Here is a 57,671-nt window from a genome sequence, read left to right as displayed (position 1 = left end):
TCATCATATTGTTCTAAGATCTTGATAATATTTTTATCAAGATCATCTCCATGTACTAAGATAGCATCATAACAATCAACATAGTTAATGTTATGATGATCTAATAGTTTCTTAAAAGTGTTAGCATTATTGTTATATGAGATTAATGCTGTTCTATTAAGAATCATAGTTAAATTTAGTTTAACCCATTCGTTGATATTATCAAATCCTTGATAATAGATTTGATAATTATCAAATGGATTGAAATACCGGTTGTAGCGAATTGCTACAACTTCAGAAGTATTATTAACGAATTGATCAATTAGTTTTTTTAATACGATTGGATTACTAGCTGCGTAGATCTTTGATCTTGGTGTGTTTTTGATCATTCCGATATCAAAGATTCCGTGGTGTGAAGCTCCTTCTGTACCATTAAGTCCACAACGATCAATTAAGAGGTTCACACCTAATTTAAGTCGTGATAAATCATGGATTAATTGATCATAACTACGTTGTAAAAATGTTGAATAAATTGGTAAATAAACTGGTAGTTTATTTAGACTAATTCCAGAAGCCATACTTAGAGCATGTTCTTCTGATATTCCGACATCGATATAATTCTTTTTATATTGATCTATTAGATCAATAAACCCAGTAGCATAAGTCATAGCTGGATTAATTAATGCTAGTTTATCTTTCTTAGCTAGTTTTTCTTTAAGATAACTAGCAGCTATATACCCAGCTTGATCTTGATATTTCTTATTAGATGTATTGGAACTATGATAAGTTCCAATACGGTCTAATTCTGCTTGTTTTAACCCTTTACCTTTAATAGTTTTTACATGAACTATTACAGGTTTATGTTTAACTAGTTGTTTAGCTTGTTCAAAAGCTTTAAATAAGTCTTCTAAATTATGACCATCATCAACTTTGATGTAGTCATAATTTAGTTGCTTAAAGAAGTTCTTATCGTCATCTTGTAGATTAGCTAATAACTTGTTAAATTCCCCAAAGTTTTGTGAGATTGACATATTGTTATCATTAATCACAATAATCATCTTGTGATTATAATAACTGATATTGTTGATTGCTTCAAATGCTAAACCACTAGCTATACTACCATCCCCAATTACGGGAATGATTAGTTGATCTTTATTTAGTAAATTATTACTAAATACTAATCCACTAGCAACACTTAAAGAATTTGAAGTATGACCACCTGCGTAATAGTCATACTTTGATTCATTCATATCTTGTAATCCACTCAATCCGTTAGTTTGACGGATTGAGTCAAATTGATCGAATCTTCCAGTTATCATCTTATGAACATAAGCTTGGTGGCTCGTATCATAAAATACCTTATGATCATTAAGATTAAAACTATAAGCTAGTGCAATACTTAGTTCTACAATCCCTAGATTAGAAGATCAATGAATTGATTTTTTATTACCTAAATCAATTAAGTAGTTTCTAATCTCGTTAGCTAATTCAGATAGATTTGATTTCTTAAGTTTTAAGAAATCATCATAAGTTTTAATTGTTTTTAATAATTTCATTAATCTTTTTTATTGTTATCTTCTAAAGACAAAGAACTATGGTCAATCTTTTCGACTTGTTCTTTTAAAATATTTAGCAATCCTTTGATCTTACCGTATTCCATACGGTTAGGACCAACAATTGCAATATGATGTTTGTTTTGATCAGTTTCAATTACTGTAGATGCTACTGATACCCCATCAATACCAAATTCATTACCAAAAGTAATGGCTGATTTACCGGTTTTTTGGTGCATAAATGAGATCTGTTCTCATATTGATGTGTTTTCAAGTAAATTTAAAATCTCGCTTAGTTTATTATGATCATGAAACTCTGGATGAATAACTAGTTTTTTAGTTCCTTTGATATTAATCGTGCTCTTTTCATTAATATCAAAGATATAATTAACAATTCTTTGCATTACGAATTCGTATTCATGTACTTTTTTACGAACAATTTCTTTAATCGCACTTAACTTATCTTTTAATTCAATAAACGGAGTATCAATCAACCGATCATTAAAAATCTGTACGCAAGTTGATACATCGTTATATTGAATTAAACTTTCGTATTTAATTGTTTTTTTAATTACCTCACCAGAAGAAGATACGATCAAGATTAATGCTGTAGTATCATTAATCTTGATTAGATCCATCTTTCTTAATAAATCATATGATTTGAATTTAGTGATGACAGAAGGGAGATTGGTAACATTATTAATAAATTCAACGGATTGTTCAATTACTTCGTCAATCGAATGATAACGCTTAGTTAAGATTGCCATTAACTTTTGTTTTAAGTTATCTGAAATCTGGGTTTCAGCTAAGTGTTTTTCATAATACTTATAACCTTTAATGGTTGGCACCCTTCCTGCTGAAGTGTGGGGTTTTTCAATATATTTTTCTTTTTCTAAGACCGACATATCATTACGAATCGTCGCACTAGATACTTCGTTATTAAAATATTTCTCTAAAATTATCTTAGATCCAACAGCACTAGCTGTTGAGATATACTCATTAATAATTGCTTTTAGTATTAGAATTTGTCGATCTGTCAATTTATTAATCATAATAATAAAATTATATAAGACAATGAATTTTAATCTTAAACAAAAGATGGATAACGCACCTAAAAAACCTGGGTGCTACCTATGAAGAAATAATCTTAATGAGATTATTTATGTAGGTAAAGCTAAGAATATCTACAAAAGAATCCATCAATACTTTAACGGTCCTAAAGATTTAAAAACTTCTAAACTAGTCAATGATATCAACGATGTTGATTTCATTGAAGTTAATAATGAAAATGAAGCATTATTACTTGAAGCAAACCTGATTAAAAAACATAAACCAAGATATAATATCCTATTAAAGGATAACAATGGTTATCCTTATATTTTAATAACAAAAGAAAAATATCCAAGATTATTATATACAAGAAACTTTGAACCTAAAAAAGGGAAATACTATGGACCATTTGCTTCAAGCGAACTAAAAGCTTATGATCTATATAATCTTTTATTAAAACTGTTTCCCTTAAGAAACTGTTTTAATAAGAAAAAAAGAAAGTGTGAGTTTTATGATTTAAATTTATGCATGAAAGCATGCACTCACGAAGTAACTGATGAAGATTATGAAGTTGTTAAAAAAAAGATTGATTATTTTTTTAATAACGGAGCTGATCAAGTATTAGATAACCTAAAACAAAAAGAAGAATTAGCTAGTCAAAAACTTGATTTTGAACTAGCTAAAAAATACCTAGATTTACAAAAAGCTATTAAACTCATCTTTGATAAGCAGATCATCAATCTGTACAATAACAAAGAACGGATTGATGTGCTTGCTTATCAAACTAAGGATAATGTAATAAGTATTGTCTTATTCTCTTATGTTGATGGTAAGTTGGTATCTAAAAACAGCTTATGCGATTTTTATTATGCTTCTGAACAAGAGGTATTAACTTCATATATCACACAATACTATAAGGATAATATCAAGCCTAAAACATTATATGTTTCACTAAATCAAGAGAACGCTAAACTATTAGAAAATAGTTTAGCTATAGAACTAATCAACCCAGTATCTGGTAAGATGTATGAAATCATGTATCTTGCATTACAGAATGTAAGCAGTTTATTAGATCAAAAATATGAAAGTTTAGTTAAAAAAGAAAGATCAATTGATCAAGCTCTTGATCAATTGAAAGATCTACTTAAACTAGATAAGCTTAATCTTATTGAAGTCTATGATAACTCTAATCTATTTAATACAGACAAAGTATCAGCTATGGTAGTTTTTGAAAACAAGAAGTTTAATAAGAAAAAATACCGTAAGTATAAGATTAAAGATAATGATAATCAGGGTGATTATCATTATATGTATGAAGTGTTGTATCGTAGGTTGTATAGTTGTATTAAGAATAATTTAGTAGATTTAGCTGATCTGATTATTCTAGATGGAGGTAAACTACAAGTATTAGCAGCTAAGAAAGTTATTAATGATCTAGATCTACATAATAAAGTTAATGTAATCGGATTAGCTAAAAACAATAAACACCAAACAGATAAATTAGTAGATTATGATCTTAATGAGTATGATTTAGATAAACGATCAGAATTGTACTTCTTCTTAGCAAACTTGCAAGAAGAAGTACATAAGTTTGCAATTAGTTTTTTTAGAAAAACTAAAACTAAGTCTTTTTATGATTCAATATTAGATGATATCAAAGGATTAGGTAAGAAAAGGAAGGATAAATTATTAGAACATTTTAAGAGTGTTGATAATATAAAAAAGACTTCTTTAGAAAACCTAAGTCAAGTAGTGCCACTAGAAGTAGCTAAAAACATTAAGCAGAAATTAGATCAACAGTAGCGATAGCAGTTTTTCGATAAGCTTTAATCAATCCTCCAGCTCCTAGTTTTATTCCTCCAAAATACCGAACAACAAAAACGACATAACCATATAATTCTTTAGTTCTTAAAAGGTCATAAATAGGTTTGCCGGCTGTATTTTTAGGTTCGCCATCATCATTGTAGCCACCTGATTCTACACCGTTATCTTTAAAAAGATAACCATAGCAAATATGGCGGGCTTTTTTATATTCTTTTCTTAGATTATCAAGATGTTTTTTGATTTCATCTTTTGATGAAATTTGATAATAAATACCTATAAATCTTGAGTTCTTAAAAATTAGTTCAACCATTAATTTAATTATAAAAAAAGTAAGTGATAAATAATGGGGTTTTGAAATGTGTTTGTGATTGTTGTTTTTTATAGTTTAATAATGATCCTTAATAAGCAAGATTTTATTAATAAATATCTTTTTTTATTGTTTAACTATATTTAATGAATTTAATGATCTTTATTTAAGAGTATTGTATTAAGTATTTGAAGAAATGTTTTAAGATTTAGATAATATAAATTAATCATTTATTATCAAAACTTATATAAATGTGTGCCGATCTCAGAACACAAAACTTTTTTGGGAGGTCAGCACACTTTCTTCTATTATTTTATTAGGGTTATTTTTAAAGAAACTAATATTTTTTATATTTAAAATAAACTTGGGTATTTAAATCATAATGATTGATTTATTTCCTTATTTGAGGTTGTTATCTTTAAAATAACAAGTTAATTCAAAGGAGTTTATTATTAACTCTAACAAAAGCGACAATGCTTTAAAAGTTAATGAACAAGATTATCGAAGATTTAAAGAAAACTTATCTAAATTAGATTTTGAATTTATTTCACAAATAAATTCAGAACATGAATCTTCTAAAGATGCTTTTTCTTTCAAATACAAGAATCGAAATATCGAGTGTGAATATACTTCGAATAGAAAAATTATTTTTCGTGTTTCGAAAATATCTAATCCTAAAATTTATATTGATAAATTAAAAGAAAAGGTTAGAACATTATTAAATTCATCTAAAAAATCAGATAGTACTATTGGGAAAAATAAAAAAACTTCTAATATTTCGAATAATGTTATTAATAACAAAAAAGAAAAACTAAAAGAAGTTAAAAAAGAAAATGATTTAACTACCCAACAATCTGAAAACAAACAGATTCCCATAAATGATCCTATAAAAATTTTTGATAACAAAAATGAAGATTTAAAAGCTTTATTTAATAAAAAAGAAGAAACTTTTAATAATAAATTAAACGACATTCGAAATAGTTTTAATTCAATTAGCAATAAGTTTAATTTATTTGTTGATAAATTAAATAAAACTATAAATCAAAATGATCAAAAGATAAAAGAGTTATCAAATAAAATTGATAACTTAAACCAACAACAGATCTTATCTGAATCTAAAGCAACAATAGGTTGTGACGAAGTTGGTTTAGGAGAACCAATAGGACCAATGATAACTTGCGCTGCATTAGTTAAGGATGAATATAAAAAAATACTATTAGATCTAGGTGTTAAGGATTCAAAAAAGATTGGCAACACTAAAATTCATACAATATATGAACAAATAAAGCCGTATGTTAAATATGTGGTTTATGAAGGTGATAAATTAACAGGAATAAATCATCTGATTACTCTATTCAATAAGAATATGTCTATTGTTCAAGTTTATATGCATAATGAAACATTGTTAATGTTTAAGAATAAGTATGATATCAATTGTCCAGTCGTTTTAGATAAATTCTGTGAACCTAATAAATATAATGAAATCTTAGATGAAATTAATGTCAAGGAAAAAATTCCGATTGAAATTATGAAATCTAAGGCTGAAAGCGACTATGTCAGTGTGGCTGCTGCTAGTATTATCGCAAGACATTATTATTTAAAACGTGTTGAAGAATTTGCTAATCTAATTCAATGACCAAAGGATAAATGAGAAGAGCTTTTAAAAAATGATAAAGATACCAGAAAAAAACTTAGAACTAAGTTAATGGATCAAAAAATTTTATTAAAATCTCTTCCATTTGTTAAAACACCTTTTCTTTCAGAAAAATCTTAAGTTCAACTAACAAAAAATATCAAGCATTTGCTTGATATTTTTTATCTTATTAAGTTAAATTGATAATTACTTTAATTTAGCAATTATTCTTAATAACCACAATTTAATGTATTAATAGAAAAGAACAAAATATAAAAATATCCCTTTGATATAATAATTAAGTTATTTAAATTTTTATTATATGAACAAACTATCGATTATTAAGGTTATCTTGGGAATAGTCTTTATATTGTTTAGTTTTATTAGCATTGGAATTTATTCTATATGCCAATACGCTTGAACAGTCAGCCTATTCTTAATCCCGTTAGGGGCTTGATTGTTACTAAGTGTGTATCAATCAAATAAAAAAATAAATTTGATTAAGCTAAAAAAGCTTTAATTTGTTATAATTACAGAGATGATCTTCAAATATATTTATTATTTGAATTAAAGATTGTATAACAAAATCGAATCATCAAAGACATATCAAGCAAAGCAGTGTAACGCTCACCTAAATCTCTTAAATGTAGATCATGGTTGATATCAGATTCATTTTTTAGGTCTGTATATATTTACATACATATATAAATGGTCACGCTGCGTTTGTAGTGTGACATTTTTTATTTATAAAGGAATATATGAGTCAAAATAACAATCAACGAAGTAAAAGACCAAAACCAAACTTACCACCTATTAACAAAAATATTAAGTTTAATAGTTTCACATTAATTGATGAAAACGGAACTAACTTAGGTGTTGTATCTAAAGATCAAGCACTAGCTATGGGTGATAGTAAAGGTTTAGATGTTGTTGTGATCTCAAATAATTCTGACACTGTAATTGCCAAGTTAATGGATTATGGTAAGCACGTTTATGAACAAAAAAGAAAGAAACGTGATAACAAGAAAAAACAAACAGTCGTTAAAGTTAAAGAAATTAACTTTAAAGCAGGTGTTGGTGATCACGATATCGAATGACGTGCTAAGAAATCATTAGAATGATTAGATGATGGTTTCCATGTGAAATTTACTATTAGAGCTTTTTCTAGAATGATTACTCGTGAAGAGTTAATTAAAGAAGTTCATGATAAGTTTTATGCGATCATCAAAGATCACGCTGAGATTCAAAAACCATACACTAAGGTTTCTCGAAATATGTATGAAGCAGTATTTATACCTGCTAAAAACAATAAAAAGAAATCTGAGTCAAATCCAGAGACAACTACTGAATAAATATAAATAATAAAAACTACTTAATACAGGTTAATCACTATGCCAAAAATGAAAACTAAAAGTGCAGCAGCAAAGCGCTTTAAAATAACTAAATCAGGGAAAATTAAGCGAAAACAAGCTTACACTTCTCATTTAGCACCTAACAAAACCACTAAACAAAAAAGACATCTAAGAAAAGATGCTATAGTGCACAAAACTGATTACAAGAGAATCAAAGAATTAATTTCTAAATAATACAGGAGTAAATAATAATGAGAGTAAAAGGCGGACCTACAACTAGAAGACGAAGAAAGAAATGATTAAAACAAGCCGAAGGAACATTCGGTACTCGTCACGCATCATATAAAGTTGCTAAGCAAACTGTAATTAAATCGGCTAAATACGCATTCAGAGACAGAAAAAACAAGAAACGTGAATTCAGAGCATTATGAATTCAACGTTTAAATGGTTCTTTACGTGAATTAGGTGTTACATATTCTGTATTCATCAATCTATTAAAGAAACAAAACATTACTATAAACCGTAAGATGTTATCTGAAATTGCGATTCACGATCCAGAAGCTTTCAAAAAATTTGTTAAAGAAGTTACAGGTAAATAAATAATATGCTTTTAGATCTTGAAAAGTTAATAGAAGAACAAGCAGAGCTTGATAATAAGATCTTCAAAATAACTAAAAGCTCTTATAAGAAAAATCAAAAACAAAGAAGATTGTGATTAGCAGTAGAAATCGGTAACTTAGCTAATGTAACTAAGTCGTATAAGTTTTGAAAAGATGAACAAGACTTAAATCGTCCTGAAGTTTTAGAAGCTTGCGCTATCGTTTTACACTTGTCATTAAGTTTTCTTATTCAATTTAAATCTGAAATTGATGAAAGTAAGAAAAGTGAACTTAATTACGTTGTTGATGTTAAACCACAAAAACAAAAACCTTCAAGTTTAATAGCATCAAAACGTTTTTTAGAACTTTACGAACTTTGCTTATCAATGGAAGATTGATGATCTTGTCAAAAATTTATTGACGAATTATTAACTCTAATTAGTTTAATGCGTTTAAACTTTAAAGAATTAATTAAAGAATACTTTAGAGTTAGCAACGTTATTTTAGAACGCGTTAATGAAGATATTTAAAGCTCTTACGACTTTAAATATCTTTTTTATACCTTAATACTTAAATTATCAGTATATGAAGAATATTCAACTTATCATTGATGATTTTAATAAGACGATTAGTTCAATTAAAGAAAAAAAAGAGCTAATTGTAACTAAAAACATCTTTATAAAAAAACACGTAACACCTTTATTTGGTGAGCTTAAAAAGATTGTTGACTTAGAAGAAAAAAAAGCGTTTGGTAAGAATTTAAACTTATTGCAAACTAAGATCAACGAAATCTTTGAAACTAAACAAAGTTCGTTAGAAGTAGATAGTGATCAAGTTCAAAAACCGAACTATGATCTAATGATTCCAGCGCTCAATTTAGTAGATGGTTCAATGCATCCATTAAATTTAGTGATTAATCAGATCGTTGAATTTTTTAAAAAATTCAACTTTACAATTGTTAATTACCCTGAACTAGTTACAGTTAAGCATTGTTTTGATGATCTTAATATTCCTATGGATCATCCAGGTAGAGCTACTACTGATACGTTTTATATTGATAATAAAAAGATATTAAGAACTCACTGTACAGCAGGAACGATTCAAGCGATTTCAGCGATGAATAAACACAAAGATATCCGCGTGATTAGCTTTGGTAATGTTTATCGTAATGATACGGATGATGCTACTCATTCACATCAATTCATGCAAATGGATTTTATGTGAGTGAAAAAGAATTTATCACTAGCCAATTTAAAATGATTCGTTACTAAATTTATTGAACATATGTTTGGTAGTGATCTTAAGACTCGTTTTAGACTATCACACTTCCCATTCACTGAACCTAGTTTTGAAGTTGATGTAGAATGCTGAAATTGTCAAAATGGTTGTTTCTTATGTAAGAGAACTCGTTGAATCGAGATTATGGGTTCTGGGGTATTACACCCTAATGTGTTAAAAGCGGCTAACATTAAATCAGAAGAGATGGTTGGAATAGCTGCTGGAATCGGGATTGAACGCGTTGCGATGTTAAAAAATAACATCACTGATATCAGGGATTTTTATCTTAATGATTTCAGATTCAACAAACAGTTTTATGAGTAAATAAATTATGTTGTTATCAAAAAAAGTTATATCTAATTTCATACCATCAATCATTAAGGTTGATGATAATAAAATTGTTGAAGCATTGAATGCGATTGGTGCTGAAGTTGAATCGGTTAAAAAATTCAATGAGATCGATTATTTAGTAATCGGGAAGATCATTAATATTAAAAAACACCCGCACTCAGTAAATGATAATATCTGTAGTATTCAGATTGATGATAATGATTTCATTAATGTGATATCAGAATCACCAAATTTATCTGATGCTAAAGAACAAATTAACAAATACGTTATTGTTGCTAAAGAAGGTGCAGAATTACCTGGCGGAATCACTGTTATAAACAGTGACTACCGTGGGGTTAATACGAACGGCTTATTATGTTCTTATGCTGATCTTAATCCTGAATACAAACAATACTTATCCGCTAAAGATGCTTCAAATATCATCATTCTAGATAAAGCCAAATTAGGTGATGAAGATGTTTATAAATATCTAAATATCGATGATACGATATTTGATATTTCTTTACCTTCAAACCGTCCTGACTGGTATGGGGTTAGATTTTTAGCTAAAGAATTATCAGCTTATTTAAACCTTAAGTATGTTTCGGTAATTGGCACGCATAAACAAGCTGACTTTCATCAAATTGATATTAAAGTAGCTGATGAAACTAATAACAAAGCTAAATACTTTGGCGGGATTCATTTAAGAAACCATCAAGTTAAAGAATCAACTTGAAACACTAAAGGGATCTTGATTAACAATCAAATCAAACCGATTAATGATATTGTTGATCTTTCTAATCTAATTCCATTGTTTACTGCTAACCCTTTCCATATTCATAATGCTGATAAAATTAAGGGTGAGGTTAAATTAATTGAAGCAGTCAAACAAGAAGAATTCCTGGCATTAGATAACAAGAAGTATATGATTCAACCAGGTGATCTGATTGTTGTTGATTCTGAAAAAATCATAGCACTAGCAGGTGTAATTGGTTCTAAAGCGACAGCAATTGATGAAAACACCACAAGTTATTTCATTGAGATTGGTAATTTTGATAAATACCAAATAAGAAAAACTGCTAATTTCCATAAGATTTCAACTAAAAGTGCTAATCTTTTTTCAAAAGATATCTCACTATACCAAACTAAGATGACGATTGAATATATCTATCAATATTTGATTGATAGATCTTCTAATAGTCAATTATCAGAAATTACTAAACAAATCAGTATTGATGAATATAACCAACAAGTTAAGGTTAATTACGATAAGATAAGAAGCTTACTAGGTGCTAGTGTTTATTTATCTGATGCAAAGATTAAGAAATATCTAACTAATCTTGGTTTCTTAGTTAAGAATGACATTATTGAGGTACCAAGTTATCGTAATGATATTTATAACTGACAAGACTTAGTTGAAGAATTGTTAAAGATTTTAAATATTAACCAATTCGAACCGATCCCAATTAAGGCTGATTATTTATTAGAAGTAAATAATGAAACGGATGATTTATTAACTAAATTATCTAAAAAACTGCGTTCATTAAAATTCAATCATGTCAGAACATATAACTTAACATCTCAAAAAAGATGTCAGTTATTAAACTTATTTAGATACCAAGACCCGATTGTAGTATCCAACCCGATATCAGAAACTAGACAATATTACCGACAAAATATTCTAGTTAATTTATTAGAGATCTACCAATTAAACCAATCATACAAAAATAAGTTAGAACCAATCTTTGAGATTCAAACTTTGTTATCTAAAAATAGTTGCAACCACCATATTGGTTTAATTGCTACGAATAACTTATTTAATAATACATATGATCCTAATTCTGGTGTTAAACTCGATTTAATCACGATGAAAGGGATTAGTGATATCATTATTAAAAACTTTGGGTTTAATTGTAATTACCAAGAGATTAATGATGACACTTATTTAGTTAAGAATGATTCATTAAAACTGGTTGTGTATGATGAGACAATCGGTTATATTGGTAAGATTAAAAAATCTGTTTTAAAAGAATTTGATTTAGCTGATCAAGATATCTATTGTTTAGATATCAACCTAGAACGCTTGATTACTTCAATTAACCGTTATACTAGAACATATGAAGGGTATGATCATCACCAAAGAGTGAGTCGTGATATTACCTTCCAATTGAAAAAAGAAGAGAATTTTGATTGTTTTATCAAAATTGCTAACAACTTCAATAAGTTATCGAATTGAGAGATTATCTCAATCTTTGATGGATCTAAAAAAGCTGATAAGAATGATCTTTATCAACCGATTAAATACACAGTTAGATGTTATTTAAAACAAATTGATAAGACCTTTACTACAGAAGAAATTAATGAGATCTTTAATGAACTTATTGAAATAATGAAACAAAATCAAATATTGGTTTAAAAACCAATATTTTTTTATGTTTTGTTGGTAAAGATATGAATGATTTAAATAATTAAAATTATTCTCAATCAATTTCGTCTTCAGATTTATTGTTAATAATAATTCGTTCGTTGATATCGATTTCATTAACGATTCATTCTCTTGCTATGGAACCTCTAATAAAATCATGAATTCTGTTTTTGCCGTTTACTTCTTTGATAGTAATAACTATAGCGAATTTAGTTGGTCCATCAGAGCTTCCATCGTAACGTTCCTTAGAGTTTATGCTAATTCCTCAAAGACCTGCATCATTATATACTTTTTTAGGTTTTTTATTATTGAATCATTTTTATTTTCTATTTAATTCCCTCGATACTTGACTTTTAGATATTCCTGTTAGGATTTCAATTTCTCTAACAGTAAATCCTTTTTTCTTTAAATTTGATAGATCTTTAGTTCGATCATTTGTTATTGATTCGTATAACCTTTTTAGATAATCATATTCGCTGTTTGGATCACTAAAAGCTAAAGATGTTCTAATCAGATTTTTTAAATCACCAGGATAAGGAATCTTTTCTTGTAATTCGATGATTTTCTTAAACAAACGAATGTTTTTAGTAACGTTATCAAATTTAGATAAATAATTGTTTAAGATGATTTCAGCAATCTCCATTAGATCTTGTTTAGAATAACGATTAAAGTTGATAACAGAATCAAATCTTCTAGTAAGTGCTTTATCAAAGTGTTCGTATAAATTGGTTGTAGCTACAATAATAATTTTTTCATTTAAGCCGTCCAAACCTTTAAGTATAGCAGTAGTAGCTCTACCCATTTCTCTTAGATCTTTTGAGTTAGTTCGATCCATAGCTATCGCATCAATTTCGTCAAATAAAATAATTGAATTACTAGGGTCAATACCTCTATTGATTTCATCAAATAATCTATTAATATTTTTTACAGTTTCTCCAAGTTTGCTATCAACTAAATTTGCAAAATCTACGGTATATAATGTCTTTTTTAAGATAACCGCCATTTGTTTTACAGTTTCGGTTTTACCTGTTCCAGGTGCTCCCTGAAACAAGAATTTATTAACACCAATCTTACGATTAGTAGCATTAATTATTCCGATAATATCACTCTCGATTTCAGTTGGTAAAGGTAATGAATTTTTTCAAAGATCAATCTTTTTTATGAACTGTAAATCACTTTCAACAATCTGAGGAAAGAAACTAAAATCACCTGCCAATAAACTTACGATATAGCTTGATAATTCTAAATCACCAATCTTTTCAAATTCGTTAGCTATCTGATAAGCCTGCGCTCTAAACCCTGGGTGATTGTGCTCTGCGTAATATTTAATCAAATTTATAACATAACCTTTTTTCATAATTCAAGCACCTTTTATATTTTTCTAATCTAAACGCTTTTTATAAAGTGTAATATATCGGGACAAAAAAACAAAATAAAGGGACAATAAAATAAAAAATCTTCTCTAACAATTAGTTAAAGAAGATTGGTAAAGTTTTGTATTAATGGTGGAGATGACGGGAATCGAACCCGTTTCCACAATCGACTCATCAGATTAGTTTTATTTACAGTTTAGAAGTTTAGTTTTTTAGAACTAAGTTATAAACTTCAATTATTTAGTTCGTAGTAATTGCTTAATATAAAACTTATTAATCCATATTAATAAGTAAAACTTCAAACAAGAACAAAATTTAGTTTTATCCGAATTAGCATTAATTTTTTATAAGAAAATTAAGCCCGCTTTTTATATATTATTTATTTAGAAATTTAAAGCGTAGTTGTTTCCTAACTGATTTAAAACAAAGTTTTCTTCAGCTAGTTGTTTAGATGTTTTGTCGGTTATTTTTACCTTGAGCTATAAAGGGCAGACCCTACTGAACCAATAAGTTTATCAATCATGTCGAAGCCTTGACATCCCCATTGAGTTGTGTATTATAAATTAAATAATTTATAATTCTTTTAGTTTTATTATCCCAAATTATATGAGTAATAAATTAGATCAGGCGACAACGAAATTTAAAGAATATTTCGTTGAGTGTCTAAATGCTTTAGACAATTTTAATTTTAGCGAAATAAAAAATTTTTACGAAGCTAATCTAGAAAGAATTAAGAATTCACAACGATTACCAAAGATCGCAGAGCAATTAACTAGACCATATATTAATTTCGATCAATGTAGCAATGTTGCTGATTTTAAAAAACAATTATTAGATATCATCAACGAGTTTCACGAAAAATTTAATAATCAATACACATTATTTACTTATTCAAGTATCATCATGAACTATTTTTGTGTAGTTGATTTAGCTTATTCTAAATACCATTTTGGAACTAATCAAATAATTAATGATGAACGTAAGTTCTTCTTAGAACTAAGAAATAAGATTTATAACTGACTTTCAGAATAAATGAAGTACATATTAAGAAATTTCAAATTAAAAAACTGAATTATTACCATTATTGGTATTAGTTTTTGTATTGCTTATGTGATTGCTTCTGGTTATGTTGTTCGTTTAATTGAAAGTTTTGTTGATATTATTGGCGGTGAAAAACAAGCAGATTGATTAATTCCAGATCCTAAGAATAAAATTCAAGCAGTTATTAATCTAACTGCTTTTAGTTTTGGTTTAATCATCTTTAGTTTTATTATTAAAATTATCGGAAGAATAATGTTGTTAAAACAAACATTATTAGCTTCTAATCTTTTTAAAAACCAGATCTATTACAAGATTAATAATCTCTCATTAGAAGAATTCTATGGTTATAAAAAATCAACATTAATTAATCGGATTAATGTTGATTATGCGAAACTCGAAAAAACCGCTATCAATGTTTTGGTATATATGATTGAATGTTGTTTTGAACTACTTGTATACATAAGTTTTTCAATCGCATTGAGTCCATATTTATCGATAATTTATTTAATTTTTATTCCTTTAATTATTTTCATTATTGTTAGAGGATCTAGAAAAACTGAGGATCATTATCAAGATAGTTACAAATCACTTGATAATTTAAATCAAGTGATTCGTGAAAACATTACTGGACTTAAAGTCGTTCGAATTTTTAACTTGGAAGAATTCCAAACAGCAAGATATGATGATCATCATAAGAGTTGGTTTAAATCAATTATTAGAGCTGATTTAATCCTTACTTCAATGTATCATTTAATCTTTTTAGCTATAAACATTTTCATTACACTTGTATTAGTAACCTCAGGTTATTTAAACAAAGTTAATTCAAATCTAAGTCCAGGTACTGTGATTGGGTTTTTAAACTATTTAACATTTAGTAGTTATGTTGTAATTGCGATTGCTGATTATGCTTTAAACATGATTAAAACAAGACCAGTTCAACACCGTTTTAAAGAGATTTTAGAGTTAAAAAACGAAGATTTAGATAAAAATAAATTAACCAATCCGATTGTTGGTAAAATCGAATTTAGGAATTTAAATTATAAGTATGAACAAAACAATTTTAATGTTTTAAAGAACATTAATTTAATGATCAATCCAGGTGAAAACATCGGAATTATTGGTTCAATTGGTTCTGGTAAATCAACAATCTGTTCATTGTTATCTGGCATTAAAAAGCCTAATGATAATTCGATTTTTATTGATGGTATTGACATCAATCAATATAATATTAAGCACATTAGAAAAAATGTTAGTTATGACTTCCAGAAGAAGTTATTATTTTCAGGAACGATCAAATCAAATATAGTTAAAGCTAATTTACAAGCGACACAAAAACAAATCGACCAAGTAATTAACTACGCTTGCGCAGATGAATTTATCAATAATTTTAGTGATAAATTAGATCATCAATTAGTAGAATTTGGCAACAACTTATCTGGTGGTCAAAAAGCTAGAGTATGTATTGCTAGAACATTAATCAAAGACAGTAAGATCATGATCTTTGACGATTCGCTAACTGCACTTGATAATATTACTGCTAAAAAAGTGCTTGATAATATCTTGGATAACTACAAAGACAAAACTAAAATCTTTATCAGTCAACAGATTAGAAACATTAAAGATCTTGATAAGATTATTGTTCTAGATAAAGGTAATGTCGTAGGTTTTGATACCCACATTAACTTATTAAGTGACTGTAATGTTTATAAAGAGATCTATGATTCACAAAAAAAGATTGGAGACGATGTTTAATGAAAGAAGTTAAGCACTTATTTCAATTCTTAAAACAAGATAAGCGAGCGCTTATCTTGATGATGATCTTTACTACTTTTAAGTCATTATTAACAATCACAGGTTCAATTATCTTTGGGTATGTAATTCAAAATATCTTTGTTAATATCACTTTAGAAAATCCTATAGTAGCACAAGAGAATTGAATTAAACTATTAAAATTTACAGGGATTTCAGCAGCTTTGTATTTAGTTTTATTTATCTGTCATGTTACTAGTGCTAAGATTGCGATTAAAACTGCGTATAACACTACTGTAAGAATCCGAGATATCGTATTTAGAAAGATTCATAAAATCGATTTATTAACCCTTGAAAAGATCATGCACGGTGAGATCATTAATAAGATCTCAGTTGATATTGATCTAATATCAACTAACTTATCAACATTCTTAAGTGAGATCTTTTCAACACCGATCGTAGCAACTTTTATTATTATTGCTCTATTTGTAATCTCGCCATACTTAACATTGATCATATTAGGATTAATGGTATTTATGTTTATTGTGCAATTGGTAGTAATTAAAGTTGCCAACAAACGTCAAAAGAAAACTCAAGATCTTTATGAAAAGATCTCGACTTTTATCGAAGAACATATTCAACAATATGAATTGATTAAATCATTAGATATTATTCATATCGTTAATCAAGAATTTAAAGAATTATGTAATCAATATCTAAAAGCTAACTTGAGATCGTCTAGAATATTTTCAACAATCTATCCGATCAATTTTTTATTTGAAGATAGCATTATTATTGCTGGGTTTGTATTCTCTTTATTATTTCAAGCGTTAAATATCCCTTCAGGATCACCAGTTTATTTTATTAAAGATATTAATCTAGGATTAATTACGATCTTTAACTTAATGTTAAGATTTGCTTTAGGTGAATTAGGTTATCTATTCAGAGTAGCAGCTGATGTTCAAGTAACTTTTGTTTCGATCAAAAGAATTAAAGAATTCTTAGATTTAAAACAAAAGTTTGAATACCAAAAACAAAAGATTGATAAACTTGAATCTATTAAATTTGAAAATGTTTCATTTTCATATGATGATAAAAACTTAGCAATTAATGATGTTAGCTTTGAAATTAAAGCTAACAGTTCAATAGCACTTGTTGGCGAAACTGGTTCAGGCAAATCTACGATTATGAATCTCTTATCAAGATATTATCAACCAACTAAGGGACATATTTATCTTAATGATATGAATTACACCAAAATTGATGAATATCATTTTAACGAAATGATTAGTGTAGTGTTGCAAGATAGTGTTATGTTTAGTGATACGATTTATAACAACATTGCTTGCGTTAATCAAAAAGCTACTAAAGAACAAGTGATACAAGCAGCTAAAGATGCTAAAATTCACGATTTTATTGATAATTTAAAAGATGGTTATGATACTTATATCGATGAAAACCAAACTAATTTATCAAGTGGTCAGTTACAACAAATCGCATTAGCAAGAGCTTTCTTATCAGACGCAGAAATCTTAATCATGGACGAAGCCACTTCAAGTGTGGATTCGAAAACCGAAAAAAATATTCAAGATGCGATTTTTAAATTAATGAAAAATAAAACCGTAATCTTAATAGCGCACAGATTATCAACAATTATCAATGTTGATAACATCCTTGTAATGAAACAAGGTAAGATTGTTGAAAGTGGTAACCATGAGCAATTAATTGCTAAAAAAGGTTATTATTACGAATTAAATCAGGTTAATGTTGATGAATCAAATCTGATGTAGTTGATTTTTTTGATATAATATATAAGACTTATTTTAAAAATAAGCAAAATTAGAATAAAATCTAGTTTCAACCGTTTAGAAGTGGTTAATAATATAAAGTATCAATGTCTATTGATCGCCATCATAACGAGTCTATCTGGAGGAAAAAAATAAAATGTTTGCAGTTATTGCATCAGGTTCAAAACAATACCGTGTTAAATTAAACGATGAAATCTACGTTGAAAAAATTAATTCAGAAGTAGGTGCTAAAGTTGTTTTTGATAAAGTTTATTTTGTAAACGGCTTATTTGGTAAACCATTCGTAGCTGGAGCTTCTGTGGTTTGTGAAGTAGTTAAACAAGGTAAACAAAAGAAGATTAATGTAATTAAGCATATCTCACAAAAACACCACTTAAAAAAATACGGTCACAGACAACCATACACTAAGCTTAAAGTTGTAGAAATCAAGCACGGATAAGATATATAAGATGATTGACATAACTTTTTATGCAAGCGCAATTAAGATCTCAGGTCACGCTTTTTTTGACAACCACGGTCGCGATATTGTGTGCGCAGGAGTTAGTGCGATTGTTTTTGGTGGGATTAATTACTTTAAACCTGAAGATGTTAAGGTAATTAAAAATCAAGAAAATAATTCAATCTTCTTAGAGTTGCTTGAAGTTAATATAAAAAACTTAACCGCAATCAATGTTATTAAAACACAATTATCAGTGATTGCTTCAGTCTATGATAAAAACATCAAGATAATTGATGAAACTAACAGAATCGTTACAGGAAAATAATAATGAAAAAAATCTGATTTCACTTAGACCTTCAATTTTTTGCTTCTAAAAAAGGTGTGGGTTCAACTAAAAACGGACGTGATTCAAACCCTAAATTTTTAGGTGCTAAAATCGCTGATGGTCAACAAGCTAAAACTGGTCAAATTATTTACCGTCAAAGAGGTAATAAAATCTGACCTGGTAAAAATGTTGGTCAAGGTAAAGATGATACGCTATTCGCATTAGCTAACGGTGTTGTTCGTTACACTAAATTTATGGGTAACAGAACTAAAGTTAGCGTTGTTGTTGAAAGCAAGTAATTTTTAAAATAAAACAAATTAAAATTAAACCAATAGGCGATAAAACCTATATGGTTTTTTTATTTATATATGAAAACAGAAAAATTAAAGTATTTAGGTTGCTTTGTTGGAGCTAAAAGACCTGATTTTATGCTTGAAATGGTAAAAACGGTTGTTGATTATAATGCAACTACTTTTATGTTTTATAGCGGTCCGCCACAAAGTTTTAAACGAGTACCCACTACTGAATTCAAACTAGATTTAGCTAAAGAATACTTAAAAAACAACAATTTAGGCGATTTAGATGATAACTATGTTGTGCACGCTCCTTATTTAATTAATTTAGCGAATGGCGATGAAGTTAAACGAAAAAGAAGTTTTGAGTTTTTTGTCAGCGAATTGCATAGAACATATGAACTAGGTGCTAAGTATTTTGTTCTACACCCAGGTTCAGCTTTAAATGTTGATAACAAAACTCAAGCATTAGATCATTTAGTAAATGAATTAAATAAAGCGATCGCGCAAACAACCAAAACAATTATTTGTCTAGAAACAATGGCAGATAAAGGTCAACAAATTTGCTCAAAATTTGAAGATCTTAAGTATGTTATCGATAGAATTGACGACAAATCAAGAATCGGTGTTTGCTTTGATACTTGTCACGTTCATGATGCTGGTTATGATCTATCTGATACTCAAGGAATTATCGACCAATTTGATCAAGTAATCGGCTTAGAATACTTACATGTGATCCATTTAAATGATTCTAAAAACCCTAAGGGTTCTAAAAAAGATCGCCATGCTAATATTGGTTATGGTCTTATTGGATTTGATAACTTAATCAACTTCATTTATCATGAAAAAATTAAGGATAAAGTGATTATTCTAGAAACACCTTGAATCGATGATCCAATTAAGGGTGAGATCCCTTTATATAAAGAAGAGATCCAAATGATTAATGATAAAAAATTTATTAAAGGACTAGTAAATGAGTAAAGCTAATCAAATTCAGCATTATCTAAAAATCCTTAATAAAAACGAATATCGAATCACCAAGCCTAGAAGACTGATTCTAGAATGTTTATTAGATGATTCTAATTATCATTCGATTGAAGATATTGTAGAACATATTGCTAAAAAAACCAAAACAAGACCTAATATCTCATCAATCTATAATGTTTTACAAACATTCATTCAACTTAATATTGTTGATTCATTCCTTAACACTTCGCATGATTTAAAACGTTATTACACTATCAAACACGAAGTGCATGAACATATTTATTTCATTAATAATCAATCAAGAAACAAAAAAAACCTAAATACTTTAGTGATACCTGATTCTATCAATCAACAATTAAAAGAATACTTTGATAAGATCGGTATAACTAACTTGCAATATTACATTGTAGTGTCAGGTGAAGCTAAAGAAAAAATCAAACCACACAAAAACGATGAACACAAAGAATAATCAACAACAAACATTTAACAGCATTGATCAGATCATACAAGCTATTAAATCTAATCCTGATAATGATAACGAACAGATTAGGTTTTATCTTTCATTATTAGAATTAATCAACCAGGATCTTGAAAAAAAGCTTTATAAAAAAGCTTTAGCAAGTATTCAAGAAGAGCTTGATACTGATTATTTGCCTTTAGATTTAATTGATTATTTCAATCAAGCTTTATTGATTACTAAAAGAAAGATGTATGAAGATGAGTTTGATTGACTTGAAAAGCTTGATAAAAAAGAGTTGATTAATAAAACAATAATCAATTTTCCAGATAACCTTTGATATTTCGATTATTTAGCTACTAAAGAAAAAAATTATTGAAATTTTGATGATTTTGAATTTTTTCGACATATCTTTATTGCCAAGACATATGATAATAGTTCAAAATTGTTAGCAGCGCAATTACTTCAAAATATTGAAGCTTTCAATAATATCAAGTTTAATGTTTATAACAATAAGCTTAAACAAACTTATGAAGTCTGTTTAACTAAGAATGATATCTGGGCAATTGGTACACAAGATTATTTCAATGAAATCTTAGATAAAGTTGAAGATAGTTTCTATAAGGATCCTTCAAAAGAACAATTAGCAAGTGAGATTACAAATACAATTATGCAGACATACTATCCTAGTTATCCTGATCTAGCTAAAGCTAAAGAATTAGCTAGTGGGATTATTAGATATGTAAATAACTGTTTTGAAAATAAAACCCCAAATGACAAGATCGATTCAGTTGTTTATGATGTCATTCTAAGTTGTATTAATGAATAAAATTTTATTATTGTAAAATAGTACGAGTAAAATAATGTTTGTAATTCAAAATAGTCATGTTTAAAATTCGCGAAAAAAACAATGTTGATCATAAAGTAAAATACATCCTGGATGTTGATCAAAAAACTTGAACAGACGCATATCAAAAAAAGCTTAATGCGGCTGTTAAAAATGTAAAAATTCAAGGTTTTAGAAAAGGTCATGTACCTTTTAATGAAGCTGTTAAATACATTAACCATGCTAACGTATATGATCGTGCGATCAATAGTTTAACTCAACCAATCTACACAGAATTAGTTAAACAAGAAAAATTAACTGAATCTGAAGAAGTGCTAGAAGAACGTCCAGATGTTGAAGTTATTGAACTTGATGATCAAAAATTAACTTTAAGTTATGCTTTTGAAACTGTTCCGACAGTAAAACTTGGGGATTATTCATCAATTAGTGGTTTTGTTGAAACTAAACCAGTTGATGATGAAGAATTACAAAAAGAACTTGTAAGAATCTTTAAATCAGCTAGTAAATTAGTTGATAAAGCTGCAGGTTCTACTTTAGAAAAAGGTGATATTGCCTTCTTAGATTTTTCTGGTGAAATCGATGGTAAAGCTTTTGAAGGTGGTAAAGCTAAGAACTATGAATTAGAAATCGGTTCTAATTCATTTATCCCTGGTTTTGAAGATCAAATGGTTGGAATGAAAGTTGAGGAAAAACGTAACCTAGATTTAACATTCCCTAAAGATTATCATGAAAAAACATATGCTGGTAAACCAGTATTATTCAAAGTTAAGTTAAACGCAATTAAAGAAGTTCAATTGCCAGAAATGACTGTTGAAAAGCTTAATGAAATAATGAGAACTTCATATAAATCTCTTGACGAAGCTAAACAAGATATTAAGCAAAGAATTGAGATTAATAAAAACGAACGCATTAGTCAAATGAACACAATGTTGTTAAACCAATTTGCAGTTGACAAATGTGAATTCTCACACATTCCAAAAACTTTAATTGATCGTGAAGTACAACTTCTATACCGTCAATTTGAAAATCAAATGGCACAAATTAAGATGTCTGTAGATGATGCTCTTAAGATTCAAAACAAAACTAAAGAACAACTTTACAACAACTTAACTGAACAAGCTACTAAAGCAATTAAACTAGTTTTAGTTCTTGAAGAAATTGCTTCTGTTGAAAAAGTAGAAGCTACTGAAGAAGATGTTCAAAAAGAAATTGAACAACAAATCAAGACAATGACTAATAATCAAGAGCTACAAAAAGATCAATTAGAAGCTCTTAAAGGTTATTTATCAGGTCAAAAAGAACTTTTTGAATCAATGATTATCAATAAGAAAACAGTTGATTTAATCATTCAAAAAAACCTAAAAAAATAAAGAACATCCTAAATTAGCACTTAAATAATAAGAGTGCTAATTATCGTGCTATAATATTATTCATATAGTTTTGTTTGAAAGGAAAAAACACAATAAATTCATGGCAGCAACAAAATCATCACAAAAAGCACATTTAATTATTTCTAGAAAAATGGTTGTATTCCCTTATAACCAATATGTTTTAAATATTGGTAGGGCACGATCTTTAGAAGTTATTAAAAAGCTAAGAGAAAGTATCAGAGAAGACCAAGCTAAACGTAAGACACAATCTTCTAAACAAGAATGTGAGAAAATTTTAGTTGTTGTTCAAAAAAATGACACAATCGATAAACCAACGATTAATGACATTTACAAATACGGAACATTGTGTGAAATTACCAAAATCAAAGAACTAATTGACAGTGATACTGGTGAAATTGCTTACGAATTAACCGTTAGAGGTGTTGAAAGAATTAAAATTAGCACAACTGGACTTAAGAATGTTCAGTTAGAAGAATATACCGATCCAATTGGTTATTCAGTATGTAAAACTGTTTCATCAATCAAGCCTAAAGATTTATGTGATCTAATTCTAAAAGAAGGATTACTAGAAGATTCTGATGAATTAAAAAATATTTCTAAAGGTGATTTAGAAGTTAATGATTGAGATTTAATCTCAATGAATTTAGTTGCTAACGCAAACAATAAAATTGGATTTAATTTCTTATCAGAACACAACCAACAATCATTCTTAGAACTTGATGATGTTAAAGATCGTTTTGAATTGTATTTCAAACTTTGAAAAAAAGCTCAAAGTAATCTTAAAAATTCAGAACGTAACGAAGAAGTAAAACAAGTTGAAAAAATGATTGAGCTGAAAATGAAAAAACAGCTTACTAAACAACAAAATGAATACTATCTTCGTGAAAAATTAAAAACAATTAAAGAAGAATTGGGTGATATCACAAATCGCGAAGATGATATCGACAATATCAGAGCTAAAGTTAAAGAAAATCCTTACCCAAAACATATTAAGGAACGTATTTTAACTGAAATTGATCGCTACGAATCAACTGCTCCAATGTCTCAAGAAGGTAATGTAATCAAATCTTATTTAGATTGATTAATCAACTTACCTTGATGGCAAGTTAAAGAAAATAATTTTGAAATTAACAAAGTAACTAAAACTTTAGATGATAACCACTACGGTCTTGCTAAAGTTAAAGAAAAGATTGTTGAATACTTAGCTTTAGCAATGCGTTCTAAAAACGCTAAAGGTCCGATTATGTGTTTAGTTGGTCCTCCAGGGGTTGGTAAGTCATCATTAGTTAAATCAATTGCTGAAGCGCTTAATAAAGAGTTCGTAAAAATCTCTTTAGGTGGTGTTCATGATGAATCTGAAATCCGTGGTCATAGAAGAACTTATGTAGGTTCTATGCCTGGTAGAATCATCAAAGGAATGAAAAAAGCTGGTGTGACTAATCCGTTATTCTTATTAGATGAAATTGATAAGATGGGTCGATCAACAAACCATGGTGATCCGACAGCAGCATTGCTAGAAGTATTAGATCCAGAGTTAAACAACAAATTCAATGATAACTACATTGAAGAAGATTACGATCTATCTAATGTAATGTTTGTAGCGACTGCAAACTATGTAGAAGGTATCCCTGAAGCTTTATATGACAGAATGGAGATTATTGAATTAACTTCATATACTGAAAACGAAAAGCTATCAATCACTAAAAACTACCTAATTCCAAGAGCGCTTAAAGAAGCAGAATTAACTCCTGAAGAATTAAGTTTCACTGATGAAGGAATTATGCACGTTATCAAGCACTTTACTAAAGAAGCTGGTGTAAGAAGTCTTGAACGTGTTATCAAACAAATCGTTCGTAAGTTCTTAGTTGCTGCTTTAAGAGATAAGAAACTTAAAACGCAAACAATTGGTGTAGAAGAAGTTAAACACTACCTTAAAAAAGAAATCTTTGACTATACTCAAAAAGATGAAGTTACAATTCCTGGGATTGTAAATGGTATGGCTTATACACAATACGGTGGTGATTTATTACCGATTGAAGTAAGTATCGCTCAAGGTGGTAAAGGTAATGTTGTGATTACTGGTAACCTTAAAGAAACAATGAAAGAATCAGTTAATGTTGCTTTAGGTTATGTTAAAGCTAATGCTACTGAATTTGGTATTGATCATGAAATATTCCAAAAAGTAGATCTTCATGTACACGTTCCAAGTGGTGGTATTCCAAAAGATGGACCAAGTGCTGGTACAGCATTAACAACAGCTATTATCTCAGCATTTACTAATAAAAAAGTAAGTCCATCAGTAGCAATGACTGGTGAAATTACTTTAAGAGGTAAAGTTCTTCCTATTGGTGGTGTTAAAGAGAAAACTATTTCAGCGCACCGTGGTGGAGTTAGAAAGATTTTCTTACCAGAAAAAAATGAACGTTACTTAGATGAAGTTCCTAAGGAAATCTTAAAAGATCTTGAAATCATCCCTGTTAAGCAATACACAGAGATATACAAAAATCTATTTAGTAAATAATTAAATAATAAAATAAACTTGGCATTAAAAAGCCAAGTTTTTTATTAACTTAAACAAATGAAACAACAAAAACAATTTTTAGTCTATTTCGCATTTTTATTAAAACAAATTGTTAAAAAACCGTTTATTTGAGCTACGATATTAGCTTATTTTTTAATGGTTTTAGTAATCCTTTTAGTTTTTCCGCTGTACCAAAAAACATCGCCAGCACAATATTGAAATAACCCAGTTATCCAAATATCAACATTTTTAATCCCAGTAGCTTCAATTTTCGGGATTATGGTCTCGATGTTTTTATTTAAAGATGGTGTAGCAGATGGCACTGAATTGATTATTATCTCCAAGCCGGTCTCGCGGAGAGTTTATGTAATAGCGAAATTTCTAGTTTTGTTTATCACTTGTTTAGTATTTAGCTTTTTAATAAGTTGTAGTTCGATTATTGCTAAAATCAATCCACAATTTAAACTTCAAAATATGAAGGACTTAATGCTAGGATTGTTTATTGGCAACTTTATTAATTCATTATTCTTTGGTTCGATTTCAATCATAGTTTCGTTTGGATTATCTAAAAACAGTACGATTGTTATTGTTTTTTTAGCCGCATTCTTAATTAATTTTCAAACACCATTATCTAACCTTTTCTTTGAATCACCTGCTAGAGTTTTATCAAGCTCTAAACATAGCTTATTAGATCGCTCTTTTTTAACCAAACAATTAGATAAAAATGGTAATCCAACTGGTAAAAACGTTGTTTTTGAACCGAATCCATCAAAAAAAGCTGATAAAGATAATATAAAAAAGATTTATCAAGAAGCTGAAGCTAAAACTTTTTATAATCAATCTTTTTATATCAATATTGGTAACGCATTGAATTCAATTTACAACTTGAATAGTTTATCTTATGAAAAGAATGCTAATGTTAATTTCTTATCATCAAATACTAAAATAGTATTCGATGAACTATTCAATCAAAACGAGTTCTATAATATTAGTTTATTCACGCAAATGCCTGACGAAAAGGGGTTATTAAAATTAGAAGAATACAAATTATTTTTAACAACTCCTTTACCAACACAATCAGCTACTTCATTTTTAAGAATTATCAACCCACCAAGTTTTAGTTATCTTGAAGATGACAATCAAAACTACAAAACTGAAACAGCAGAATTTGATTTATATAAGAAGTATGATAATAATGATGATTTATTAACTAAAGCTTATCAAACTTTTTATAAAAATGTTTTTACATCAACTAAGAATAGTCAGCAACGCTCAATTTTATCAGTGCTTAGAGAATTAGCTACTAAATATCTTGGTGAAATAACTGAATTAAGAAAACTAAAACCAGAACAATTAATCGCTAAACTATCACCTAATTTGGTGATCTTTAATGATTTATTAAGATCACCAAATTTAATGTATGATTTTATTGCAGAAATAGAAAAAACAGACAACCTTACAAATAAGCAAAAAGCACAAAAAGTCTATAGAGATCGAACAAATTTATTTTATTCGTTATCTGCAGCTAACAATATAACTAATATTAAAAAATTTAGCAAATACACTCAAGCAATAATTGATAATGATCAATTATTTAACAATATTCCAGGGGTTGATCATAATGCTAATATTAATCAAAACTTACCTGATTTTATTAGATTATTTTTGAATAACTTCGTATCAGATCTAAAAATACCAGAGATTAGTCTAAATGATATTAAGTTATTATTCTATAACCAACTATTTATTAATTATGTTTCGTTATATATCGGTCAAGTAATTAATACTTCATCGATTAGAGAACAAATCGAAGGTAAAGATAAAAAACAACCTTATTTTGTTAATTTATATCCTAACGCAATAAGAAAAGATCAATTAGCTAATACTTATGAAATTAGAAAAGAACCTATTGTTAATCCTTGAGTTATTGTTATTATATTAGCATCAGTATCAGTTGCTCTATTAGGTATTTCATCGGTTTTATATTATTCAAAAGACTATGCATAATCAAAAGATTTTAGAAGTTATTAACCTAACTAAAAAAATTAAACGCAATCAAGATCCAGTTATTAACTGTATTAATTTTTCTGTTAAAAAGAATCAATACCATGTTTTTATTGGAGCTAACGGGGCAGGTAAAACTACGACAATAAAAACAATAATTGGAGCGTTTAAAAAAACTAGTGGAACAATTCTTATTAATGGTATTGATAGCGAAGTTCCTGATGCTAGAAAATGTATTGGTTATGTTCCTGAAGTATCAAGATTTTCAAATAATTTAAATACTTTTGAATACTTAGTTTGAATGGGTAGATTATCTGGATTAACTAAAGAACAAGCTCAACATAAGGTAACTAAAAAACTAGAAGAATTTAATATGATTAGATTAGCTAAAGCTAATCCAAATAAATTTTCTTCTGGTCAAAAGAAAAAGATTATTTTGATTCAGTCATTATTAAGTGATCCAGAATTATTAATTCTAGATGAACCGACTGCTAATCTAGACCCTAAAGCAAGAATTGAATTTATGGATTTTACCAAACAACTTCAAGAAAAAAATCAAACTTCAATTTTTATCTCTTCACATGTTTTAACTGAGGTTGATCAGTATGCTAATAGCATCACAATCCTTGATGGGGGAAAAGTTATTTTTAGTGGTGACCTTAATGAGATTAATCAGATTGATGCTAAGTATAAAAAATACGTAATTAAATTAACTGATATTAATAATGCTAAGAAGTTATTTAGTGAAGCAAAAATCAATTGGATTTTTAATAAAAATAAAAATGAGTTTTATCTTTATCTAGAAGATAAAAAGATAACAAACTCATTATTACATGATTTAATTGTTGATAAGAATACAATATTAGCATTCTATGAACATAAGTTCTCGATTAACGAGATTTATGAGCAATATATAAAAATTGGTTCAGTGCAAACTGCTAAATAGTTGAAAAATCTTCTTTTAAATAATTTTCAACATCATCTTCTAAAATTTGAATCCTTTTAGTTGATATACCTTTATTAGTACGATCATCAAATTCCATTAAAATCGCATTTAATTGCGCACCTAATTTAGATACTTCTAAATTAAATCTTTGGTCTGGATAAAAGAATTTTGTTAATACGTTTTGCGCTTTTGCGCCGATAATACTTCCAAACCCAGGACCACACATTCCCACATCAGTAACATAAATCATACCTTTAGGAGTTAGTCTTAAATCTGCTGTTGGCACATGTGTATGAGTTCCTAAGATTGCTGATACTTGACCGTCAAAATAAACAGCTAAAGCATTTTTTTCGCTTGTTGTTTCAGCATGAAAATCAACAATATGAAGATCTTCATTGGTATTTTTAACTAAATCTTTAAGTACATAAAAAGGATTAGTAAGTTTAAAGTTTAATTTCACGCCCTCACCTAGCATATTAGTAACTCTAATCTTTTTATTTTTATATTTAATAACACTTGTTCCTAAGCCGTCATTTCAATATTGAAAACTCTTATCTAAATTAAGTGGTCTAACGATATTTTGTTTATTTCTTAAAATATCTAAAATTTCTTTCTTAGCTCAAGTATGATTTCCCATTGTAAAGAAATCAATTCCATAACTCATTAATTCAACATAATGTTGTTTTGATAAACCCTTACCGTGTGTGCAGTTTTCAGCGTTAGCAATAACTAAATCAACATTGTGTTCAACTCTTAAATTGCGAAGATGTTTTTTAATAATATTTCGACCATTTACGCCAAAAATATCACCAAGAAATAGAATTTTCATATGTATTTATAAGTTATTAATATTAAAGATATAGTCAATTTTTACATCATATTGATGTGTATCAAATTGATCGTTAAGCATAAAGTCATATGCAACACAAACTTTATAACCTTTATATTTTAAATTATTAAAAAATCTATCATAGCACCCTTTACCATGACCCAGTCTGATTTTTCTAGAATTATAACCTACTAAAGGGATAATAAATAAATCTAGATTATTATCAAGTTTATTTATAGAATTTATAGGTTGTTTGATTTTATATTTAAGATCAAAACTAAAATCTAATGACTCAATCTGGTAAAAATCAATTGTATTATCATCATTAACTCTAGGTAAAAAAACCTGATAATTATCATCAATTAATTTTTGAATTAAATGAGTTGTATCAAACTCATAAATCAAACTACTATAAAGACCGATCTTTTTAAAGTTGTTGGATTTAATATATTCAAAAACTATTTTTGTTAATGATTCATCAATAATTTTCTTATCGTTTGTTTTAGCAAACGCAATTGCTTGATCAATTAATTCTTTACGAATTAATTGATTTTTATTCTTTGACATAGCTAATTAACTTGTGATCTTTAAGCAATTCTTTGCTACCAGATTTTTTATCTTTAAAAGTTACTTTAATTGTTGAATCACCAATTGAACGAACGATTCCTTCGCCATAAACTTTATGGTAAATAATCTCACCGACAAAATAGTTATGTTTTATTTCAGTGGTTGAGTTTCAAGCATTTAGATTTGAACTATCTTTTTTAGAATTGTACCAACCATCTTCATCAGTTAGAAAGTCGTTACGATGAATGATGTTGTTAGCTTTATTTTGAATATCTAATACTTCTTTACCGATTTCATATAAAAATCTTGAAGGCATTGATTCATTTCTTGAGCGATTATCATAATCTTCATTTGAGCATAATCAAAGGTTTTCTTTAGCTCTAGTGTATGCTACATAAGCAATTCTTCTTTCTTCAGCAATTTTTTTATTGCTATTAGTAGATGATATTGCTCTAGCACTTGGTAGAATGTTTTCATTCATATTAATAATAAAAACATTCTTGAATTCTAAACCTTTAGCACTGTGAATCGTCATTAATTTTAAAGCGTTTTTTTCTTTTTGATTAGTCCCTGTTTGGATATCGCTTTCAAGCGCTAGATTTTGGATAAAGTCATCAATAGTTAGAATTGTTCCGAAATCATTTTCGTATTCATTTTGATATTTTTCTAAGAAATCAACGAATTCATTGACACTAAAGATCTTGGTAGATTCATTTAAATAATTATAATAATCGGTTACTTCAATAATTTCTTTAAGGATTTCTAAAGGAGTTTTATCTTCTTTTTTGCTTCTTAAAGTTTCAATCAATGCTTTAAATTTCAAAGCATTATTTTTAACGCTTGACTTTAATTCACTTTCATCTAAATAATCAAGCGATTGAAAATATGTTACGTTTTTTTTGTTTGCTAGTTCTTTGATAATAGCAACACTACTTTCACCAATCATTCTTTTAGGGGTATTAATAATTCGATCAAAAGCAACATTATCATTTGTATCGACTAATTTAAGATAAGCAACTAAATCTTTAATTTCTTTTCTTAAAAAGAATTTGTATCCGCCATAAATTTCATAAGGAATACGATTCTCTTTAATTAGTCTTTCAAGAGATAACGAACTAAAGTTCGTTCGATATAAAATCGCAAAATCACCATAAGAATATTTTTTAGTTGAAATCATTTTTTTGATTTCATCGATTACAAAACGGTTTTGATATTCACTATTAGCAAAATTAATTCAGATCGGTTTGTTACCTAGATCAGTCAGATCGTGCGATATTAATGATTTGAAATAACGACTATTATTTTTTTTAATCGCTTCATTAGCTAAATTTAAAATACTTTGTTTAGATCGATAGTTCTTAGTTAAATATTTAATAGCTAAATTACTAAAATCGTTTTGAATTGAATCACCAATCTCACTACTAGCACCTCTTCAACCATAAATAGATTGATCAGGATCGCCTACGAATAAGAAATTATCATTTTCTTCTCTTAATAATTTAATGATGTTGTATTGAATTTCATTAGTATCTTGAAATTCATCTACTAAAATACAATCAAAACGTTTTTGCCATTTTTTCAAAACATAACGATTGTTTTGAAAAAGGTTATAAGTAATATTTAATAAATCATTAAAATCAATTGAATTAAGCTCAACTAATGCTTGTTGGTAATCTTCATAAAATTCGTTATAACAATTAATTAGATTGTTGGGAATCTTATGATCTTCACCTAATTTATTAAAATCAGAACTTAAAAATTCAGGAATATTTAAGTTATATATTTTAGCTTCATTAATCAAAGCTAAAATATTACTTTTCTTAAAGTCTATATAGGTATCGCGATAACTATCATACTTAGGTGATTTATAGATTTCATTAATCACACTTCCTTGATCAACTTCATCGAGAATATTGAATTTGTTGTCTAAGTTATCAATATGATCAACTTCTTCACGAATGATTTGTGCACACAGTCCGTGAAAAGTTCTAAAAGATACATCTACTTTAGGTTTTTGTAATAAAAGTTCTAGTCGGTGTTGCATCTGTTTAGCAGCTTTATTCGTGAAAGTGATTGCTAATAATCGGTATTCTGGAATATTGTAATGATCAATCAAATAAGCTATTCTTGATGTTAAAACATTTGTTTTACCTGTTCCAGCGCCTGCTACAACAAAGATTGGAATTAACTCACTAGTGACAACATCATATTGTTGTTTGTTTAGTCTTTGTAGATAATCTTTCATATTTAAATCTCACTTATATCAATATTTCCAGGTAGATTAATTTCAATCTTATCAGATTGTTTAGGTTTTTTTTCTTCTTGTTTATATAGATCTATCTTAGTAGATAGATCGATCATAACTAGGTTAGCAACTCTGTCGTGTAATGCTAGTTTTCTAGAACGCATTATTACTGATATCAAAATAACTAATAATAAGATTGCATAAACTGAATATAATCCCTTAAAAAAGCTAACAAAGATAATGATATTAACCGGTTGATCTAAGATATTTTTTTTAAGGAATAAATTGATAATTTCTTTTTGTTGATTGTTAGTAAAACTAAATAAAGAAGCGCCCATAACAATCATAATAACAACTAAAAACAAATAGATTAAGATATTATGTAAAAATAAGTGAATTACGTATTTTTTAATCTCATTTCTTTCAATCAACTGAATCTTAAACACCAATCTAAAAAGCGTTTTACCTTTAGTTAATCTAGGAATTAAAATAAAATAAAGACTAAAAAAAATAAAAGTAGTTATTCCTACTAAAATTACGAATAATCCAATCGGATAATTAGTTCAATATTGATCAAACAAAAAGTTAATTAGGTAATTAATACCAAAACTAATACCGCTAATGAATATTAAATCAAATAAAGCTGCAAAAATTCTTTTAGTTGCACTAGCTAGATAATATTGCTCATTAATCTTTTTGTCTTCGTTATAAAATATAACGTTCATTATTTATCAGCATCAAACTTAGTTTGAATTCAAGCTAATTTAGGTTTGAACTTCAAGAAGTAATTTCTTCAATGTTCGTTTTGAATCTCATTAATAAACTTGTTTTTTTCGTATTTAGGAAAGAAGCGTAATAACATTTCATTACTTATTTTAATAGCATTGCGTTTATCACGATCTGAAAAGTTTGAATGTAATACTAAAGAAACAAAATGATACATAGACATTAAGATCGCAATGAATTCTAATTCATATTGGTACTTATCAGTTCATTTATTGTATTCTTTAAGTTGGGAAAACTGGTTGATTTGGAATAATACGTCATAGATGTTATTACCAAGACTAATTTCTTTTCTTCGCTTAGCTAAGATCTTTTTATAAACTGCACATTTATTAGTCTTGCCATAAACTTTTAAAATAAACAACCCTGGTTGGTAGTGAGTAACATTAAATTTAAGTTTGTTATCAACTAATAATTTAGTTCTAAACAATTTATCATAAAAGTTTAATGAACCCTTAATGATTAGATCGATATGTAACTTATCATATATTAACAAGTTAGCGTCCTTGTTATCAGCCATATCTTTTTTCTGATCATAGAAAGCTGGTTCATCGATTAAAAAGTTAAGCACACCAACATCATCATCAAGTTTTTCTAACTGTGCTGTTAATTCATCTAAAATACTAGGTTTAAAATTAATCAATTGGTTAGTTAATAAACTAAACTCACCACTAGCTACTCTAACTCCTAGATTATAAGCTTCGCTCATTCCTAATGATTGCGAAACATTAACGATTTGATAGTTTAAATCGTTATATTTGCTTAGTTCTGTTTGTCAAATTTTTATCACATTTTCATTAACATCATCATTAATAAAAATCAGTTCATGATCTTTTAGATTATTGATGTTAAATAAAGAATTTAAAGAAGTCTTTAAATTCATAACTTCTTGGCTTAAATAGTAGATAATTGATATTTTTGACATAATTCTATTTATTATATAACATAATAAAACTTGTTCTTTAACTCATTTTAAATAAAATAAATATTTATAATATTTTTGTTAAATTTATGGATTTAATAAAGAAGAATAAAGATAAAAACAGTTTTAATCTCGATATTAAAAATATCGTTAATTTCAATATTCAAAAAATTAACAAAAGCTTTTTAGATTCAAACTTGTTTAATGCATCATCACAAAAAATCTCAAAAAATAACTATAAGTTATTAAAAGCTAACAACGAAGAATTTTTTGATGTGCAGTCTTTACTTAATGAAGAATCTATTGGTGATATCATTAATTTTTCATTAAAGAAAATTAATAGTATTATCGGAACAAACAACCTTAACCATTTTGATGTTATTCGTCACGATGAATACGGTGAGGCTTTTTATGTTAATATCACTAATATTAATAATGATTTTGAAATTGAAGCTAACCAATCTCAAGACTTAAGATTTGTTTTTGAACTTTATGTTAAGGATTATTCTTATTTAAATCAGTATTGTGATAAGATTCAAATCAATCTGATGTTTGATGAAATCAACAAAATTATTTCGGGTAATTTCGTATTTTTCAAACAAGCTATTGAAGTTAATTTTGAAGATTTTATTAAAAATGTTTATCGGAATTATTTCATAAAAAATTTCATTAAAGAACATTTTATGGAAAATTCTCTAAGAAGTCAGGTTCGCTTATTTGAAGACTTAAGTATTAATAAGCAAGATGATTCAATTTATCTGTCTTCAAAGTTTAAAAATCAATTTGTATCAACGATTAAATCATTAGATGAAAATAATGATTTAGGAGTTGATTACGAAGAATTCTTTTATGCGATTAATATCTTAAATATGATCATTCTAATGATCTATGAAGATCTTAAAGCGTTTTTTCAATCGAATAAGCCGATTAGTTTTCTTGATTTCATTCAAAGAAAAACTAATCTAAGTAATGTAAAAACTAACGCTCATGCAGAATTAGATTTTTTAAATCTTTTTAATTATGTTAATAGTAAATATTTCTTTAACCATGAATTAGATTTGCAACAAGAAGATGTTGATAATCTAGAAGATGCGTTAGATTTAATTAATGAGTTTTATGATCTTTATCAATTTGAAGAAAAATCCTTATCTGATCAGATATTAAATTTTGAATTATCTTTATCAGATAAAAAACTTGATAAGTATGAAACGATTGTTTTACTTTTAATGTATCCTGAAATCTTTGGGCTGGATAATAAAAACTATATTAATACGAAGTTTGATCAACTTTTATCATCAGTTAGTAATTTCAAAATTTCAGATCAAGTTGATTATCAAAAAAAACATGATTTAGTTTTGTGTGAGTTAAACCAAAACTATGAATGTTTCATTAATCAAAACAAGGACTTTTTAATAATTAAAAGTTATTTTGAAAATCTTAACTTATTTGAAATTTATAACTGAGCTTTAATTTATGAAAACTTATATGAAGCAAAGTATTTAAGTATTTCTAATAAGTTTTACAAACTAAAAAACACGCAACCTCAAATAATGCGTGAGTTATTAAACGAACTGAATCAACTTAAATATTACACAATCAAACAAATCTATGGTCTTGGTAATATTGAAGTTGTTATTAATAAATTGCTTAAATACAACGACTTTAACGATACAATTAATCAGTTTATTAAAACGATTAATCGTGACGATCAGATGTATGGTAAATCCAAAGAACGAAAATATTTATTATTAGGGATTATTACCGCATTCTTATTTGGTTTAATGGACTTCTTAACAACAATCTTCTCGATATTACCTGTAACTCAAGAAAATGTTGAAGTATCAATTAAAAACATTCCGAGTTTAATAGTGATTGGAGCTGGTTCATTATTAGCAACAATATTATTAATTATCTTAACAATCAGTTTTTTTAAAAGACATTCATCACGATCTAATAAAACCGGTCATTAAGTTTATTAAAGTTTATTAAAGATTATTTTTATGGAATTAAAACAACTCTTAAACCTAGGAGTTGTTTTTTATTATTTTGATAACTAAAAATCCTTTAAAACACAAGGTTTTATAAGTTTATAATGCTAATTTTTTAACTTATTTATAAGTTAGTTAATTTATTAAAAAAAATAAACCTAATAAGCAAGCAAAAATAACAAAAACACGGTAAATTTAAATGTTTTTTAATTTTTTTTAAGCAATTAAAATTGATATTTATAACATATTATTTTTATTTGAGTAAAATAAAAAATTTTTAAAAAATAAAAATCATTACAAAACTTAATAAAATAAAAGGATTTTATTAAGATAAATTTTTATAAGAAAATTTTTTTTATTTTCATTGTGGTTTTTTCTCTTATAATTATTTCCCCTAGACTAAATTAGCAACAATAATCTAAGAACATGTAATCAAAACTTTTATTTTTATAAAAATAACGCTATGCCTTTTTAGTCTAAACTTATCTTTAATTCAATATTGTGAAAGGAACTATTTTATATGTCGAATAACAATAAATACTATGATGAATCATTTAGCCCGCTTGGATATGTTGCGAATGGACAAAAAGGTGTTATGCGTTCTATTAACTGAAATGTTATTAACGATCCAAAAGATCTAGAAGTTTGAACGAGAGTAACGCAAAATTTTTGATTACCAGAAAAAATTCCTGTATCTAATGACCTTAAGTCTTGAAATGAAATGACACCGGAATGAAAACAACTTTTAACAAGAACATTCACAGGTTTAACGCTTTTAGATACGATTCAGTGTACTTTAGGTGATATTGCTCAGATACCTAACTCATTAACAGATCACGAACAATTTATTTATGCAAATTTCTCATTTATGGTTGGAGTCCATGCTCGTAGTTATGGGACAATCTTCTCGACACTAAATACAAGTGATGAAATTGAAGAAGCTCATGAATGAGTAATTAATAATGAAAAATTACAAGCTCGCGCAAAATTCTTAGTACCTTATTACACTTCAAGTGATCCATTAAAATCTAAGATTGCGGCAGCACTTATGCCTGGATTTTTATTATATGGTGGATTTTATTTACCGTTTTATTTAGCAGCTAGAGCTAAGTTACCAAACACAAGTGATATTATTAGATTAATCTTAAGAGATAAAGTAATTCATAATTACTACTCAGGGTATAAATACCGTAAAAAAGTAGAAAAACTACCAAAAGAAAAACAAGAAGAATACAAACAATTCGTATTTGATACTTTGTACAAACTAATTGAATTAGAAAAAGATTTCTTAAGAGAACTTTACGATGGTTTTGGGTTAGCAGACGAAGCGATTGCGTTTAGTTTATACAACGCTGGTAAATTCTTGCAAAACTGTGGTTATGAATCTCCATTTACTCCAGAAGAAACTAAGATTGCTCCCGAAGTATTTGCTCAACTATCAGCTCGTGCTGATGAAAACCATGATTTCTTCAGTGGTAATGGTAGCTCATATATTATGGGTGTAACTGAAGAAACAGAAGATGATGATTGGGAGTTTTAATCAATGCAAGATAATCAAAAGCTTAATGTTCCTAAAAGAAAACCTTTAGGAAGTATCAATGTAGTTTATTTTTCAAGCGTAACCGAAAATACTAAGAAATTTTGTGATAAATTAGGTTATCCTGCAACTAGAATTCCAATCGATTTAAACGAAGATATCGAAGTTGATTTTGACTATGTCTTAATCTGTCCAACATATGCTGGCGGATTAGATGATTTCAAAGGTGCTGTACCTAAACAAGTTATTAAATTCTTAAATAAAGAAAAAAACCGTAACCACTGTGTTGGTGTAATTGCTAGTGGTAATACTAATTTCGGTGAAACATATGGACTTGCTGGTCACGTTTTAAGAACAAAATTAGATGTACCTTTATTACATATTTTTGAACTAATCGGAACTAAATATGACGAAGATTTAGTTCGTGAACGAATTCAAAAATTGTGACAATGAGAAGAATAAATTTATACTAATATACCAATATTTATAGAAAGATAAATATTGCAACTTAAGGAAGAGAAATAAAAATGAGTAACAACTTTAAAGAAGCTGATCAATATCTTGCTTATAATGCAATGAGTAAGCTTGACGAAGGTAAAAATTCTACTAAAAACGATGCTAAAGCTGTGGAAATCTATATGGATGTTCACGTAAAACCTAGAACAAAGCAGTTTAATAGCATTAAAGAACGAATGGAATATTTAATTAACAACAACTTTTATGAAAGAGAAGTTGTTGAAAATGTTTCTGAATCTCAATTAATCGAACTTTATGAGTTAATTAAAGAATTTGATCACAAATTCCCATCATTTATGGGGGCATTTAAGTTTTACAATGCTTATTGTTTGAAGACTAATGATGGTAAAGAATTTTTAGAAACTTATAGCGATCGTTGTTTGATGAATGCCTTGTTTTTAGGTGGTAAAAACTTTGAAAGCGTTAAGAATATCCTAATCGAAATCCTATCAGGACGATTCCAACCTGCAACGCCAACATTTTTAAATGCCGGTAAAAAACAAAGGGGTGAATATGTTTCTTGTTATCTTTTAAGAGTTGAAGATAATATGGAATCAATCGGTCGCGCAATAACTACTTCATTGCAACTTTCTAAACGTGGTGGCGGTGTTGCTTTATGTTTAACTAACTTAAGAGAATTCGGTGCTCCAATTAAAAATATTGAAGGGCAAGCTTCTGGAGTAATTCCAGTTATGAAGATTCTTGAAGACTCATTTTCTTATGCTAACCAATTAGGACAACGTCCTGGAGTTGGTGCTGCTTATTTACACGCGCATCATCCAGATGTTATGGTTTTCTTGGATTCTAAAAGAGAAAATGCTGACGAAAAAATTCGTATTAAATCTTTAGCGCTAGGTTTAGTTGTTCCTGACATTACTTTTGAATTAGCTAAAAATAACGATCAAATGGCATTATTCTCGCCATATGATGTTCAAAAAGAATATGGTATTCCATTATCAGATATCAAAGTAACTGAAGAATATCATAATATGGTTAATAACCCGAGAATCAAGAAAACATATATATCTGCTAGAAAATTCTTCCAAACTGTTGCTGAATTACATTTCGAATCAGGTTATCCTTACTTATTATTCGATGATACAGTAAACAATCGCAACCCGAACGCTGGTCGTATTGTGATGTCTAATCTTTGCTCTGAGATCGTACAAAGTTCATCATCAACCGAATATAATATCGATTTATCAATTAAAAAACTAGGTCAAGATATCTCGTGTAATTTAGGTTCTGTTAATATTGATAAAATGATGCGTTCTGGTGATCGATTTGAAGAATCGATCTACTATGCAATTAAATCATTAGATCATGTTTCAAGAACTGCTAATTTAGATGCTGCTCCTTCAATTAAAAATGGTAATGCTAATAACCACGCACTAGGACTTGGAGCAATGAATTTACATGGTTTCTTAGCAACCCACCAAATTTATTACAACTCACCAGAAGCACTAGAATTTACCGATTTCTTCTTCTACACTTTGGCATATTATGCATTTAAAGCTTCTAATCGTATAGCAACTGAAACTAAACAAACATATGCTAATTTCTCTTCTTCTAAATATGCTGATGGATCATATTTCAAAAAATATACAGAATGCGATCCTAATACATATGTAATTAAAAACTCTAGAATTAAAGAAATCTTTGATGGTTATAAAATTAAAGTTCCTACTCAACAAGATTGAAGAGATCTTGTAGAACAAATTAAAAAAACAGGATTAGCTAATTCGCACTTATTAGCAGTAGCTCCTACTGGGAGTATTTCTTATTTATCTTCTTGTACTCCTTCATTACAACCTGTTGTAGCACCAGTTGAAGTTCGTAAAGAAGGTAAAATTGGTCGTATTTATTCATTAGCATACCAATTAGATGAAACTAACTATAAATACTACAAAGATGGGGCGTATGAATTAGGACCTAATCCTTATATTGATATCTGCGCTCAAGCACAGAAACATGTTGATCAAGCAATTTCATTAACATTATTTATGAATGATACTGCCACAACAAGAGATTTAAATAAAGCTTATATTCGCGCTTATAAATCTAAGTGTTCATCAATCTATTATGTAAGAGTTCGTCAAAACGTTCTAGAAGATTCTGAAAACTTAGACTGAGCTAAAGATCAAGCTGGCGTTATGGAATGTGAAGTTTGTAAGATCTAATAATAATTAAATCTTACTTTTAAACACAACTCAAATGGGTTGTGTTTTTTTTATTTTTATACATAAAACACTATCTATTTTTAGTTAGTTCTTTTATATAAAAATGTTATTTTTTTCGATGATTTATAAAATTTTTAAGATTTATTGCATATCTAAAATTCATAAAAAAAACAAATAAAAATCACCTAATTTAAATGGTTTAGATTAGGTGATTAATCAGGTTTCTATGATTCTTTTTTATTTTCTGAAGAGGTTGATTCATCAGTTGAATTTAATTCTTTAGTTTTTTCTTTATTTGAATTATTTTCATCTGTATCTTTTTGCTTATCGAGATTTTTTACCCAGCCGCTGATTTTATCTTCTTGATTACATCTTTGATCACCAATTAAGCTAATTAAATATTTTAATAAGCGTTTTTCAAACTTAGCATCATACTCAAAGATATCATTAGATATTCCCACATCGATATTTGATAATTCAATCTCACCATAAATATATTGATTATTTAAATGATTAATATCACCAAACAATAATTCAGGACGATATCTTTCGTAATAACTAATACCTTTGATTAGTTTATTATTATTATAAAGATACAAACCAGCTCTTTTAAAATCAGGATCTTTTAAAATCCCGACATAACCATTAACATAGATATTTTTGTCGTTTCATTCGATAATTTTATCGACAATAAGACGGTTTTTACCGTTTTTTAAAGTAGCTAAAACAGGTTTTTTAGTCTTGGCTAGTGGTTTAGCTTTATCAAATGAATTGATCTTAGCAGGGTTGCTACCAGCTAAATCGTAAAACTCTTCGTTTTTCTTATGTAAGATAAAGATTTCCAACTTATTAGTATTAATGAACTTCTGATAAATTAGTTTTAAACGATTAGCAATTACCTTAGATTCATCTAATTCGTATGATTTTTTCAGCTTCTTTATTCTTACTAAAGTTCCATTTGAAAACTTCGTTCGATAATAATACTCACCGCGTTCGGTTTGTTTTAAATCATTAAATTCAAGTTGGTTATCTTTCTTCTTTAAAGTAAAGTAATAACCAACTTCTTCAGAAGCATTTTGATTGATGAATTCAAAACTGTCACCTAATTTGATTAATGATCTAAAATAGGCATGATATTGATCGTTTTCGCCTTGGTAAAAATTACTTAAACTCTTGATTTCATCAAAACTAAATCCATTCGTATTATCAAATATTAATAGTTGATTATCATCTTGATCGCAAATGATAAAAAATACTAATGGACTATTCTTTTTATCAAAATTTAAATGGTTAATTAGTGCTGGATCTATAATGTTGCAAAACACGTAACCACTATCATAATGGATCTGCTCTGCTAATTTAATTCATTGTAACTGATGATTCATAAGCTTAAAAAAATTTTAAATTATTTTATAATCAACCCCGAATAAAATCAATAATTTTGTATATAAATGCATAATACGGTATTACTATATATATACTTAAAGATTCAATCAGGTCAATGATTACCAGGTAAAAGAATCCCTTCAGAACGACAATTATCAATTAAATTTGGTATTTCTAGAAACTTAATTAGAAGAGTGTTCTCCATTCTTTGTAATTACAATGTTCTAGATAATAACTCTAAACCTGGATATTTCGTTCATAAAGATTATAAAACAGGATTCTTTATTAATTTCTTAGATTTCGATAAAGTTGAAAGTTATGACTATAACGAACTTTATCGAACTCCTTATACTTCATTTGACATCAATATGTTTAAGGAGTTATCTGATAAAGAAGATTTCTTATCTTCTTCTTTCTCAAAAAACGATCAAGTAATTTATTTTGGTAAAGATAAAGAAATTTTATATATTAATCAAGTTTTATTGAATCGTAAATTGTTAGTTTATCATAATTCAAACTCGATGTCATTTAAAGACTTTACGATGTTTGCTGATAACGGTCAACCAGTAGTTAAACATAAACAAATAACAATGATCTGTAATGATACTGGACCAATTAAAGAGTTTTTAAAACCAAATAATGAAAACTCTCCTTGTTTAGTTACTTATTCAGTTTATTTCAATATAGAGAACGAGATCTTAGCAATATCTAAGATCTTCCACTTAAGACCTGATTCTAGAATTAACAGTATTGATGTTAAGTTAGAATACAATGATTACCAATCTACTTTAGAATCTAGAAGAAGTAAAAAATAATTAGTTATTAGATATTTTTAAAACAAAACAATTCAAGCAAAAAAAGAAAAGGCATAAATTAAGGGTAGTTATGTCTTTTTTATTGCATTCTCGCCTCATCAACCTTAATAATTTTTCGTGAGATTTCCATCAATCTAGTTAAGATATATTTTTATAAAAATATATAATTAAAAAGATTATGAATTCTATTAACAAAGAATTAGAAAAATTAAGTATTAGTACAACTTATCCATTTTATATTGACAACGTTAATATAAAGTTTTTTAACAGTTTACAACAGCACCCTAATAAATATTTTGTTAATAAAATCTTACCGAAGATTAAGAGTCAATTAGATCAAGAAGAACTAGATAAACTAAAAGAACTAGATGACTTAACAAGAAAAGATCGGATTAAATTAATGCTAAATTTAGCATTAAAAAAGATCGTTTCTAAAACCGGTTCAGCTGATTATGATTTTTTCAAAATCATTAACTATGATCAATTCCACGAACCGCTTTATATTTCTGAAAAAGAAACTGCAATCAACGAACTAGTTCATGGTAATTTTCATGAACGAAGATATAACTATTACATTGATGTAAATAAGAATAGTTACTTATACCAATATGCTCATAGAATCAACCTTTGATTCTATCTTAATGAAGAGAACAAGATCTTATCTGGTTCATTTAGTTTTGAACTTGTTAATCTTGATGATCAGATGCTAGACAGTGATGCTATCTATGAAAAGATTTATCTGGTTTCATTAGTTAAATATTTTATTTACAAGCAACTTTATCCATTATCACTAAACAACCTTATTGACATTATTGATAATGATGATTTCTTATCAAATTTTGATAAGAAAAATACCAAAGAACACCAAAATAATCTTAATAAGAACATTTATAAAAAATCTTTAAGTTATGAAGTGTTAAAAAGTAACTGGGATAATTTGATAACTGAAAAATTCTTAAAACACAAGGATTATGATCAAAATAAGATTAATCAATTAAAAGATGATCTTTTTTACGCGGTTATGAACTTAACAATGATTAACCTAGCTTTGTATCAAGAATTGAAATCTTATTTTAATTCTGAAAACCCAGAGTTAATCTTAAGCATCTTAAAAAACCCAACCCAGATCAAGAGTGACCCAGACCAAAGACCGTTTAATGACTTTATTGAATTATCAAGATATCTTAAACAAGAATACCTTAAGAAAAATTCTAATAAGATTGAATGGAATAAGATTGATGACTTCAATGATCTGATTGACGAAGTAAGCAAACAACAAGCAGCTCAGGACTATGAAGCATTCAACACTTCAATTAACTTTTTAGAATTAAAAGTTAAAAATGAAGACACTTTCATTTCATCAAGCGATCTCTTGATGAAGAATCCCAATCTGTTTTTAATTTATTCTTTAATTATTAACCCCCACCGTTTTGGTTTGAATTCCAACACAACCCAGATCATTTCATATAATGATCTGATGAAGAATTTAAAGAATACGCACATCTCAGATGGTTCTAGGAATAAGATCATTTATGATATTAATCAATCTGAGGTTGAAATCAACAAGAGTTATATTAGTTTTATTAATTCTTCAAGTGATTTTATTGTGATTAAAAAACACGAACAACCTTTAATTGATCTGTATATTTGAGCAATTATTTATTCTGAAAGCCGTAAGTGAATTCACCACGATATTGAATATGACTTTAATAACAATCGGATAGCTAAAAATTCTAATTTTTATCGCCAAAAGATTGAATCTCTTGAAAATCTAAAATTTGACTGGTATGATGATTTTTACGGAATTCCTTCAATAAAAACTATAGTTAAAAAAATCGACCAAGTATCTAACATTAAATCGTCAATTGATATTTTAGTATCAACTATTAAACAAAAAGATGCTTTGTTAAAAAAGGATTTCGAAAGAAAAACAATGGTAATTGCTTATGTTGTAGCATTATTCATTGGATTTATTAATTTCTTTGGAATGATCTTCACAATATTAGCAGTAACCAAACCTGAAGATGGTTTGAATACAACGAATATTATTGTAATCTCAATAGCTTCACTATTAATTACTTCTCTGATAATAATTATTAGTTTCTTCTTATTTAGATTGTCGAAGAATAAGAAATAACTGTAAATTTCACTAATATAAAAAATGCAAGAAGTTAAATTTTTCTTGCATTTTTTATTGTTATTTTTGTGTTTATACACACTGAAATTTGTTAATTAAACCTAAAACAAAAATTATATTTAACAAATTTATTTAAACAAAACTCAATTAACTAATTTGAATTATAGAGATAGTATAAGAGTTTAATAAAAGTTAATAATGATACGAAAAAGAATGTTGCTGTGTATTTAATGATTAATTTAAAAGATAATAAAACAACATTTATAATTTCAATGAAGGAAGGTTGGTTATTAATTTAGCTGTGTAAATTTCAAAAACTGAATGTTATAAAGTTTTATTACTTAGAATAGAAATTTTATACCTTCTTTAAAATAGTTAAATTTAATACAAATAATACATAGAATTCTTATAAAAATTACTCAACAAATGCTAAGTACAAAATGATAAAAACAATAGATCGTAATAATCAATAATTATCCAATTTGAAAAAGAATAAAATAATTTAATTATTGTTATATAAGTTCAAATATATCTAATATTTAATATCTATAATTTAAAAAGAATAATGCTTAATAAAAAATAATTAAATTAATGATAGTTATAAACTTTTAATCTATTATTCAATAACAAATAAAAATACGGCTAAAACTAGCCGTATTTTTTAATAATTAAAAAATTAAATTTATTTTTTACGAATAGCCATTAAACCAGCTGTGTTGATTAGGTTTCATGGTTGATCGAATTCTGGTTGGAAGAAGAAGTCGGAATAAGCTAATTGATCAACAGTCATCTTGTGATAAATCGCTAATGACATCGCATTAATATTAGGTGTTAAGTCGTGTTTAGACATAATTTGAGCACCTAATACAACCTTAGTTTTCTTATCGTAGATTAACTTAAATATTGCTTTAGCTTTTAATTCTTCTGGAACAAAGCTCATCTTGTAGTATTCATCAACAAGAACACTGTCAATTTCTAAATTAAGTTTCTTAGCGAATGCTTCATTAATACCAGTTGAAGCGAATTTATAATCAAATACTGATAAAGCAGATGAACCTTGGATACCAGGGAATTTATGTTTAGCTTCAATTAAGTTTTTAGCAGCATATCTTCCTTGTTTTCTTGCATTAGAAGCTAATGCTATACTGATATCAATATTAGCAGGATTGAATTTAATTAAAGTAGCATCACCAACTGCGAATACATCTTTAGCGCTTGTTCTTTGATATTCATCAATTTTAATGAATCCATTAGGTAATAATTCAAGAGTATCTTTTAATCAGTCAGTATTTGGTCTAACACCAGCAGCAATAACTACTAAATCAGCTGGAATAGTATTGTTATTAGTTACTACAGCACTTAATTTAGTATCACCTTCAAACTTAGTTACACCTTCGTTAAGAACAAACTTAACACCATGTTTTTCCATTTCAGCTTGTAATACTGAAGTGAATTCTTTATCTAAGTAAGTAGGTAAGATTGTTGGAGTAATATCAACAACAGTTACATTTTTATTTGCTTTAGCAAATGATTGAGCCGCTTCAATTCCGATGTATCCACTACCAATAACTACAACATTTTTAACAGAAGCATCATCGATCTTAGCACGTATTTTTTTAGCTCAAGCACGACCTCTCATGTAATAAACATTTTCTAGTTCTTCGCCTGGTACATTTAATTTTCGTGGAACAGATCCTGGACTAATAATTAATTTATCATATGATTCAGTTCTCGTTTGATTAGATACTAGATCTAAAACTTCAACTGTGTGGGAATCCGGATTAATTTTAGTGATTTGCGATTGTTTGAATACTTGAACACCCTTAGAAGACATAATATCTTCAGTACAATAACGAATGCTATCTAAATCTTTTACAATACCTTCAAGGTGTAATTGCATACCGCAAGATAAGAATGAAATGAAATCACCCTTTTCATATCATTGAATTTGAGCATCTGGATATAGTTCTAAAACTTCGTTACAAGCTTCAAAACCACCATGAGATGATCCTAATATAATTACTTTTATAATGAATCTCCTTTGTAATAAATTTAATTTATATTTATATAAATTAACACAATAAGATTAATATTGTTAATAATTGCTTAATATACAAGTGGGGTTATTTATTAAACAAAGGCGACTTAGTTATATTTAAATTATTATTTTGATTCGATTCATCTTGAATTAAAATAACTGATTTTACTTCTGGTATTTCTGATTTAAGAATAACCTCAACACCACTTTTATAAGTCATATCAACTAAGTTGCAACCATTACAATTACCTAGCAATTTAATGGTTACTATACCTTTATCATAGTTCTCAAAAGATAGGTCGCCACCATCTCTTCTTATTAATAATCTTAGATCATCTAAGAGATCTAAGATTTCTGCTACAATCGTTTGCTTTCGTCTAGCCATTTTAAAACTTTTTAGTAACTTTATTTTCTTGTTTATTAATTAAACGTTTAATGTTAGCGCGATGTTTTCAGATAACTGAAGAGCTTAAAATAAAATTAGCTATTCCAAAAAAAGTGATAATGTGTCAGTCGTTTTGATAAGTTAGATAAGTTATCTTATCAAAACTAAACCATCACAGATAATCTAAATAAGGGATATAAACTAAAAAGATAAAAATTACAAAACAAACAATAGATGATAATGATACATATTTTGTAATTAATGTAATTGTTCATCAAGTTACAGCAATAATCAAAAATCATCAAGGAGAAACAACAAATACAAACCCTGCGGTTGTAGCTACTGCTTTTCCACCCTTAAATTTAGCAAACACAGGATACATATGACCCAATATAGCAGCAAGTGGCGCTAAGTAAGTTAAGTAATAAATCTTATTATTAATATTTTGATCAAGTTCTATAAACTTATCTTTTAATCAAAAATTGTAAATACAATATATGATAGCAAAGGGTATTACAGATTTAATAACTTCAAAAAAACCAATCGTAATAGCAACTCTTTTAGAGAAAACTCTAAAAGAGTTTGTTGTACCTGGATTTTTTGAACCTAGTTCTCTTACATTCTTTTTTAAGATAGCGCTAGCTACGTCCGCGAACATAATTGAACCAAATAAATAACCAATCAATAAACTTAAAATTACTAATATACTAATATATCCTGCTATATTCATAAGATTATTTCTTAATTATATCGAATTGATTATGCCCTAAGATTATCTGATTTTTATTCAATTCATTTTTAAATTGATCAACTAACAATTCGTTAATATGATCAATAAAAATTGATTCAACATTATGACCTATATCAATTACATTAACATGATGATTAACTGCGTTGATTCATGATGATCATTTTAAATCGCCAGTAATCAAGATGTCATATTGCTTAAATAGATTGATATCTTGTTGATTTGAACTATAACCACTACCTAAACAAATCAAACCTTTTTTAAGATTTTTTTTAAATTTAGATGTTGATAAATATTTTACTTGGTCTATATATTTGATTGATTTTAATGATTCAATTAACTCTTCTAATGAACTATTAATTTCAAATTCGTAGTAGTGATTGATTGGTGTAACATTAAATTTATTAATATTTAACAACTTAAAAAAATAAGCATGCGCACCTTTTTCATTAAAATCGTAAGCTGTATGTAAAGCTAAAAAACTGCGATTATTTTTTTGAAAATCATCATAAGCATTTCGAATAAAGTTATCATTCTTTAAATCGTTGCTATCAATAAACATTGGATGATGCGAAATAATCAAATTAGCATTTAACTTGTTAGCTAACTTAAAATTATAAGCATCGTAATCAGCACATATCAAAACCTTATTTAATTCATTTTTTAAATTCTTATGATTTATTAATTTAGCATTATCAAAAGCTAACTGATTTTTTAAAGGAAATAGCTTTAATATTCAGTTTGTTATTTTTTTAATTTGCATGTGCTTTTAAAAAGTTATCGTATTCTGTAAATGAAATAGTTTGCAACTTATTACGAGATTGTTCAGGAATCTTATCAATTAATGATTTTTGTTGTTCAACATAACCAATTAATTCTGGAGATATCTGATTTTTTAAGATCGGACCTAGAACATAATCAGTATTAGTTAAATATATTTCATTTTCAGTTTTAATTGCTTTAACAATTAAATAATAATGTTTATTTTCATAAACTATTCTTTCATCAACAATTTCATAGCCACCTTTAACTAAAAAATATCTTAGTTTAATATGGTTTCTTTCAGGTTGTAAAATTAAAGTTTTTAATTCAACTGATGAATTACTAATAATATCGTTAATTTTAGTAACACCCATTCCAGCAATTACACAATAATCTATTGGATTTTGAATGTTTAAATTTGTTAAACCATCATTAACAATATTAATAATTCTTTCTTTACCAACAATTTTTTTTGTGTTAGATATTGCTTGTTTTAATGGTTCTAGGTTAATATCAATATTTAAAACATATTCTGTTTTGTTGTTTTTGATTAATTCAATTCCTAGATGACCATGATCACAACCAACATCAGCAACTAAAAAAGCTTTATCTATAAGACTTGCGATAGCTTTAATTTTTTGAGTCATTTTTAATCTGCATCATATTTTAAGAAAGAACGTAATTTAGCATTTTTAGAAGGGTGTTTTAGTTTTCTTAAAGCTTTTGATTCGATTTGACGAATTCTTTCTCTAGTTACATGGAATTGATCACCAACTTCTTCTAAAGTCATTGGTTGATTGTATGGACTTAATCCATATCTCATACGAATAATTTGTTCTTCTTTTTTTGTTAATGCATTAACAAAAAGTTCGTTGATGTGTTCAGTTACAATTAATTTTTCAGTAAATTCATCTGGTTTTAAAATATCTCTGTCTTTAACAAAATCAACGAATTGCGATTCTTCATCATGTCCAATCGGTTTATCTAAAGAAACTGGTTCTTGGTTAAGTTTTTTAATATCCGCAATTTTCTTTGGAGTAAAACCATGAACTTGACCACCCATTGCTTCAGTTAATTCTTCTAAAGTTGGGTCTCGACCTAATTGTTGAGTTAATAGTCTTTCTGTTTTAATCAATTTGTTGATTGTTTCAACCATATGAACAGGAATTCTAACTGTTCTAGCTTGATCAGCAATAGCTCTCGTTATTGCCTGTCTAATTCATCAAGTAGCATATGTCGAGAATTTATTACCAAGTTTATAGTTAAATTTAGAAATAGCCTTCATTAAACCAATCGAACCTTCTTGAATTAAATCAACGAAGTCCAATCCTCTATTTAAATATTTCTTAGCAATTGAAGTTACTAATCTTAAGTTTGAAGTTACAAGTTGATTAACAGCATAGTCCTTAGTATCTTCATCACTACTACCTAACAATTTAGCTATTTGAATCTCATCTTCAAACGAAAGAATTTTAGAAGAACCTAAAGTCCCTAAAAACGCTTTAACGTTATCTTCTACTTTATCTTTAGTTGAAGCACCTTTGTTAACCAAATCGTCAAGATTTCTGTCAATTTCGCTTAAGTCTTGATTTTTTCTAAATAACGAAATTCTCTCTTCGACATCTTTATCTAAAGATATATTGTTATCTTTTAATTCTTCGATTATTTCTAAATCTTCTTGTTCAGTAAATTCATAAACTCTAAGAACATCGATAATATCTTCACTAGATAGTTTTTTAGATCTTTTAGCCTTTGCTAAAAGCGTCTTAGTAGCTTGAATTGTATCTTGATCATTATTTTTAGTCTTAGATGAAGCTTCTAATACTTCATGATAAACCAAATCGTTTTTTTCGTTACTAGGAGCATGCTTAGGTTTACGACCTCTTTGGCGTTTTTGATCAGTTAATGGTTTTTCAGAGTCAATTTTTGTGTCAGCAAAAAAATCAGATAAATCTAAGTCTTTTTCTTCTAATTCATCTTCTTGACTAAAATCAGTTTCTTTAAATGATGATTTATAGTTATTACCCTTAAACTCATTTAAGTCAATAGATGAATCATCATCTTCGAAATTATCATCTTGATCATCATTGTTTATATCATTATCAATGATAATGTCGTCAACATTAATAGAATTTTCCTCTATTACTTTTTTATTTGATTTCTTAATTAATTTTTTAGAAGATTTAGATTCAACTTTTTCTTCTTTTTTATTTTTATAACTAGCTTTAGATTCTTTTGTTTTTTTAGTTGATTCAGTTTTTTTCTCTTTGATTTCTTCCGATTTTGAAACTAAATTTTTAGCAGCTTTAGGTTCTGCTTTAGCATTAGTTTTCTTTTCTTTCTTTTCTTTTTCAGCTAACGCAATGCGTTCTTTTAAAGAAAGTTGATTATTTTTTTTAGATTTTAAAGCGGCTTTATTATCCGCAGTTGATTTAGTTTTTTTTGACATTTATTGTAATTAATGACGAAATAGCAATAATTAATACCTAATTATAGAATATTATAAAAATAATGCTCAAAAAATTTTTATTTGATAATTTCTTTTAAAACATTTAAATTTTTTAATTCAGCAAGTTTAAACATTTCGCCTTTAGCAATTCATTCTTTTAATTCTTTTTTAGAATGAAGTTCATATTTTTCTTCAAATCCTGATATTCCATTCTCATGAATTTTTAATGAAGCGATCAACTGCTGTTCATTTAAATTCTTATCATGAGCTAATGAAGAACTATTTAAATATTTAATGTTTTTTAATAAGTTGTTTTTAATATTACTAAATGAATCATGACTTAAATTATCGTTAATATGTTTTTTGTATTTGCGTAAAATATCATTGAAAATACTAATTTTAATTTTAGCAATAATCCGATCTTTTAATGTACCTTCTTTAGCTTTATCTAAATAAATAGAATTGATTTTACTCGAAATACATTTATTGAATTCATTCAAGAAATCATCGGCAAAGTTATAACAGAAAAGAATTCTTTTTAATTGTTCTTCGCTAGTTATTGTGTTTATAACTCTACTGTTTAAACTAATTTGCAAAAGTGTATTAAAGAAATATCTGATTGGTTTATAATAATTGATTTTACTTACAATCTTAGTACTAACCGATCGCAGGTCTTCATAAGTTGAATAATTATGAACAATAATATAGTAATGACAAATCTTAATAGCGGCTATTACAAAATTTAATAATTGCTCATTAAGTTTTTTATTAATGTTATAGCTACTCATAGCCGCATTAAAGTCGATATCTTCTTCTATTTCTTCATAGCCGATCGACTCAATCTCACTCACTAATTGAGTTGCTAGTTTATCTTCTTTATAGACTACATTTTCTTGTTCTTTTTTAGTAGATAACTTCTTATTTATCAACTCTTTTAATAATACTTCGCCATTTTCAGAATGATAAATTTCGTCTAAATCTTTTTGGATTATTTGAGAATAATCAATCTTATAAACGTTATGTATTCTTCTAGAAGCTAATAACTTAATGCAAGTTTCTGTTGCTTTTCTACCTGCTTCATCATTATCAAGACATAAAACAATTTCATTAATTTTATTAAGTTTAGACTTAATTAAATTAATCTGATTATCAGTCATCGATGTCCCCATGATTGCTACAGCATTTTTGATACCAATGCGATGTAAAGAGATAACATCCATATAACCTTCGCAAATGTATAAGGTTGAATTTTCTTTATTAAACTCTAAAGAATTGTAATTATATAGAATATCCCCTTTAATAAAATAATCGGTTTCTGGTGTGTTTAAATATTTAGTTGGATTATCCGCTAAAATTGTTCTTCCAGAAAAACCAACTACTTTATTGATCGAGTTTTTTATCGGAAACATCACTCTATCAGTAAAATAAAGATAATTTTTATCAGAAATATATTTAATATATCTTAGGTCAGATAAAATGATGTTTTCATCCACATCTTTGTTTAGTTTTTTATTATAGAAAACCTTTATGTCTTCTACTAGTTTTTTAATCGTATAAGATTTAGGATGAAAACCGATTCGAAAATTCCTAACAATATCAGGGTCAATTAAATTTCGTTTAGTTAAAAAATTTTCTAATAGATCATTTTTACTAAATTCAAGCTTTAAATTAATTTCAGCTTTTCAAGCTAAAAATTCCATTAATTCGTAGAATTGTTGATCTTCTTCTTTAATTGGATTTTGTTCTTTAATTTCTAAAGAATAACCTAAACTATCAAGATCAATACCTTCTAATTCAACAATCTTTTTAAGTGATTCAACAAATTTAAGATTCTCTTTTTTTGCAACAAATTCAATAACACCACCAGATTCATTGCAGCTAAAGCATTTTCAAACATGTTTGGCATCATTAATGCTAAATGAAGGGTTATTATCATCGTGAAAAGGACATAAAGATTTGTAGTTAGATCCTTTCTTTTCTAAATCAATATATTTAGAAATAACAGAAGAAACACTAACATTTTCACGAATGTATTTAGCTAATTGGTTTAAATCATTACTCATCTAAACTAAAATTATTTCTTATTCATTTTTTAAGTGAAGATATCGGCATTGTAATTTGTTTCATACTATCACGTTCTCTTATTGTAACGATTTCTTTTTCTAATGAATCAAAGTCGTATGTTAAACAATACTTAGTTCCAATAGCATCATATCTTCTATAACGTTTACCAATTGATCCAGAACTATCAAAATCAAAGCGTAAATTATTATCGCTTATACTTAATAAATCTTGATAAAGTTGAAAAGCTTTATCTTTTAGTTTATTAACTAAAGGTAATACAGCTAGTTGGTATGGAGATAATTCTACAGGTAATCGCAACACTTCTCTTTGATCGTCATTTTCTAGTTTTTCAACTTCATACTTATCGCAAATGATTGCATAAAGAAGTCTTTCAATACCTACAGAAGGTTCTATTACATCTGGAATAATCTTGCTTCCATCAGTATCATTATTGTATTCTAATGACTTACCTGATTGATTAGAATGAGCTGTTAAATCGAAATTACCTCTATGAGCTAAACCTCATAGTTCAGATCACCCATGCGGGAAGTTGTATTCAAAATCAATAGTTCTAGATGAATAATGCGCTAATTCATCTTTAGGAATATCATGTCTTCTTATCTTGCTTTTATCAATTGATACTTTATTAAGTAAAAAATCTTCGATTCGATCAACAAATTGATCAAATTTAGAATTAATTATTTGTTTATCTAGAAAATATTCAATTTCAAATTGTTCAAACTCACGAGTTCTAAAAATGAAGTTGCCAGGAGTAATTTCATTTCTAAAAGCTTTACCAATCTGAGCAACACCAAAAGGTAATTTCATTCTTTGAGTTCTTACAACATTTTTGAAATTAATAAAAATTCCTTGTGCAGTTTCTGGTCGTAAATAGATCGTATTTAACGAATCTTCCACTACTCCTTGAAATGTTTTAAACATCAAATTAAAACGTCTGATATTAGTTCAATTAGAACTTTCACATTTTGAACATTTGATTTGTTTATCTTGTAAGATTTTTTCTAAATAACTAATTTCAGAGTTTTCTGTAATCTTAATAGATTCATCATTCAATTCTTCAATTAATTTATCAGCACGATAACGTGATTTACAATTTTTACAATCAACTAAAGGATCAGAGAAGTTGTCTAAATGACCAGATGCTTTTCATACTTCAGGATTTAAAATTATTGAACTGTCTAATAATTTCATATCTGGTTGCGAAAATACGAAATGTTTTAATAACATCTGTTTGATATTATTTTTTAATAAAGCACCTAATGGACCATAGTCTCAAGAGTTAGCTAGTCCATTGTAAATTTCAGATGATTGATAAACAAAACCGTAGTTTTTTAAAAAATTAACTATTTGTTCTTGTGTTAAGCTCATAATATTATTATTTTAACTTTTTAAATAACTAAATAATTGTTCTAAATAAATTCCTGCGTTTCAATATATTGAACTCGCAAGCCCCTTTATTAAATATATGTATTGTTTATTGTTTAAGGAAGAAATTTCATAAGAATTTTTATAAATTAATCAAATAAATGTTTTAATGAAATTTTGATCGTATGAGAATTCATTATATTTATAAGCACATTCTTCACATAAAGCATACATAGATTTGAATGATATGGTGATTATTTTCTTAGAATCACATATCCCACAATTAGTTAGTTGATAAGTTATTCCTTCTAGTTTAATGATCGTAAGTAAAATGTAGATTATAATTGTTTCATTTGAATATTTTTTACTAATTACGTAATTGATAATATCTTCATAAAAATTAAAGTAATTAGCATCTAATTCACCTTTTTTCTTAGATAAGTATTCATTTAAAACGATAATTGGTAATGATTCACTGATCGTTGTATCTTTCGTATCGATAGGATAAATCTTTTTAAGTTTAGATAACTTTTCAGTACTTCTCGCTTGAAAATATTCAAAGTTGTGTAAAGAACCTATTGTGATGTATCTACCGTTTTTAGATAAAATTTTTTTCGTTCCAAGAGCTATCAAACTTAAGATATTATTATCTTGAAAAAGAATTTTAATAATTTGATCATTTTCTAAATAATCAAAATAATCAATGATGTAACCCTTTTTGGTTATAGAACTCATTTTTTATGACCTAATGATTTAATTAAATAATCATCGTTTCGTCATTCTTTTTCAACCTTAACAAATAATTTCAGGTTAATTTTACAGTCATAAATGCTAAGTAGTTCTTTTCTAGCTTGGATACCGATCTTTTTAATCATTGAACCACCCTTGCCAATAATAATCTTTTTTTGCGATTCTCTTTCAGTTACAATCGCGCAATCGATGTTAAACATCTTTTTTTCTTGATTGTAACTCTTAGATTCTAGAATAACCGCAACTGAATGAGGGACTTCTTGAAAAGTATTTTCAAGAACTTTTTCACGAATAATTTCTCGAATTTCGAAATTATCTTTTTCATTTTCATCTAACTCAGATTCAGGAATTTCGTAATCATCGACTAACAATCGTTCCAAACCTTCATCAATGATATCGTTAATATCATCAACTATTAAATTACTTTTAATTGTTTTGATCACTCTAAAAGATTCATTAATTAATCGATCGGCAATATTAATATTATCTTCATTTTTAATTAAATCGATCTTAGAATAAATAACAATTAGATTGTCAATTTCATAAGATTTCATGATTTTTAACAGATTGCTAAACTCTTCATTTGGTTTTTTAGAGCTATCAACAATTAGAATGCAAGCATGAGCATGTTTATAGGCTTGTTTGATTTCACTATTTAAGAATAAACTTAACTTGTTAAAACTCTTATGAAAACCAGGAGTATCTAGCAATAAATAATCAACTTTGTCATGTGAAATTTTATGCGCAATGACATTGCGAGTAGTTTGATCGTATTTCGAAACAATAGCTACTTTATTTTTAGCTATTTTATTGATTAAAGTAGATTTACCAACACTAGCTAATCCAGTAATGACAACAATTCCTGATTTTTTCATTTCTTCTTTTTAACTTCTTTTATCACTTTATCAAGAATTTGATCTTGAATTGTTAAAGTGACATATTCATAAGCATCACTTTGTTCATGATCAAACTCTAATAAATGTAATAGACCATGGATAATCATTCTTATTAATAAATATAAATATCCAACACCATATTTTATAGCATCTTTTGATATTTTTTTAGAACAAATAAAAATCTCACCTAGTAAGGGGCTAACAATTTCAGCATTTTCTCATAAACAAACACTTATAACATCAGCTATATATTCTTTATGTCTTAATGTTGTATTTAGTTCCAAACTTTTTGCTTCGCTAACAAAACTAAGTTCATAAAACAATCCGTTTTTAATTTCAAAATGTTCAGAAAAGTTTTTATTTATTATTTTTAATAAATCATCAAAATCGTCTTTTAAATTTGCTGGGATTTTATTAACTTCAAAATGATTAATCATATTCTTTATTATAGATTAACCGATTTAATTAAATGTTGGTATAAACGACTTTTTCCTAAATAAAAACTAAGCGTTCCAATATTTTGATTAATTGAATTAGCTTCTAATGAAATGCTGTTTTGATCACTAATTTCAATGATGTTGAATATCATTGAATCTGGGTTATTTTTGTAATATCCAATAAGGTATTTAGGCTTAGTTTTATCGATAAAATTAGCTAATTCTGATTTTTTATCAAAGTTTATATAAAGTGTGTTTTCAAATTTTCTGAAAGGATAACTTTCATAAATATTAATTTTGACTAAAAACATGATGGCTAAAAAAGTTATTATTGCAACCATTAAGCCAGCAATTATGCTATTGATAAACTTGTTGGTATTCATGTAAATTAATTTGATTTTCGAAGTATTTACTAAAACTATTATCATGTTCGATCATAATAGTTAGATTATTTTTAATAATTTGTTTGACAATAATTTCAAAAACAAGATGCTTGATTGATTCATCAATATTATTCAAAACTTCATCTAGTAAAAATAACTTGTTACGACTGTTATATGAATGCAACAATTTTAAAACTTGATTTTGACCTGAACTAAGATTATATTTATCAGCATCAAATAACTTAAAATATTCGATGATTTTTAATAATTCTGGTCTTTTATTCTTTTTCATAAAATCAATTAATCATTCATTACTAAGTTCAACATTTGATCTTTGATCAGATAGATATACAACATGTTTTAGAAATCATTCGTTTGAATATTTATTAATATTTAGTTCGTTAATTTTTATTTCACCAGAAGATAATAGTTGTCTTTTAATAACCGCTTTCATTAAAGTAGATTTACCACTAGCATTCCTTGCAATTAAAAATGTTGGTTTATCAATGAATAAATTAAGATCAGATATTATTGGAGTGTTATCAAAGAAAAGAAAGATATTCTTGAATTCAACTGATCTAATTTTTCTTGAAAAATTGATTAAATTATTTGACTCTTTTCTTAGTAGAAGAAGATTAACAATTTTATTGTTAGCAATATTAAATTCATAAGATTCATTAATGAATTTAATCAAACCGTCAATACTACCAATTAACAAACCTTGTAATGTGCTAACATATATTAATGTAGCTAAATCTATCGTACTTAAATTAATAATTAAAGAAATTCCGACAACTAAAGTAATGCTAGTTATGAAATATTTAATAAGTTCAAAAATCCCATTACTAACATTAGCACTGTAATGTATTTTTTGATTTAAATTTAAATTATCACCCAACACATCATTAACATTCTTAATCCATTCTTTATAGAATTTTTCATGCATAGAATTAACAA

At 27.3% G+C, this 57,671-nt stretch carries 50 protein-coding genes and 1 other RNA gene (2 of these 51 only partly in view); 27 read left to right on the top strand and 24 right to left on the bottom strand.

What is annotated here, in order from left to right; genetic code table 4:
* Together NMG68_RS02135 and hrcA are read right to left on the bottom strand one after the other, a co-directional pair.
* Positions 1 to 1,535, bottom strand: partial view of a 1-deoxy-D-xylulose-5-phosphate synthase gene (locus NMG68_RS02135; RefSeq protein ID WP_255034310.1) — the 5' portion only. It extends 211 nt beyond the left edge of the window; the window shows 1,535 of its 1,746 coding nt (coding positions 1-1,535); it begins with the start codon at positions 1,533 to 1,535; its stop codon lies beyond the left edge, outside the window.
* Positions 1,535 to 2,584: a heat-inducible transcriptional repressor HrcA gene (gene hrcA, locus NMG68_RS02130; RefSeq protein WP_255034309.1), complete on the bottom strand. Its 1,050-nt coding sequence runs from the start codon at positions 2,582 to 2,584 to the stop codon at positions 1,535 to 1,537. Before hrcA ends, NMG68_RS02135 begins: the two co-directional genes overlap by 1 nt.
* 22 nt (positions 2,585 to 2,606) lie before the next feature.
* Here hrcA and uvrC point away from each other — a divergent pair, with 22 nt between their 5' ends.
* Positions 2,607 to 4,385 (top strand): excinuclease ABC subunit UvrC, encoded by a 1,779-nt coding sequence (gene uvrC / locus NMG68_RS02125; RefSeq protein ID WP_255034308.1) that lies wholly within the window; start codon positions 2,607 to 2,609, stop codon positions 4,383 to 4,385.
* On the opposite strand, the gene NMG68_RS02120 is transcribed toward uvrC, so the two are convergent.
* Positions 4,360 to 4,716, bottom strand: a complete 357-nt coding sequence (locus NMG68_RS02120; RefSeq protein WP_255034307.1) for an IMPACT family protein — start codon at positions 4,714 to 4,716, stop codon at positions 4,360 to 4,362. The two genes, uvrC and NMG68_RS02120, sit on opposite strands and share 26 nt — an antisense overlap.
* A 445-nt stretch (positions 4,717 to 5,161) precedes the next feature.
* Here NMG68_RS02120 and NMG68_RS03895 point away from each other — a divergent pair, with 445 nt between their 5' ends.
* The 7 genes from NMG68_RS03895 to pheT all read left to right on the top strand — a co-directional run bounded on the left by NMG68_RS03895 (position 5,162) and on the right by pheT (position 12,321).
* On the top strand, positions 5,162 to 6,487 hold the full coding sequence (locus NMG68_RS03895; RefSeq protein ID WP_316242951.1) for a ribonuclease H family protein: 1,326 nt from the start codon (positions 5,162 to 5,164) through the stop codon (positions 6,485 to 6,487).
* Between the two features lie 617 nt (positions 6,488 to 7,104).
* Positions 7,105 to 7,698, top strand: coding sequence for a translation initiation factor IF-3 (infC, locus tag NMG68_RS02110; protein WP_255034306.1), 594 nt, complete (start codon positions 7,105 to 7,107; stop codon positions 7,696 to 7,698).
* Positions 7,699 to 7,737: 39 nt separating this feature from the next.
* On the top strand, positions 7,738 to 7,932 hold the full coding sequence (gene rpmI, locus NMG68_RS02105) for a 50S ribosomal protein L35 (protein ID WP_255034305.1): 195 nt from the start codon (positions 7,738 to 7,740) through the stop codon (positions 7,930 to 7,932).
* 17 nt (positions 7,933 to 7,949) lie between these two features.
* A complete protein-coding gene (rplT, locus tag NMG68_RS02100; protein ID WP_255034304.1) occupies positions 7,950 to 8,297 on the top strand; it encodes a 50S ribosomal protein L20 in 348 nt (115 codons plus the stop codon).
* Positions 8,298 to 8,302: 5 nt separating this feature from the next.
* A complete protein-coding gene (locus NMG68_RS02095) occupies positions 8,303 to 8,827 on the top strand; it encodes a dUTPase (RefSeq protein WP_255034303.1) in 525 nt (174 codons plus the stop codon).
* 55 nt (positions 8,828 to 8,882) lie between these two features.
* Entirely contained in the window at positions 8,883 to 9,899 is a 1,017-nt protein-coding gene (gene pheS, locus NMG68_RS02090; RefSeq protein WP_255034302.1) for a phenylalanine--tRNA ligase subunit alpha, read from the top strand.
* Positions 9,900 to 9,906: 7 nt separating this feature from the next.
* Complete coding sequence (gene pheT, locus NMG68_RS02085; RefSeq protein WP_255034301.1) at positions 9,907 to 12,321, top strand: phenylalanine--tRNA ligase subunit beta; 2,415 nt, start codon at positions 9,907 to 9,909, stop codon at positions 12,319 to 12,321.
* A 328-nt stretch (positions 12,322 to 12,649) separates the two neighbouring features.
* Here the strand turns inward: pheT and NMG68_RS02080 are convergent, their stop codons facing one another.
* Both NMG68_RS02080 and ssrA read right to left on the bottom strand, forming a co-directional pair.
* The gene (locus tag NMG68_RS02080) at positions 12,650 to 13,687 is read right to left on the bottom strand and encodes an ATP-binding protein (RefSeq protein WP_255034300.1); all 1,038 of its coding nucleotides are present in this window, start codon (positions 13,685 to 13,687) and stop codon (positions 12,650 to 12,652) included.
* Positions 13,688 to 13,833: 146 nt separating this feature from the next.
* Positions 13,834 to 14,246, bottom strand: a transfer-messenger RNA (tmRNA) gene (ssrA, locus tag NMG68_RS02075).
* A gap of 63 nt (positions 14,247 to 14,309) precedes the next feature.
* Between ssrA and NMG68_RS02070 the strand changes: the two genes are divergently transcribed.
* The 13 genes from NMG68_RS02070 to NMG68_RS02010 all read left to right on the top strand — a co-directional run bounded on the left by NMG68_RS02070 (position 14,310) and on the right by NMG68_RS02010 (position 28,511).
* Positions 14,310 to 14,735, top strand: a complete 426-nt coding sequence (locus tag NMG68_RS02070) for a hypothetical protein (protein ID WP_255034299.1) — start codon at positions 14,310 to 14,312, stop codon at positions 14,733 to 14,735.
* Positions 14,736 to 16,496 carry an ABC transporter ATP-binding protein gene (locus NMG68_RS02065; RefSeq protein ID WP_255034298.1) on the top strand — a complete coding sequence of 587 codons (1,761 nt, stop codon included), beginning with the start codon at positions 14,736 to 14,738 and terminating at the stop codon, positions 16,494 to 16,496.
* Entirely contained in the window at positions 16,496 to 18,283 is a 1,788-nt protein-coding gene (locus NMG68_RS02060; RefSeq protein WP_255034297.1) for an ABC transporter ATP-binding protein, read from the top strand. The genes NMG68_RS02065 and NMG68_RS02060 overlap by 1 nt, the downstream gene beginning before the upstream one ends.
* A gap of 154 nt (positions 18,284 to 18,437) precedes the next feature.
* Positions 18,438 to 18,740: a 50S ribosomal protein L21 gene (gene rplU, locus NMG68_RS02055; protein ID WP_255034296.1), complete on the top strand. Its 303-nt coding sequence runs from the start codon at positions 18,438 to 18,440 to the stop codon at positions 18,738 to 18,740.
* A gap of 10 nt (positions 18,741 to 18,750) precedes the next feature.
* The gene (locus NMG68_RS02050) at positions 18,751 to 19,065 is read left to right on the top strand and encodes a ribosomal-processing cysteine protease Prp (RefSeq protein WP_255034295.1); all 315 of its coding nucleotides are present in this window, start codon (positions 18,751 to 18,753) and stop codon (positions 19,063 to 19,065) included.
* 2 nt (positions 19,066 to 19,067) lie between these two features.
* A complete protein-coding gene (rpmA, locus tag NMG68_RS02045; protein ID WP_255034294.1) occupies positions 19,068 to 19,364 on the top strand; it encodes a 50S ribosomal protein L27 in 297 nt (98 codons plus the stop codon).
* A 69-nt stretch (positions 19,365 to 19,433) separates the two neighbouring features.
* Positions 19,434 to 20,339: a deoxyribonuclease IV gene (locus NMG68_RS02040; RefSeq protein WP_255034293.1), complete on the top strand. Its 906-nt coding sequence runs from the start codon at positions 19,434 to 19,436 to the stop codon at positions 20,337 to 20,339.
* Entirely contained in the window at positions 20,332 to 20,814 is a 483-nt protein-coding gene (locus NMG68_RS02035) for a transcriptional repressor (protein ID WP_255034292.1), read from the top strand. The genes NMG68_RS02040 and NMG68_RS02035 overlap by 8 nt, the downstream gene beginning before the upstream one ends.
* Positions 20,798 to 21,631, top strand: a complete 834-nt coding sequence (locus tag NMG68_RS02030; protein WP_255034291.1) for a DUF3196 family protein — start codon at positions 20,798 to 20,800, stop codon at positions 21,629 to 21,631. Before NMG68_RS02035 ends, NMG68_RS02030 begins: the two co-directional genes overlap by 17 nt.
* Before the next feature lie 56 nt (positions 21,632 to 21,687).
* The gene (gene tig, locus NMG68_RS02025) at positions 21,688 to 23,019 is read left to right on the top strand and encodes a trigger factor (protein ID WP_255034290.1); all 1,332 of its coding nucleotides are present in this window, start codon (positions 21,688 to 21,690) and stop codon (positions 23,017 to 23,019) included.
* A 100-nt stretch (positions 23,020 to 23,119) separates the two neighbouring features.
* Complete coding sequence (gene lon, locus NMG68_RS02020) at positions 23,120 to 25,561, top strand: endopeptidase La (RefSeq protein ID WP_255034289.1); 2,442 nt, start codon at positions 23,120 to 23,122, stop codon at positions 25,559 to 25,561.
* 57 nt (positions 25,562 to 25,618) lie between these two features.
* Positions 25,619 to 27,568 carry an ABC transporter permease gene (locus NMG68_RS02015; RefSeq protein ID WP_255034288.1) on the top strand — a complete coding sequence of 650 codons (1,950 nt, stop codon included), beginning with the start codon at positions 25,619 to 25,621 and terminating at the stop codon, positions 27,566 to 27,568.
* Positions 27,561 to 28,511, top strand: coding sequence for an ABC transporter ATP-binding protein (locus NMG68_RS02010; protein WP_255035035.1), 951 nt, complete (start codon positions 27,561 to 27,563; stop codon positions 28,509 to 28,511). The genes NMG68_RS02015 and NMG68_RS02010 overlap by 8 nt, the downstream gene beginning before the upstream one ends.
* Here the strand turns inward: NMG68_RS02010 and NMG68_RS02005 are convergent.
* From NMG68_RS02005 to NMG68_RS01985, 5 genes are read right to left on the bottom strand one after another with little or no spacing between them, the layout of a single operon-like run.
* Positions 28,504 to 29,340 (bottom strand): TIGR00282 family metallophosphoesterase, encoded by an 837-nt coding sequence (locus NMG68_RS02005; protein ID WP_255035034.1) that lies wholly within the window; start codon positions 29,338 to 29,340, stop codon positions 28,504 to 28,506. The two genes, NMG68_RS02010 and NMG68_RS02005, sit on opposite strands and share 8 nt — an antisense overlap.
* A gap of 6 nt (positions 29,341 to 29,346) precedes the next feature.
* Positions 29,347 to 29,907 carry a 5-formyltetrahydrofolate cyclo-ligase gene (locus NMG68_RS02000; protein ID WP_255035033.1) on the bottom strand — a complete coding sequence of 187 codons (561 nt, stop codon included), beginning with the start codon at positions 29,905 to 29,907 and terminating at the stop codon, positions 29,347 to 29,349.
* Positions 29,894 to 32,152, bottom strand: coding sequence for an ATP-dependent helicase (locus tag NMG68_RS01995; RefSeq protein ID WP_255035032.1), 2,259 nt, complete (start codon positions 32,150 to 32,152; stop codon positions 29,894 to 29,896). Before NMG68_RS01995 ends, NMG68_RS02000 begins: the two co-directional genes overlap by 14 nt.
* Before the next feature lie 2 nt (positions 32,153 to 32,154).
* The gene (locus NMG68_RS01990) at positions 32,155 to 32,877 is read right to left on the bottom strand and encodes an RDD family protein (protein WP_255035031.1); all 723 of its coding nucleotides are present in this window, start codon (positions 32,875 to 32,877) and stop codon (positions 32,155 to 32,157) included.
* A complete protein-coding gene (locus NMG68_RS01985; protein ID WP_255035030.1) occupies positions 32,877 to 33,860 on the bottom strand; it encodes a glycosyltransferase family 2 protein in 984 nt (327 codons plus the stop codon). Before NMG68_RS01985 ends, NMG68_RS01990 begins: the two co-directional genes overlap by 1 nt.
* 86 nt (positions 33,861 to 33,946) lie before the next feature.
* Between NMG68_RS01985 and NMG68_RS01980 the strand changes: the two genes are divergently transcribed.
* From NMG68_RS01980 to nrdE, 4 genes are all read left to right on the top strand, one after another.
* Positions 33,947 to 35,827, top strand: coding sequence for an MPN337 family protein (locus NMG68_RS01980; RefSeq protein ID WP_255035029.1), 1,881 nt, complete (start codon positions 33,947 to 33,949; stop codon positions 35,825 to 35,827).
* A gap of 538 nt (positions 35,828 to 36,365) precedes the next feature.
* Positions 36,366 to 37,385, top strand: coding sequence for a class 1b ribonucleoside-diphosphate reductase subunit beta (gene nrdF, locus NMG68_RS01975; protein ID WP_255035028.1), 1,020 nt, complete (start codon positions 36,366 to 36,368; stop codon positions 37,383 to 37,385).
* A gap of 3 nt (positions 37,386 to 37,388) precedes the next feature.
* Complete coding sequence (gene nrdI, locus NMG68_RS01970; RefSeq protein ID WP_255035027.1) at positions 37,389 to 37,844, top strand: class Ib ribonucleoside-diphosphate reductase assembly flavoprotein NrdI; 456 nt, start codon at positions 37,389 to 37,391, stop codon at positions 37,842 to 37,844.
* A 65-nt stretch (positions 37,845 to 37,909) separates the two neighbouring features.
* Complete coding sequence (nrdE, locus tag NMG68_RS01965) at positions 37,910 to 40,078, top strand: class 1b ribonucleoside-diphosphate reductase subunit alpha (RefSeq protein WP_255035026.1); 2,169 nt, start codon at positions 37,910 to 37,912, stop codon at positions 40,076 to 40,078.
* 224 nt (positions 40,079 to 40,302) lie between these two features.
* On the opposite strand, the gene NMG68_RS01960 is transcribed toward nrdE, so the two are convergent.
* Entirely contained in the window at positions 40,303 to 41,463 is a 1,161-nt protein-coding gene (locus NMG68_RS01960) for a hypothetical protein (protein WP_255035025.1), read from the bottom strand.
* A 66-nt stretch (positions 41,464 to 41,529) separates the two neighbouring features.
* On the opposite strand from NMG68_RS01960, the gene NMG68_RS01955 reads away from it, so the two are divergent.
* A complete protein-coding gene (locus NMG68_RS01955; protein ID WP_255035024.1) occupies positions 41,530 to 42,279 on the top strand; it encodes a GntR family transcriptional regulator in 750 nt (249 codons plus the stop codon).
* Positions 42,280 to 42,457: 178 nt separating this feature from the next.
* Positions 42,458 to 44,416 (top strand): MPN338 family protein, encoded by a 1,959-nt coding sequence (locus NMG68_RS01950; RefSeq protein WP_255035023.1) that lies wholly within the window; start codon positions 42,458 to 42,460, stop codon positions 44,414 to 44,416.
* 682 nt (positions 44,417 to 45,098) lie between these two features.
* On the opposite strand, the gene NMG68_RS01945 is transcribed toward NMG68_RS01950, so the two are convergent.
* The 13 genes from NMG68_RS01945 to NMG68_RS01885 all read right to left on the bottom strand — a co-directional run.
* Positions 45,099 to 46,430, bottom strand: coding sequence for an FAD-dependent oxidoreductase (locus NMG68_RS01945; RefSeq protein WP_272416884.1), 1,332 nt, complete (start codon positions 46,428 to 46,430; stop codon positions 45,099 to 45,101).
* A gap of 109 nt (positions 46,431 to 46,539) precedes the next feature.
* Complete coding sequence (locus NMG68_RS01940; RefSeq protein ID WP_255035022.1) at positions 46,540 to 46,839, bottom strand: NifU family protein; 300 nt, start codon at positions 46,837 to 46,839, stop codon at positions 46,540 to 46,542.
* A gap of 1 nt (position 46,840) precedes the next feature.
* Complete coding sequence (plsY, locus tag NMG68_RS01935) at positions 46,841 to 47,569, bottom strand: glycerol-3-phosphate 1-O-acyltransferase PlsY (RefSeq protein ID WP_255035021.1); 729 nt, start codon at positions 47,567 to 47,569, stop codon at positions 46,841 to 46,843.
* A gap of 4 nt (positions 47,570 to 47,573) precedes the next feature.
* Entirely contained in the window at positions 47,574 to 48,350 is a 777-nt protein-coding gene (locus tag NMG68_RS01930; protein ID WP_255035020.1) for a Nif3-like dinuclear metal center hexameric protein, read from the bottom strand.
* On the bottom strand, positions 48,340 to 48,996 hold the full coding sequence (locus NMG68_RS01925; RefSeq protein ID WP_255035019.1) for a class I SAM-dependent methyltransferase: 657 nt from the start codon (positions 48,994 to 48,996) through the stop codon (positions 48,340 to 48,342). The genes NMG68_RS01930 and NMG68_RS01925 overlap by 11 nt, the downstream gene beginning before the upstream one ends.
* Before the next feature lie 2 nt (positions 48,997 to 48,998).
* Positions 48,999 to 50,798 (bottom strand): RNA polymerase sigma factor, encoded by a 1,800-nt coding sequence (locus tag NMG68_RS01920; RefSeq protein WP_255035018.1) that lies wholly within the window; start codon positions 50,796 to 50,798, stop codon positions 48,999 to 49,001.
* A 77-nt stretch (positions 50,799 to 50,875) separates the two neighbouring features.
* The gene (dnaG, locus tag NMG68_RS01915; RefSeq protein WP_255035017.1) at positions 50,876 to 52,861 is read right to left on the bottom strand and encodes a DNA primase; all 1,986 of its coding nucleotides are present in this window, start codon (positions 52,859 to 52,861) and stop codon (positions 50,876 to 50,878) included.
* Complete coding sequence (locus tag NMG68_RS01910; RefSeq protein WP_255035016.1) at positions 52,854 to 54,251, bottom strand: glycine--tRNA ligase; 1,398 nt, start codon at positions 54,249 to 54,251, stop codon at positions 52,854 to 52,856. Before NMG68_RS01910 ends, dnaG begins: the two co-directional genes overlap by 8 nt.
* Before the next feature lie 12 nt (positions 54,252 to 54,263).
* Positions 54,264 to 54,983: a DNA repair protein RecO gene (recO, locus tag NMG68_RS01905; protein WP_255035015.1), complete on the bottom strand. Its 720-nt coding sequence runs from the start codon at positions 54,981 to 54,983 to the stop codon at positions 54,264 to 54,266.
* Positions 54,971 to 55,873 carry a GTPase Era gene (gene era, locus NMG68_RS01900; RefSeq protein ID WP_255035014.1) on the bottom strand — a complete coding sequence of 301 codons (903 nt, stop codon included), beginning with the start codon at positions 55,871 to 55,873 and terminating at the stop codon, positions 54,971 to 54,973. The genes recO and era overlap by 13 nt, the downstream gene beginning before the upstream one ends.
* A complete protein-coding gene (gene ybeY / locus NMG68_RS01895; protein ID WP_255035013.1) occupies positions 55,837 to 56,331 on the bottom strand; it encodes an rRNA maturation RNase YbeY in 495 nt (164 codons plus the stop codon). The genes era and ybeY overlap by 37 nt, the downstream gene beginning before the upstream one ends.
* A gap of 8 nt (positions 56,332 to 56,339) precedes the next feature.
* Entirely contained in the window at positions 56,340 to 56,714 is a 375-nt protein-coding gene (locus tag NMG68_RS01890) for a hypothetical protein (protein WP_255035012.1), read from the bottom strand.
* Positions 56,689 to 57,671, bottom strand: the end of a protein-coding gene (locus tag NMG68_RS01885; RefSeq protein ID WP_255035010.1) for a cysteine peptidase family C39 domain-containing protein. 1,027 nt of this gene lie beyond the right edge of the window; 983 of the gene's 2,010 nt are visible here — the last part of the coding sequence; its start codon lies off the right edge, out of view; it ends in the stop codon at positions 56,689 to 56,691. Before NMG68_RS01885 ends, NMG68_RS01890 begins: the two co-directional genes overlap by 26 nt.

This window comes from Mycoplasma bradburyae (genome assembly GCF_024338845.1).
In the GTDB taxonomy this organism is placed as follows: Bacteria; Bacillota_I; Bacilli_A; order Mycoplasmatales; family Mycoplasmoidaceae; genus Mycoplasmoides; species Mycoplasmoides bradburyae.
This window is presented reverse-complemented; position numbering and strand designations above follow the sequence as displayed.